The 40,601-nt window shown below is 70.7% G+C and carries 40 protein-coding genes and 1 pseudogene; 23 read left to right on the top strand and 18 right to left on the bottom strand.

All coding sequences use genetic code 11. The annotated features are described in order from the left end of the window. Positions 1 to 128: 128 nt before the first annotated feature. The gene (locus tag LE181_RS18445) at positions 129 to 1,484 is read right to left on the bottom strand and encodes an APC family permease (RefSeq protein ID WP_225662399.1); all 1,356 of its coding nucleotides are present in this window, start codon (positions 1,482 to 1,484) and stop codon (positions 129 to 131) included. A gap of 75 nt (positions 1,485 to 1,559) precedes the next feature. On the opposite strand from LE181_RS18445, the gene LE181_RS18440 reads away from it, so the two are divergent. After that, positions 1,560 to 2,549 (top strand): 4-hydroxy-3-methylbut-2-enyl diphosphate reductase, encoded by a 990-nt coding sequence (locus tag LE181_RS18440; RefSeq protein WP_225662398.1) that lies wholly within the window; start codon positions 1,560 to 1,562, stop codon positions 2,547 to 2,549. A 29-nt stretch (positions 2,550 to 2,578) separates the two neighbouring features. Beyond that, positions 2,579 to 3,343: a polyphosphate--glucose phosphotransferase gene (gene ppgK, locus LE181_RS18435; protein ID WP_225662397.1), complete on the top strand. Its 765-nt coding sequence runs from the start codon at positions 2,579 to 2,581 to the stop codon at positions 3,341 to 3,343. Here ppgK and LE181_RS18430 read toward each other — a convergent pair. Then, the gene (locus tag LE181_RS18430) at positions 3,240 to 3,842 is read right to left on the bottom strand and encodes a DUF6542 domain-containing protein (protein ID WP_225662396.1); all 603 of its coding nucleotides are present in this window, start codon (positions 3,840 to 3,842) and stop codon (positions 3,240 to 3,242) included. The genes ppgK and LE181_RS18430 overlap by 104 nt on opposite strands. A gap of 187 nt (positions 3,843 to 4,029) precedes the next feature. Here LE181_RS18430 and ychF point away from each other — a divergent pair, with 187 nt between their 5' ends. Then, positions 4,030 to 5,118 (top strand): redox-regulated ATPase YchF, encoded by a 1,089-nt coding sequence (ychF, locus tag LE181_RS18425; RefSeq protein WP_225662395.1) that lies wholly within the window; start codon positions 4,030 to 4,032, stop codon positions 5,116 to 5,118. A 108-nt stretch (positions 5,119 to 5,226) separates the two neighbouring features. Here the strand turns inward: ychF and LE181_RS18420 are convergent, their stop codons facing one another. From LE181_RS18420 to LE181_RS18405, 4 genes are all read right to left on the bottom strand, one after another. Next, positions 5,227 to 5,808: a Uma2 family endonuclease gene (locus tag LE181_RS18420; protein ID WP_225662394.1), complete on the bottom strand. Its 582-nt coding sequence runs from the start codon at positions 5,806 to 5,808 to the stop codon at positions 5,227 to 5,229. A 235-nt stretch (positions 5,809 to 6,043) separates the two neighbouring features. Continuing rightward, entirely contained in the window at positions 6,044 to 6,724 is a 681-nt protein-coding gene (locus tag LE181_RS18415) for a hypothetical protein (RefSeq protein ID WP_225662393.1), read from the bottom strand. A 104-nt stretch (positions 6,725 to 6,828) separates the two neighbouring features. After that, positions 6,829 to 7,092, bottom strand: a complete 264-nt coding sequence (locus LE181_RS18410) for a type II toxin-antitoxin system RelE family toxin (protein ID WP_225662392.1) — start codon at positions 7,090 to 7,092, stop codon at positions 6,829 to 6,831. Then, complete coding sequence (locus LE181_RS18405; RefSeq protein ID WP_225662391.1) at positions 7,085 to 7,354, bottom strand: type II toxin-antitoxin system Phd/YefM family antitoxin; 270 nt, start codon at positions 7,352 to 7,354, stop codon at positions 7,085 to 7,087. Before LE181_RS18405 ends, LE181_RS18410 begins: the two co-directional genes overlap by 8 nt. 150 nt (positions 7,355 to 7,504) lie before the next feature. Between LE181_RS18405 and LE181_RS18400 the strand changes: the two are divergent. The 7 genes and pseudogenes from LE181_RS18400 to LE181_RS18370 all read left to right on the top strand — a co-directional run. Next, positions 7,505 to 7,696, top strand: a pseudogene (locus LE181_RS18400) (cupin domain-containing protein); the annotation flags it as partial. Between the two features lie 221 nt (positions 7,697 to 7,917). After that, positions 7,918 to 8,670 (top strand): GntR family transcriptional regulator, encoded by a 753-nt coding sequence (locus tag LE181_RS18395; RefSeq protein WP_225662402.1) that lies wholly within the window; start codon positions 7,918 to 7,920, stop codon positions 8,668 to 8,670. Positions 8,671 to 8,930: 260 nt separating this feature from the next. After that, positions 8,931 to 10,574 carry an APC family permease gene (locus LE181_RS18390; protein WP_225662390.1) on the top strand — a complete coding sequence of 548 codons (1,644 nt, stop codon included), beginning with the start codon at positions 8,931 to 8,933 and terminating at the stop codon, positions 10,572 to 10,574. Positions 10,575 to 10,729: 155 nt separating this feature from the next. Continuing rightward, positions 10,730 to 10,909: an SPOR domain-containing protein gene (locus LE181_RS18385; protein ID WP_190112180.1), complete on the top strand. Its 180-nt coding sequence runs from the start codon at positions 10,730 to 10,732 to the stop codon at positions 10,907 to 10,909. 123 nt (positions 10,910 to 11,032) lie between these two features. Then, complete coding sequence (locus LE181_RS18380; protein ID WP_225662389.1) at positions 11,033 to 11,455, top strand: (deoxy)nucleoside triphosphate pyrophosphohydrolase; 423 nt, start codon at positions 11,033 to 11,035, stop codon at positions 11,453 to 11,455. Positions 11,456 to 11,616: 161 nt separating this feature from the next. Then, on the top strand, positions 11,617 to 12,036 hold the full coding sequence (locus tag LE181_RS18375) for an ATP-binding protein (protein WP_225662401.1): 420 nt from the start codon (positions 11,617 to 11,619) through the stop codon (positions 12,034 to 12,036). A 131-nt stretch (positions 12,037 to 12,167) separates the two neighbouring features. Then, complete coding sequence (locus tag LE181_RS18370; protein WP_372458401.1) at positions 12,168 to 14,738, top strand: SpoIIE family protein phosphatase; 2,571 nt, start codon at positions 12,168 to 12,170, stop codon at positions 14,736 to 14,738. A gap of 59 nt (positions 14,739 to 14,797) precedes the next feature. On the opposite strand, the gene LE181_RS18365 is transcribed toward LE181_RS18370, so the two are convergent. From LE181_RS18365 to LE181_RS18345, 5 genes are all read right to left on the bottom strand, one after another. After that, entirely contained in the window at positions 14,798 to 16,558 is a 1,761-nt protein-coding gene (locus LE181_RS18365; protein WP_225662388.1) for a TPM domain-containing protein, read from the bottom strand. A 158-nt stretch (positions 16,559 to 16,716) separates the two neighbouring features. Then, the gene (locus tag LE181_RS18360; protein ID WP_190112176.1) at positions 16,717 to 17,487 is read right to left on the bottom strand and encodes a succinate dehydrogenase/fumarate reductase iron-sulfur subunit; all 771 of its coding nucleotides are present in this window, start codon (positions 17,485 to 17,487) and stop codon (positions 16,717 to 16,719) included. Further along, complete coding sequence (locus LE181_RS18355) at positions 17,484 to 19,430, bottom strand: fumarate reductase/succinate dehydrogenase flavoprotein subunit (protein WP_225662387.1); 1,947 nt, start codon at positions 19,428 to 19,430, stop codon at positions 17,484 to 17,486. Before LE181_RS18355 ends, LE181_RS18360 begins: the two co-directional genes overlap by 4 nt. A gap of 17 nt (positions 19,431 to 19,447) precedes the next feature. Continuing rightward, positions 19,448 to 20,290, bottom strand: coding sequence for a succinate dehydrogenase subunit SdhC (gene sdhC / locus LE181_RS18350; RefSeq protein ID WP_225662386.1), 843 nt, complete (start codon positions 20,288 to 20,290; stop codon positions 19,448 to 19,450). A gap of 54 nt (positions 20,291 to 20,344) precedes the next feature. Beyond that, entirely contained in the window at positions 20,345 to 20,647 is a 303-nt protein-coding gene (locus tag LE181_RS18345; protein ID WP_225662385.1) for an Rv0250c family protein, read from the bottom strand. Positions 20,648 to 20,917: 270 nt separating this feature from the next. On the opposite strand from LE181_RS18345, the gene LE181_RS18340 reads away from it, so the two are divergent. The 8 genes from LE181_RS18340 (at position 20,918) to LE181_RS18305 (ending at position 32,482) form a co-directional block, all read left to right on the top strand. Continuing rightward, positions 20,918 to 23,008: an ABC transporter family substrate-binding protein gene (locus LE181_RS18340; RefSeq protein ID WP_225662384.1), complete on the top strand. Its 2,091-nt coding sequence runs from the start codon at positions 20,918 to 20,920 to the stop codon at positions 23,006 to 23,008. A 228-nt stretch (positions 23,009 to 23,236) separates the two neighbouring features. After that, positions 23,237 to 25,141: a translational GTPase TypA gene (gene typA, locus LE181_RS18335; protein WP_225662383.1), complete on the top strand. Its 1,905-nt coding sequence runs from the start codon at positions 23,237 to 23,239 to the stop codon at positions 25,139 to 25,141. 473 nt (positions 25,142 to 25,614) lie between these two features. Further along, positions 25,615 to 27,234 carry a peptide ABC transporter substrate-binding protein gene (locus LE181_RS18330; protein ID WP_225662382.1) on the top strand — a complete coding sequence of 540 codons (1,620 nt, stop codon included), beginning with the start codon at positions 25,615 to 25,617 and terminating at the stop codon, positions 27,232 to 27,234. A gap of 145 nt (positions 27,235 to 27,379) precedes the next feature. After that, a complete protein-coding gene (locus tag LE181_RS18325; protein ID WP_190112169.1) occupies positions 27,380 to 28,309 on the top strand; it encodes an ABC transporter permease in 930 nt (309 codons plus the stop codon). Further along, on the top strand, positions 28,302 to 29,273 hold the full coding sequence (locus LE181_RS18320) for an ABC transporter permease (protein WP_225662381.1): 972 nt from the start codon (positions 28,302 to 28,304) through the stop codon (positions 29,271 to 29,273). Before LE181_RS18325 ends, LE181_RS18320 begins: the two co-directional genes overlap by 8 nt. 11 nt (positions 29,274 to 29,284) lie before the next feature. Continuing rightward, positions 29,285 to 30,343 (top strand): ABC transporter ATP-binding protein, encoded by a 1,059-nt coding sequence (locus LE181_RS18315; protein WP_225662380.1) that lies wholly within the window; start codon positions 29,285 to 29,287, stop codon positions 30,341 to 30,343. Then, a complete protein-coding gene (locus LE181_RS18310) occupies positions 30,336 to 31,487 on the top strand; it encodes an ABC transporter ATP-binding protein (RefSeq protein ID WP_225662379.1) in 1,152 nt (383 codons plus the stop codon). The genes LE181_RS18315 and LE181_RS18310 overlap by 8 nt, the downstream gene beginning before the upstream one ends. Positions 31,488 to 31,591: 104 nt before the next feature. Then, complete coding sequence (locus tag LE181_RS18305) at positions 31,592 to 32,482, top strand: hypothetical protein (protein ID WP_225662378.1); 891 nt, start codon at positions 31,592 to 31,594, stop codon at positions 32,480 to 32,482. Here LE181_RS18305 and LE181_RS18300 read toward each other — a convergent pair. Next, positions 32,476 to 32,889 carry a nuclear transport factor 2 family protein gene (locus LE181_RS18300; RefSeq protein WP_225662377.1) on the bottom strand — a complete coding sequence of 138 codons (414 nt, stop codon included), beginning with the start codon at positions 32,887 to 32,889 and terminating at the stop codon, positions 32,476 to 32,478. The two genes, LE181_RS18305 and LE181_RS18300, sit on opposite strands and share 7 nt — an antisense overlap. A 173-nt stretch (positions 32,890 to 33,062) precedes the next feature. Between LE181_RS18300 and LE181_RS18295 the strand changes: the two genes are divergently transcribed. Further along, positions 33,063 to 33,344, top strand: coding sequence for a hypothetical protein (locus LE181_RS18295; RefSeq protein ID WP_225662376.1), 282 nt, complete (start codon positions 33,063 to 33,065; stop codon positions 33,342 to 33,344). A gap of 98 nt (positions 33,345 to 33,442) precedes the next feature. Here the strand turns inward: LE181_RS18295 and LE181_RS18290 are convergent, their stop codons facing one another. After that, a complete protein-coding gene (locus LE181_RS18290) occupies positions 33,443 to 33,694 on the bottom strand; it encodes a hypothetical protein (protein WP_225662375.1) in 252 nt (83 codons plus the stop codon). Further along, the gene (locus LE181_RS18285) at positions 33,687 to 34,040 is read right to left on the bottom strand and encodes a hypothetical protein (RefSeq protein WP_225662374.1); all 354 of its coding nucleotides are present in this window, start codon (positions 34,038 to 34,040) and stop codon (positions 33,687 to 33,689) included. The genes LE181_RS18290 and LE181_RS18285 overlap by 8 nt, the downstream gene beginning before the upstream one ends. A gap of 182 nt (positions 34,041 to 34,222) precedes the next feature. On the opposite strand from LE181_RS18285, the gene LE181_RS18280 reads away from it, so the two are divergent. Further along, a complete protein-coding gene (locus LE181_RS18280) occupies positions 34,223 to 34,822 on the top strand; it encodes a hypothetical protein (protein WP_225662373.1) in 600 nt (199 codons plus the stop codon). Here LE181_RS18280 and LE181_RS18275 read toward each other — a convergent pair. Continuing rightward, positions 34,805 to 35,401 (bottom strand): XRE family transcriptional regulator, encoded by a 597-nt coding sequence (locus LE181_RS18275; protein ID WP_225662372.1) that lies wholly within the window; start codon positions 35,399 to 35,401, stop codon positions 34,805 to 34,807. The two genes, LE181_RS18280 and LE181_RS18275, sit on opposite strands and share 18 nt — an antisense overlap. A gap of 25 nt (positions 35,402 to 35,426) precedes the next feature. Continuing rightward, positions 35,427 to 35,669, bottom strand: a complete 243-nt coding sequence (locus LE181_RS18270; RefSeq protein ID WP_225662371.1) for a winged helix-turn-helix domain-containing protein — start codon at positions 35,667 to 35,669, stop codon at positions 35,427 to 35,429. A 362-nt stretch (positions 35,670 to 36,031) separates the two neighbouring features. Between LE181_RS18270 and LE181_RS18265 the strand changes: the two genes are divergently transcribed. Beyond that, positions 36,032 to 36,271 carry a hypothetical protein gene (locus LE181_RS18265; protein WP_225662370.1) on the top strand — a complete coding sequence of 80 codons (240 nt, stop codon included), beginning with the start codon at positions 36,032 to 36,034 and terminating at the stop codon, positions 36,269 to 36,271. A 32-nt stretch (positions 36,272 to 36,303) separates the two neighbouring features. Here LE181_RS18265 and LE181_RS18260 read toward each other — a convergent pair whose 3' ends face one another. After that, positions 36,304 to 37,266 carry a helix-turn-helix domain-containing protein gene (locus tag LE181_RS18260; RefSeq protein ID WP_225662369.1) on the bottom strand — a complete coding sequence of 321 codons (963 nt, stop codon included), beginning with the start codon at positions 37,264 to 37,266 and terminating at the stop codon, positions 36,304 to 36,306. Between the two features lie 123 nt (positions 37,267 to 37,389). Here LE181_RS18260 and LE181_RS18255 point away from each other — a divergent pair, with 123 nt between their 5' ends. Then, a complete protein-coding gene (locus tag LE181_RS18255; RefSeq protein WP_225662368.1) occupies positions 37,390 to 38,418 on the top strand; it encodes a saccharopine dehydrogenase family protein in 1,029 nt (342 codons plus the stop codon). 107 nt (positions 38,419 to 38,525) lie between these two features. On the opposite strand, the gene LE181_RS18250 is transcribed toward LE181_RS18255, so the two are convergent. Then, positions 38,526 to 39,995, bottom strand: coding sequence for an MFS transporter (locus LE181_RS18250; RefSeq protein ID WP_225662367.1), 1,470 nt, complete (start codon positions 39,993 to 39,995; stop codon positions 38,526 to 38,528). A 94-nt stretch (positions 39,996 to 40,089) separates the two neighbouring features. Between LE181_RS18250 and LE181_RS18245 the strand changes: the two genes are divergently transcribed. Beyond that, positions 40,090 to 40,569 carry a MarR family winged helix-turn-helix transcriptional regulator gene (locus LE181_RS18245; protein ID WP_225662366.1) on the top strand — a complete coding sequence of 160 codons (480 nt, stop codon included), beginning with the start codon at positions 40,090 to 40,092 and terminating at the stop codon, positions 40,567 to 40,569. Positions 40,570 to 40,601 lie beyond the last annotated feature (32 nt).

Below are 40,601 nucleotides of genomic sequence, written 5' to 3'. Positions count from 1 at the left end.
TGCCCGCCGCAAATAACCCTTACGCCCCTGCCAGGCCCCACCCCACCCCGGCCCCTTCCGTCCGTCCGGGCGCCCGCCCTCGCCGGTGGTCGCTGTTCCTGCCGGCGCGACGGTGATGCCGGGTCGCGTCAGTCCGGTCCGTGACGCCTCACGTGCTGGGTCGTCAGGTACGTCAGGCCCGCTGCCAGCCATACCGCGCCTGCCAGCTGTGCCGTCCACGCCGCCTCGGCGATCACTGCCGTCACCACCACCAGGCCCAGGAGCGGGATCGCCACGTGTCGCAGCGGGCTGATGCGTTCGTTGTGCTTGCGGACGCAGAACCAGCCGATCACCGACGCGTGCAGCAGGGCGAAGGCCGCCAGTGCGCCGACGTCCACGACGGACACCAGGCGGTCCAGGCCGTCGTCCCGGCTGGCCGCCCAGACGGCGGCGAGCAGTGTGACCGAGGCCGAGGCCAGCAGGGCCGGCCGCGGTACGCCCGAGCCGGGGTCCACCTTCGACAGCAGGGCCGGCAGCCGGCGGTCGCGTGCCATCGCGAAGAGCAGGCGGCCGGCGGCCGCCTGGCCGGCCAGCGCCGCGAAGGCCGCACCGATCGCCTTGCTCGCCGCCACCAGGTCGTGCAGCCACGGGCCGGTGGCCGCGTCCACCGTGTCGTAGAAGGCCGCACCCTGGGCGGACGGGTTTGCCGCCAGTCCGGTCGGTGACATGGGAGCCAGTAGTGCGGCCAGGTAGGTCTGGACGACGAAGAGGAGGCCCGCTGCGGCCAGGCACGTGATCACTGCTCGCGCCACCTTCTCCGAGCCGCCCGCCGCCTCCTCCGCGAACGACGCGATCGCGTCGAAGCCCAGGTACGACAGGACCGCCACGGACACCGCGCCCAGCACCGCCGCCGTCTCGAAGCCCCCCTCCCCGGTCAGCGGCGACAGCCAGCCGTGGCGGGGGCCGTCCTGGGTCAGCGCGACGGCCGCTGCGACCACGAAGACCGCCAGGACCGCGATCTCCATGGCCAGCACCAGGAAACCGACGAGTGCTGCCGCACGGACGCCCGACAGGTTCAGTCCGGTGGTGACGACCACCGCCAGGGCCGTCCACACCCACTGCGGGACGGTGGGGACGAGCGCGTGCATCGCGATGCCCGAGAAGAGGTAGGCGACCGCCGGGATCAGCAGATAGTCCAGCATCGCCATCCAGCCGGCGACGAAGCCGGCTCCCTCGCCGAGCCCCACGCGCGCGTACGTGTAGACGGAGCCCGCGCGGGGTGCCACGCGGACCATCTGGGCGTACGAAAAGGCCGTCAGGGCCATCGCGGCCGTGGCGACGACGTAGACCAGGGCGACCGCCCCGTGCGACCTCGCGTCGAGCGTCCCGAACACGCCCACGGGCGCCATGGGGGCGATGAAGAGCAGACCGTAGACGACCAGGTCGCGGAAGGTGAGCGTGCGGCGCAGCGTGCCGTCGCCGTCGATGGGGACCGGTGGGGGCATGTCGCCAGTATTCGGGCGCCGCACCGGCCCCCGGCCGGGCCACGCCGGTGGGTGCGGGCCCTTACGATGGACCGCATGACTGGTACTCCCGCCCGCAAGGTTCTGCTCGCCGCCCCCCGTGGCTACTGCGCGGGCGTGGACCGTGCCGTGATCGCCGTCGAGAAGGCGCTGGAGCAGTACGGCGCCCCCGTCTACGTGCGGCACGAGATCGTCCACAACAAGTACGTGGTCAAGACGCTGGAGCAGAAGGGCGCGATCTTCGTCGACGAGACGGAGGAGGTGCCCGAGGGCAACATCGTCATCTTCTCCGCGCACGGCGTCGCCCCGGTGGTGCACGAGGAGGCCGCGCGCGGCAAGCTCGCCACGATCGACGCGACGTGCCCGCTGGTGACCAAGGTCCACAAGGAAGCCATCCGCTTCGCCAAGGACGACTACGACATCCTCCTGATCGGTCACGAGGGCCACGAAGAGGTCATCGGGACCAGCGGTGAGGCCCCGGACCACATCACCCTCGTCGACGGGCCGGAGGACGTGGCCAACGTCGAGGTGCGCGACCCCGACAAGGTCGTGTGGCTCTCGCAGACCACGCTGTCGGTGGACGAGACCATGGAGACCGTCGACGCCCTCAAGGGCCGCTTCCCCAACCTGCTCTCCCCGCCCAGCGACGACATCTGCTACGCCACGCAGAACCGCCAGGTCGCGGTGAAGCAGATGGGTGCCGAGGCCGATCTGGTGATCGTGGTCGGGTCGAAGAACTCGTCGAACTCCGTGCGGCTGGTCGAGGTGGCGCTGGGCGCCGGCGCGCGGGACGCGCACCTCGTCGACTACGCCGAGGAGATCGACGAAGCCTGGCTGGAGGGTGTCTCCACCGTGGGTGTGACGTCGGGTGCCTCCGTGCCCGAGATCCTCGTCCAGGGCGTGCTGGAGTGGCTGGCGCAGCGCGGCTACGAGGACGTCGAGATCGTCAAGGCCGCCGAGGAGTCCATCACCTTCTCCCTGCCCAAGGAGCTCCGTCGCGACCTGCGCGCGGAGGCCGCGGGACTGGCCGCGTCGTCCGAGGGGTGACCGCCCGTTCCACGCCGTAGCGTGTCGGTATGAACGTATTCGGCGTGGACGTCGGCGGATCGGGCATCAAGGGCGCTCCGGTGGATCTGGAGCGCGGCGACGTCGCGGAGGAGCGCTTCAAGGTGCTCACTCCGCACCCCGCCACCCCGGAGGCGGTCACCGACTGCGTGCAGCAGGTGGTCCGGCACTTCGGGCTGCCGGTCGGTCCGGTGGGGGTGACGTACCCCGGCGTCGTGGTGAACGGCACGACGCGCACCGCCGCCAACATCTCCAAGCACTGGATCGGCCAGGACGCCGCCGGGCTGCTCAGCGAGCGGCTGGGCACGCCGGTGACCGTGCTCAACGACGCGGACGCCGCCGGGCTGGCCGAGATGACGTTCGGCGCCGGGCAGGGGCGGAGGGGCACCGTCGTCGTGCTGACCTTCGGCACGGGCATCGGCAGCGCGGTCTTCAGCGACGGCAGGCTCGTGCCCAACACCGAGCTGGGCCACCTGGAGCTGCAGGGCCACGACGCGGAGACCCGCGCCTCCACCCGCGCCAAGGAGGCCGAGGACCTCAGCTGGAGCCGCTGGGCCAAGCGGGTCGGGCGCTACCTCGCCCATGTGGAGATGCTGCTGTCGCCCGAGCTGTTCGTGATCGGCGGGGGCGTCAGCCGCAAGGCGGAGAAGTTCCTGCCGTTGATCGAGGGCGTCAGCGCCGAAATCGTGCCCGCTCGTCTGGAGAACAACGCGGGGATCGTGGGTGCTGCGATGGCCGCTTCCGCAGCTGGGCCCGGGCCCGTCGCCGCGCCTTGATCAGCAGGACCCTGCGGACCAGCGCGATCAGCGCGGCCAGCAGCGTGCCCGCGTAGAGCCAGCCCGCGTTCAGGGACAGCAAGGTGACCACGCTCATCAGCCGGCCGCCGAAGCCGCCCGTGCCGTCGCTCAGCGGCAGGACGCCCACGGCGAAGGCGATGGGCACGCTCACGGGTGCGGTCATCACCTCGGCCGGCCGCACCCACAGCGCGCAGGCCGCGCTGCCGAGCACGAAGAACACGTCGTATACCCGGGCGCTGCCGTCCAGCAGCGCCGAGTCCGCGACGCCGATGCCCAGCATGGCCAGAGCGGTGAGCAGGCCGCTGCCCAGACCGGTCAGCCGGGGGGCCGGGGGGCGGTCCGGCGACGGGGTGGGGCGCCCGGGACGGGGGCGCCGGAGGGCGCCGCCCTGGCGCTGCCCCACGGGCGCCGAGGGGCGGGGCACGGGGGAACCGCGGCGGGCCTTGCGCTGGGGGATGCGCGTGCTGGGTTGCTCCACCGGACCAAATTAGGGGGGCGCGGACGGGGAAACCGGCGCGGGACACGCAGTTTGAGCCACCTTGGCCGTGCGTTCGAGGAATCGTCCGCCCGGGGCCCGTGTGCGGACGGGACCCGTAGACTGGATGACCGGGCGCGTCACGGGGCGCGGAACCCTCGCTACTACGGGAACAACGGGAAGTCGCCACGTGTCGCTCACGATCGGAATCGTCGGTCTGCCGAATGTCGGCAAGTCGACCCTGTTCAACGCCCTGACCAAGAACGACGTGCTGGCGGCGAACTACCCGTTCGCCACGATCGAGCCCAACGTGGGCGTCGTCGGCGTCCCGGAGGCGCGGCTGACCAAGCTGGCCGAGATCTTCGGTTCGCAGAAGATCCTCCCGGCCACCGTCGACTTCGTCGACATCGCCGGCATCGTGCGCGGCGCCTCCGAGGGCGAGGGCCTGGGCAACAAGTTCCTCGCGAACATCCGCGAGTCCGACGCGATCTGCCAGGTCATCCGCGCCTTCAAGGACGAGAACGTCGTCCACGTCGACGGCAAGGTCTCGCCCAAGGACGACATCGAGACGATCAACACCGAGCTGATCCTCGCCGACCTGCAGACCATCGAGAAGGTCCTGCCGCGCCTGCAGAAGGAAATGCGGATCAAGAAGGACGTCGCGCCCAAGGTCGCGGCCGTCGAGGCGGCCAAGGCCCTCCTGGAGGAGGGCACCACCCTCTTCTCCGCGGGCATCGTCCAGGGCTCGGAGAAGGCGGAGCTCCTGCACGACCTCCACCTGCTGACCACGAAGCCGTTCCTCTACGTCTTCAACGTCGACGAGGACGAGCTGACCGACGACGCCTTCAAGGACGAGCAGCGCGCCCTGGTCGCCCCGGCCGAGGCCATCTTCCTCAACGCCAAGCTGGAGGCCGACCTGGCCGAGCTCGACGAGGAGGACGCCATGGAGCTCCTGCAGTCCGTCGGCGCCGAGGAGCCCGGCCTGGCCACCCTCGCCCGCGTCGGCTTCGACACCCTGGGCCTGCAGACCTACCTGACGGCCGGCCCCAAGGAGTCCCGCGCCTGGACGATCAAGAAGGGCGCGACGGCCCCCGAGGCCGCCGGTGTGATCCACACCGACTTCCAGAAGGGCTTCATCAAGGCCGAGGTCATCTCCTTCGAGGACCTGGTCGCCACCGGCTCCGTCGCCGAGGCCCGCTCCGCCGGCAAGGCCCGCATGGAGGGCAAGGAGTACGTGATGGCGGACGGCGACGTGGTGGAGTTCCGCTTCAACGTGTGAGTGGTTCGTTACCGTGAGTTAAACGGTTCGTCAAACGTGCAGGTCAAATGGGGCCGGGCTCTGTGAGTCCGGCCCCCTCTGCGTTCCGTGCTGACTTGGTGCTGACTCTTAGTTGCCCCGGGGCGGGGTGAGCTTGTCGAGATCCAGGTTGATATCGAAGGGCACAGGGCGTTCGAGGGTGCCCCGGAAGATTCCCGCGGGTGCGTAGACACCAGTCGGTTCGTCGAGTTCGTAGACGTGCACGACAGGAGCGCCGTCCTCTTCCTCGATGCACCAGTAGTGCGGGATCTTGGCTTCTGCGTACTTGTGCAGCTTCACCGTGCGGTCCCGGTGCGCGGACTCGGGTGAGACGACCTCGATGACGAGCCGGACTTCTTCCGGCGCGTACCACGTGCGGTCCGGGTCATACGGCGCGGTCGTCACGAGCAGATCCGGCTCCGGCCGGTTTCGCTCGTCGAGGCGGATCGTCATCTCCCGTTCGACCTCGAAACCGGCGGGCGCGGTGGCCATGAGTGTGGTGGTGAGGGAGGTGACAAGGCGGCCGTGCCAGGACCGCTGGGGCGACATCATGAAGACGAGGGCTCCGTCGATCAGCTCGGTGTGGCGTGGCGCCTCGGGGAGGCGGTCCAGGTCCTCCGCGAACCAGCCTTCCGCGCGCGGCGGGCGCATCCAGTCGGGCAGTGCGGTCATGGCTAAACCGTAGCGACTCGGCGAGGCCTGGGCCACGAGATCGTCAAGAGGCGACCGCCCTTCCTGGCTGTTCTGAAAACCCCGGACCTGCCGCCGGTGCTGATTCTGTGCTGACTTGGATCTCTCAGAAGACCGTTTCCGCAGGTGGGAGCGTTGTGGTGGATGTTCCGCTTCAACGTGTGACCGATGCATGACTGCAAGGGGCCGGCTCCTCAGGGGGCCGGCCCCTTCGTCGTCACCGTGCTTCGAGCGGCGGCTCGAAGGCGGACTCCTCCGGTGCGTCGTCCGAGAGGACGGCCGGGTTGAGGGCCCTGGCGATCGCAGGGGTCAGCGGGTGTCCGGCGAGGACGTGGCGGACGGCGTCGAGGGGGACGGGGCGCTCGTAGTAGTCCTCGAAGTGGGCCTGGACGGCCTCGGGGGAGCGGTCGGTGAGGAGATGGAAGAGGAAGACGGAGCCGTCCGGGTCCTCGCTGCCGGTGGGGAAGGTGATGGCCGAGCCGGTGCGCCAGACGGTGTCGCCGGTCTCCCGCCACAGGCAGACGGTGACCCGAGGGGCGCCGATCCCCTCGTCGTGGAAGGCGGGCTCGTCCAGGAGCGGGCGCAGCGCCGCGGGCACGTCGTCGATGACACCGGGCCAGACCTGCTCGTCGTCCGTCCCGTACGGACTCATCTCCGACTCGTGGTCGAAGCCGCGTATGAGCACGCCGGCCGGGGTGAAGTGGACGGAGAAGTCGTCCCCCGAGCCGTTCTCCATCAGGGCCACCTCCTCGCCGGGGCCCCAGGCGGTGTCGAAGGTGTACTGGCAGAACCGCGGATCGTCACCGATCGTCGTGTCCAGGACGGCCAGTGCGCGCAGATGGGCGCGGAGCTGGACGGGGTCGGGGAGAAGGGCGGCGGTCTCGTGCGCAGTGCTCATGTCGCCATGGAAGCAGCCGCCACTGACAATCCGGCGCGGCCGGCCCGGCAGTGGTGCCGCTGCCTCAAGCGGTTCCGGCCGACCGTGTGATCCGGGCGCGGGAGTCAGGTGTCGTAAACGGTGGAGCGATGCCCGACGTGCACGACCCACACCACCAGTTCGCCGTTGTCGATCGTGTAGACGACGCGATAGTCACCCACTCGTAGGCGGCGGCGTTCGGGCTGGGACACGAGTGCGGTGGTGTTGAAGCCGAGCGGGTCGCTCTCCAACTGGGTCAGCTTGGCCAGGATGCGGAGCGCCATGTCGCGAGGGATCTTACGAAGCTCCGCCTGGGCCTCGGGGCGGAAGACAGTTCGATACTCACTCACCGCGCGCCAGGGTCTCCCTCATGACGTCCTCGATCGGGATGCCGGGGGCCGGGTTGGCCATGCGCTCGTCGATGATCCGGTTGATCTCGCGCTCTTCCCACTCCTGGTACTTGCGCAGCACCTCGATCGACACCACGGCGGCGACTTCCTTGCCTCGGCGGGTGATGACCGTGGGCAGGTCGTCGCGGTCGGCACGCTCCACGACCTCGGCGAGGTGCGCGCGCACATCGCGGATGGACTCTATGGGCAGCGGCTGCGTCATGCGCTCAAGCGTACTCAGTGTGCCATGTGTACACAACGTGCGGGACGGGCGGACTCCTTCGCCGTCCCGTGGCCGGGAATAGGCCGGCGGCCCCGGTTAATCATGGACAGGAACAGTGCCTCGGCAGGACTCTCAACAAGAGGGATCCGATTCCTGTACGTGCCGCAGGGCGGGCTGCACGCCTTCCGCAACGACTCGGACGCGCCCGCGGAGATGCTGATGCTCTTCGCTCCGGGCGCGCCGCGCGAGGAGTACTTCGAGGGGCTCGCGGCCCTCGCGGACGCGACGGACGAGGAGCGCACGGAGTTCTTCGTGCGCCACGACTCCTACTTCGTGGAGTAGGGGAATAGCGGAGCGCACGCTCCGTGGGCGCGCCGCGGCCGCATTCCTTGCATAGATGCGGATGTGCCTCCGGTGCGTGCTCGGCGCATGTGCCGAGTGGATCTCGGGCGGGCCGGTCTGAGCTGGGGGTCGCCGCGCCGCGTAATGCCTTGGCCAGAAGTTGCGGACCGCAACCGTCGGTTGCCAAGCTGTTGCGGACTGTCAACCCTTTGGGAGTGGACGTGGCCTTCGGTGACCAGCCCGCATACCTTCGCGTCGCCGGCGATCTGCGCCAGAAGATCGTCGCCGGCGAGCTGCCGCCGCACACCCGGCTACCGTCCCAGGCGCGCATCCGGGAGCAGTACGGGGTCTCCGACACCGTGGCCCTGGAGGCCCGCAAGGTGCTGATGGCCGAGGGGCTGGTGGAGGGGAGATCCGGCTCCGGGACGTACGTGCGCGAGCAGCCGGTGCCCCGTGCCGTGGTCCGTACGGGGTACCGCGCGGTCGGCGAGTCCACGCCTTTCCGGCAGGAGCAGGCCGACGACCGGGTCAAGGGCACCTGGGAGTCCCGCAGCGAGCAGGGGGTGGCCGACGCGGTCACCGCCCGGCGGCTGCGGATCGCGCCGGGCGACCGGGTGATGCGGACCGACTACCTGTTCCGGTCCGCGGGCGAGCCGTGCATGCTCTCCACCTCCTGGGAGCCCCTGGCCCTCACCGGCCGTACGCCCGTGATGCTGCCCGAGGAGGGCCCGCTGGCGGGCCGCGGCGTGGTCGAGCGGATGGCCGCCATCGACCTGATCGTGGACAACGTCACCGAGGAGGTCAGCGCCCGCCCCGGGCTGGCCGAGGAGACGCTCGCCCTCGGCGGGGTGCCCGGGCATTGCGTGGTGGTGGTGTCGCGGACGTACTGCGCGGGCGGCTGCCCGGTCGAGACCGCCGACGTCGTCATGCTGGCCGAGCGCTACCGGGTCGCTTACCACCTGCCCGTGAAGTAGCCGTGAACCGAAGATGAACTGACTCGGAAGTCAGTTGAACGGACGTCCGGAAACACCTCCCGCTGGTACGTACCAGCGGGTAGGAAGTGTCTCCTTTGTCCCATTCCATCCCCATTCGGAATGGGTCCCTCCGGTGTTGCAAACCTCACATCGTCCCAGGTCAGGGCCTTTTGGCAGAACCAACTCGGCCAAATCGCCCGTACGATGGCGCGGTTTGCGTCCTGCCCGTGGGGGAGTAGAAGGAAAAGGAGATCCGGGGTTTGAGCACCGAACAGGGTTCCCACTCGAATTACCGCCGGACCCTCGGCACGACGGCACTGACCGCCGTCGGCCTCGGGTCGATCATCGGCTCCGGCTGGCTGTTCGGTGCCGAGCGTGCCGCCGTGCTGGCCGGCCCGGCCGCCATCTTTGCCTGGGTCATCGGCGCCGTCGTGGCGCTGACCATCGCCTTGACCTACACCGAGCTCGGCTCGATGTTCCCCAAGGCGGGCGGCATGGTGCGGTACGGCCAGTTCTCGCACGGCTCGCTGGCCGGCTACATGGCCGCCTGGGCCAACTGGATCGCGATCGTCTCCGTCATCCCCGGCGAGGCCACCGCGTCGATCCAGTACATGAGCTCGTGGAAGTTCGACTGGGCGGGCAAGCTCTTCGACGGCAAGGAGCTCACCGGCACCGGCCTCGCGGCCGCCAGCGTCCTGGTGGTCTTCTACTTCTTCCTGAACTGGTTCGCGATCACCCTGTTCGCCAAGACGAACAACGCGATCACCGTGTTCAAGGTCGTGGTGCCGGCGCTGACCGCGGGCGCGCTGATCTTCGCGCACTTCGACACCAGCAACGTCGGCTCCGCCCACGGCGGCTTCGCCCCCAACGGCTGGAGCGCCGTCTTCAGCGCCGTCGCCGTCGCGGGCATCGTCTGGGCCTTCAACGGCTTCCAGTCGCCGCTCAACATGGCCGCCGAGGCCCGCAACCCCGGCAAGTCGCTGCCGAAGGCCGTCGTCGGCTCCATCCTGATCGCGCTGGTCATCTACATCGCGCTGCAGGTCGCCTTCCTGATGGCCGTCCCGGCCGCGGACCTCTCCGGCGGCTGGAACACCCTGGCCTACAAGTCCCCGCTGGCGGACCTCTCCATCACCTGGGGCCTGAACTGGCTGGCGCTGCTGCTCTACGCGGACGCCTTCATCTCCCCCTCGGGCACCGGCATGATCTACGCGGCCACCACCTCGCGCATGATCCACGGCGTCCAGGAGAACGGCCACCTGCCCAAGGTCTTCGGCAAGGTCGACCCCAAGACCGGTGTGCCGAAGCCGGCCCTGCTGCTCAACCTCGCGATCTCCTTCGTCTTCCTCGCCGTCTTCCGCGGCTGGGGCTCGATCGCCGAGATCGTCGGTGTGGCCACGGTCATCTCGTACATCACCGGCCCCGTCGCCGTGATGTCGCTGCGCCGCATCGCCCCGGACATGAAGCGCCCGGTCAAGCTCAAGGCCATGCCGGTCATCGCCCCCATCGCGATGATCTTCGGCTCGCTGGTCATGTACTGGGCCCGCTGGCCGCTCACGGGCAAGGTCATCTTCATCATGGCCATCGGCCTGCCGATCTGGGCCTGGTACGAGCTGCGCAAGCCCTGGGCCGAGCTGAAGCCGCACCTGCAGGCCGGCGCCTGGATGGTGACCTACCTGCTCGTCATGGCGTTCGTCTCGTGGGCCGGCGGCACCGAGTTCGGCGGCAAGGGCTACCTCGCCCCGGGCTGGGACATCGTGGTCGTTGTCCTGATTGCCCTCACCTTCTACGCGTGGGGCGTCAAGAGCGCCTGGCGCAACCCGACGCTCATCCAGGTCGAGAAGGAGATCGCCGAGGCGCCCGTGGCCGAGGAGGCCGACGAAGCGGAGCTGGCGAAGGCCAAGTAACCCTTAGGGTGGCCGAATGCGTACCTCTTCGTGAAAACCCGTATCCGCTGCGTAAAGGTCGGGCGTACGCTCGGGCATATGCGGACTGCGGTTTCTTCGGAAGTCACCGAAGGGCGTGCGCCGGTGCGCGCGGCGACGGCGGGAGGGCAGGAACGATGACTGACACCGGACCGGTCCTGCCCTGGCTGGTGATCCGCCAGGACGAGAACGGCAACCGCTACCGCGTCGGGCGCTACGCCACCAGAACGGAGGCCGAGCGCGTCGCCGACCGGCTGGACGCCCACGGGCGCCAGCAGCTCTACATAGTCGAGAGGGTCGGCCGTGCGGTCACCTAGCCGCTTCCTGGGGAGGCCGGCGCGCGCGGCGCGCGGCTTCCCCAGGTGTGCGCCCCCGGGGCGGCGCCTTCCCAGGCCCGGCGCCGTCCCGGGTCCGCCGCCCCGCACGTAGGCTTGTCCCCCATGACGACGGTGCGTGTGGTGGTGGGCGGAGCGGTGTTCGACCGGGGGCGGCTGCTGGCCGCGCGGCGCAGCGCCCCTCCCGAGCTGGCCGGCCGCTGGGAGTTGCCCGGCGGCAAGATGGAAGCCGGCGAGACGCCCGCGCAGGCGCTCGTCCGGGAGCTGCGCGAGGAGCTCGGCGTCGAGGCCGAGCCGCTGGAGCGCATCGAGGGGGAATGGCCCCTCAAGCCCGGCTACGTCCTCCAGGTCTGGACGGCCCGGCTGCTGGCGGGGGAGCCCCGCCCCCTTGAGGACCACGACGAACTGCGCTGGCTCACCCCCGACCGGATCGACGAGGTCGACTGGCTGGAGCAGGACCGCCCCGCCGTGGCGCTGGCCGCACGGCTGCTCGCCGCCGCGGACGCCGTTCCCCCTGGCCCTCGCTGACCTGCGGCGCCTCCACCCCGAGCGCAGACGCGCCTACGCCGAATGCGGCACCCGCGACGGACAGAGCCCGGCGGGGAAGATAGGCAAGCCCCCATACCGGGTATGTGCTGATTATTATCCCCAAAGCCGGACATGACGGCGGGGTCGCAGCGGTCTGGGAAGTGGTCGGCGTGAGCGAGAGCGCAGGGACCCTGGCATGGACGCCCGGCTTCGCCGAGTGGAGCTTCCCCGCCGAGGCCGGCGCCGTGCGCACCGCCCGCACCCTGGTCCGCGACACCCTGCGCGAGTGGGGGCTCGACGGCGTCACCGACGTGACGGTGCTGCTGGTCAGTGAGCTCGTCACCAACTCCCTGCGCTACGCCAGCGGCCCCATCGGCGTCCGCATGTACTCCCACGCCGGCCCCACCCTCCTCGTCGAGGTCTCCGACCCCCTGCCCGACCCGCCCCGCGAGCGCGTCGCCGGCGCCGACGACGAGGGCGGACGCGGACTGCAACTGGTGGCCCTGGCCTCCAGACGCTGGGGGACCCGCCCCGGCACCACCGGCAAGACAGTGTGGTTCGAGCTGAGCCTGCCCGGTTAGTAACCCGGGGAGGAGACATAGCGGGATGAGACCGTGCTGTGATCGTGAAGTCCGTGTTCCGAAGGGCCCCTGTGCTGGATACTCGGCCTTCTGATGCCGGTGCGAGCACATGAGCCGGAGGGGACGGGCACGTGAGCGAAAAGCCAGCGGGTACTGCGGGCAGGCCAGAGGGTACGGACGCCACGCTGTGGCAGAACAGTCCGCCCGGCTCCCTTTACGACTACATCCGCGTGGCGTCCTTCTCCCTCGGCTCCGACGGCAGGATCGAGCAATGGAGCGAACGGGCCGCCGAACTCTTCGGGATAACGGCCCGTCACGCCGTCGGCAGGGACCCCCTTGAGGTGTTCGCCCCCGCCGACGTGCACCAGGGGCCGCCGCGCACCGGCGCCCCCTTCCTCGCCGAGGGCGGCCTCGACGGCCGGGCGTGGACCGGCCTCGTCCCGTACCAGCGCGGCGAGCGCCACAGCGGCCTGGCCGAGATCTATGTGATGCCCAGTGAGAACGCCGACGGCGACCGCGCCGCGCTCTGTGTGGCCGTCGACGTCCGGGCGCTGCGCGGAATAGAGACGGACATCGCCGCCTCGGAAGCCGTTTTCGGCCAATCTCCGCTCGGCTTCTTCTTCTTCGGCACGGACCTGACGTTGCTGCGCGTCAACGAGAGTTTCGCCCAGACTTTCGGCCGCCCCGCCGCCTGGCACCGCGGCCGCACCCCGCACGACTTCCTGCCCCGCGCCGAGGCCGAGCGGCTGACCGCCGCCCTGCGCCAAGTCCTCGACACCGGAAAGCCCGTGGCGGACATTCAGCTCGTCGGGCCGGTGCCCGGGCACACCGAGCGCCGCCGCTGGTCCGTGGCCCTGTACCGGCTGCACAGCGGCAGCGGACGGCCGATCGGCGTGGCCGCCATCGCCACCGACGTCACCGGCCGCCGCCGCGCCGAGCGGGAGGCCGCGGGCGTCCGGCGCAACCTGGCCCTCCTCAACGAGGCCGGAGCGCGCATCGGCAACTCCCTCGACCTGGAGACCACCGCCCGCGAACTCCTCGACGTCGCCGTCCCGCAGTTCTGCGACCTGGCCTCCGTCGACCTCTACCAGGGCCTGCTGGCCGGCGACGAGGCCCCGCCCGGCCTCGCGGACGGCAGCGCCGAGCTGCGCCGCGTGGCGTACTCCAGCGCCGTCTCCGGGGCGCCGGTCGACCCCGACGACAAGCCCATCCAGGTCGGCGAGGTGCACCGCTACCCCTTCCACTCGCCCTGCGCCCAGGCGCTGCGCACGGCCCACGTCCAGGTCGTCCCCGGCCGCGAGGGCGAGGAGGGCGGCTCGGAGCTGGGCGCGGTCGTGCAGTCCACCCTGGCGGTGCCCATGGTCGCGCGGGACACGGTCGTGGGCCTCGCCCAGTTCTCCCGCACCAAGGGCAGCGAGCCCTTCGGCGAGCGGGACACCGCCCTGGCCGTCGAGCTCGCCGCGCGGGCCGCCGTCTGCATCGACAACGCCCGCCTCTACCGGCGCGAGCACGAGCGCGCCCTCATCCTCCAGCGCAGCCTGCTGCCCCCGGGCGACCCGGAGGCCGCCGGCGTCGAGATCGCCTGCCGCTACCTGCCGGGCAACGCCGCGACGGAGGTCGGCGGGGACTGGTTCGACGTCATCGAGCTGCCCGGCCACCGCACGGCGCTCGTCGTCGGCGACGTCATGGGCCGCGGGCTGCGCGCCGCCGTCGCCATGGGCGAACTGCGCACCGCCGTGCGCACCCTGGCCATGCTCGACCTGGAGCCGGCGGAGGTCCTCTCCGCGCTCGACGAGATCGCCCACGGCCTCGGCCGGCCCGGCGGCAAGCAGTCCGCCTCGCGCGGGGTGCGCGGCAGCGTCCGTCCCGCCGACCTCTCCGAGGTCTACCTGGCGACCTGCGTCTACGCCGTCTACGACCCCGTCACCCGGCGCTGCACCGTCGCCAACGCCGGCCACCTGCCGCCGGTCCTCGTCGAGGCGGGCGAGCCCGCCATGCTCCTGGACGTGCCGCCCGGCATGCCGCTGGGCGTGGGCGGCGAGCCGTTCGAGGAGACCGAGATCGAGCTGCCGGACGGCGCGCTGCTCGCCCTCTACACCGACGGCCTCGTCGAGTCCCGCGACCATCCCCTGGACGAGGGCCTCCAGGCGTTCCGCGACGCCCTCACCGACCCGGAGCGGCCGCTGGAGGACGTCTGCGACCACGTCCTCAGCGCCCTGGACACCCACCACGGCGAGGATGACATCGCCCTGCTGATGGCCCGCCTGCGGGGCCTGAGCGAGGGGTGCGTCGGCGACTGGACCCTCCCGCCGGAGCCGCGCTCGGTCGCCCGCGCCCGGGAGCTGGCCCGGGAGCAGCTGGAGACCTGGGAGCTCACGGACCTGGTCGACACCACCGAGCTGCTGGTCAGCGAGCTCGTCACCAACGCCCTGCGGTACGGGGAGGGCGAGATCCGGCTGCGGCTGCTGCTGGACCGCACGCTGGTGTGCGAGGTGTGGGACGGCGGCCACGTCCAGCCCCGGCGCCGGCGCGCACGCGACACCGACGAGGGCGGGCGGGGGCTGCAGCTGGTGGGGCTGCTCAGCGCGGCCTGGGGCAGCCGCCGCATTCCGCACGGCAAGACGGTCTGGTTCGAACTGGGGCTCCCGGACGGCGAGTCGCCGGCCCCGGACGCGGTGGAGGCGTTGCTGAGCCTGTACTGAGGTGAGCCCGCCCTGAGGTGAGCCCGCCCTGAGGCGGCCGCCGGGCCGTGGGGCCGGGTTCAGTGCGCCAGCCGGCCCCGCGTCGCCCCGCCGCCGAACGTGGCCGGCAGCAGGCCCGCCAGGATGATGCCGCCCAGCAGGGCGCCGCCCAGGATGCGCGTGGGGTGCGGGGCCGTCGGGGCGTCGTACTCCGTGACGTTCTCCTCGGCCAGGGCACGGGCCTCCTGGGCCAGCTCGGCGGCCCGCAGGGCCTCCGCGGCCGCCGCGGGGCCCGTCACGCGGGCCAGCCGCCGCTCCGCCTCCGCCAGCCGCGTCCGTGCCCCGCACCCGATCGCGCCCCGGTGCGTGCCGATGTAGTCGCGGGCCGCCGCCACCTCGGCGCGGGCGACGAGCACCGCGCGCGCCGGGCCGGCCGGCAGGTTCGTCGTGGTGAGGCCGTGCGTGTGGCGCAGCACGGCGGAGGTGAGGGTGCGGGCCTGGGAGAGGGCGGCCTCGGCGGCCCGCAGGGAGACCGCGGCGTGGTCGGTGTCGCCCGTGGTGATCGCGGCGTGGGCCTCGGCGAGGGCGGTGTCGGCGAAGGCCAGGCGGTCCCGGGCCTCGCCAGGGTGGGCGGCGACGGGGGCGAGGACGTCGTCCGGCCGGTAGGGGGCGAGGGCGGCCAGGACCGCCTCGGCGGTGGCGACGCGCGGGGCGATGGTGCGGGCCATCGCCTCGGCCTGGGCGAGGATCAGGGCGCCGTTGGCCTTGAGGTCGCGCAGCCGGTCGAAGGCCGCCGACTCCGCGTCGAGGCGCCGGTTGGCGCTGGTGCAGCGCGAGCAGATCTCGTCCAGCATGTGCCGGCGTATGTCCTGGTCCATGAAGGGCGCGTCGTCCAGCCGCTGCCGCAGCCGGAACGCGTCGGCCAGCTCTCCCCGGGCCCAGTCCACGGCTTCCGCGAAGGGACGGGTGGCCGCCTCGCCCAGCTGGGCCGTCGCGAAGACCAGCTCCTCCGCGCTGGTGCGGACCGCGTCGTCGGTGCAGACGAGGTTGACCGCCGCCTCCGCGGCCAGTTCCGGCAACGGGGTGAGGGGCTGGACCATCCGGGTGAGCCCGGGCCGCGTGGTGGCGGCGAGGACGGGGTGGTCCCGTGCCGCGGCCCGGCGCCGCCGGGCGGCCCGCGCGCGCCGCGACCGCCGGGAACAGGCGTACAGCCCCGTCAGGCACAGGACGAGGCCCCCGGCGATCGGCACCCAGACGCCCTGCTCGCCGGGGACGAGACCGTCACCGCCGGGGTCGGCGGCGCCGGGACGGATGACGGGCGGGCGGACCGGCTCGCCCTGCAGGACGGCCCGGTAGCCGTCGGCGGCGCCGACGGCCGCGCCGGCCCAGTCGTGCTCGGCGAGGGCGGGCTCGATGGCGGTGGTGGCGACCTCCTTGAGCTGGGCCTTGCGGAAGCCGGAGTCCTTGTCGGCGGAGACGGCGTACTGGCGCGCATGGGTGGCGATGGCCAGCAGTACGGCGCGGGGGCCGAGTCCGTTGCGGTCGGCGGTGGCGTCCGCCCAGCCGCGCCCGGGGCGGCCGGAGAAGTCCCGGACGTAGGTGACGTAGAGCTGGATGTGCTGGGAGGCGTGCAGGCGCTCCAGCGCGGCCTCGACCTGCCCGCGGCGGCGGCCGAGGGCGCCGACGGTGTCGGTGATCCGGCCGGAGGCTTCCAGGTCGAGGGGCGTGTCGGCGCGCGCGGCGGGCGCGGTGGGAAGCAGGAAGGCGCACAGCGCGAGGAGGGCGCTGATCATGGCCCAGCTGGGCGCCCTCGGCCCCCACCACCAGGAAAGCCGCGTCACATTTTGGAGAGTATGACCGGATTGGCCGATCCGCTACCGGGAGGGAGGGGGGTTCTACGCAGCGTGTTCACGCCCGTTTCCGCAGCCCCGGACGGCACGCTCGGGCGGTCTCCGCGCCCCGGGGGCGCAGCACCCCCGGGGCCGCGCACCACCCCGCGCTACGTGCCCTGCCGACGGCGGATCTTGTTGCCGAGCCAGACCAGCGGGTCGTACGAACGGTCGACCACCCGCTCCTTGAGCGGGATCAGCGCATTGTCCGTGATCTTGATGTGTTCGGGGCAGACCTCCGAGCAGCACTTGGTGATGTTGCAGTACCCCAGTCCGTGGTCCTCGCGGGCCCCGCGGCGGCGGTCGACGCCGGCCTCGTCGGCCGCGTCCAGCGGGTGCATGTCCAGCTCGGCCACCCGCATCAGGAAGCGCGGCCCGGCGAAGGCCCCCTTGTTCTCCTCGTGGTCGCGCACCACGTGGCAGGTGTCCTGGCACAGGAAGCACTCGATGCACTTGCGGAACTCCTGGATGCGGCCGACGTCCTCCTGCTGCATCCGGTACTGCCCCGGCCCCAGCTCGGCCGGCGGCACGAACGCCGGCACCTCGCGCGCCTTGGCGTAGTTGTACGACACGTCCGTCACCAGGTCCCGCACCACCGGGAAGGCCCGCATCGGGGTGACCGTGATGGTCTCCGCCGGGTCGAAGACCGACATCCGCGTCATGCACATCAGCCGCGGCCGCCCGTTGATCTCGGCGCTGCACGAGCCGCACTTGCCCGCCTTGCAGTTCCAGCGCACCGCCAGATCGGGCGCGGCGGTCGCCTGCAGGCGGTGGATGATGTCGAGGACGACCTCGCCCTCGTTGACGGCCACCTCGAAGTCGGCGAGGCCGCCGCCGTCCGCATCACCCCGCCACACCTTGAAGCGGGCCTGATAACTCATGACGTGAGCTCCTCGTCGGTCAGGTACTTCGTCAGCTCTTCCTTCTCGAAGAGCGCCAGCAGGTCCGGCCGGATCGGCGGCGTCTCGCACCGCTCCAGGCGCACCAGCCCCAGCGCCGAGTCGGTCACGGCCTGCTGCGCGGACTCGTCGGCCAGCCGGCAGACCAGGTTCACGCGCCGCCACCGCCGGTCCATGCCCGGGTGGTCGTCGCGGGTGTGCCCGCCCCGGCTCTCCGTGCGCTCCAGGGCCGCCCGCGCCACGCACTCGCTGACCAGCAGCATGTTGCGCAGGTCCAGGGCCAGGTGCCAGCCGGGGTTGAACTGCCGGTGGCCCTCCACCCCGGCCCGCCGGGCCCGGGCGCGCAGCCCGGCGAGGCGGTGCAGCGCCTCCTCCATCTCCGGGGCCCGCCGGATGATGCCCACCAGGTCCCCCATCGCCTGCTGCAGCTCCTGGTGGAGGGTGTACGGGTTCTCGGGCGCCCCCTCCGCCTCGCCCGGGGCGCCGCCCTCCGCGCCGAACGGGCGCAGCGCCTCCGCCTCGGCCAGCTCGACGTCGGCGTCCGCGACGGCCGGGGCGGCGCCGGTGGCGAAGCCGGCCGCGTAGCGGGCCGCGTGCAGTCCCGCGCGGCGGCCGAAGACCAGCAGGTCGGACAGGGAGTTGCCGCCGAGCCGGTTGGAGCCGTGCATGCCGCCCGCGACCTCGCCGGCCGCGAAGAGGCCGGGCACCCCGGCCGCGGCGGCGGTGTCGGGGTCGACCTCGACACCGCCCATCACGTAGTGGCAGGTCGGGCCGACCTCCATCGGCTCGGCCGTGATGTCCACGTCCGCCAGCTCCTTGAACTGGTGGTGCATGGACGGCAGCTTCCGCTTGATCGCCTCGGCCGGCATCCGGGTCGAGACGTCCAGGAACACCCCGCCGTGCGGGGAGCCCCGCCCGGCCTTGACCTCGGCGTTGATGGCGCGGGCCACCTCGTCGCGGGGGAGCAGCTCGGGCGGTCTGCGGTTGTGGTCGGGGTCGGTGTACCAGCGGTCGCCCTCGTCCTCGGACTCGGCGTACTTCTCCTTGAAGACGTCCGGGACGTAGTCGAACATGAACCGCTTGCCCTCGCTGTTGCGCAGCACCCCGCCGTCGCCGCGCACCGACTCGGTGACGAGGATGCCCTTCACCGAGGGCGGCCAGACCATGCCCGTCGGATGGAACTGCACGAACTCCATGTTCACCAGGCGGGCCCCGGCCAGCAGCGCCAGCGCGTGCCCGTCGCCGGTGTACTCCCAGGAGTTCGACGTCACCTTGAAGGACTTGCCGATGCCGCCGGTGGCCAGCACCACGGCCGGGGCCTCGATGACGAAGAAGCGGCCCGACTCGCGCTCGTAGCCGAAGACGCCGCTCACGCGCTTGCCGTCGTCCTTCAGCACGCGCGTGACCGTGCACTCCTGAAAGACCTTCAGCCGGGACTCGTAGTCGCCGTACTCCCGGTGGTCCTCCTGCTGCAGTGAGACGATCTTCTGCTGCAGGGTGCGGATCAGCTCCAGGCCCGTGCGGTCGCCCACGTGCGCCAGTCGGGGGTACTCGTGGCCGCCGAAGTTGCGCTGGGAGATGCGGCCGTCGGGCGTGCGGTCGAAGACCGCGCCCCAGGTCTCCAGTTCCCAGACCCGGTCCGGGGCCTCCTGTGCGTGCAGCTCGGCCATCCGCCAGTTGTTGAGGAACTTGCCGCCGCGCATGGTGTCGCGGAAGTGCACCTGCCAGTTGTCGTTGTGGTTGACGTTGCCCATGGAGGCGGCGATGCCGCCCTCCGCCATCACCGTATGGGCCTTGCCGAACAGCGACTTGCAGATGACCGCGCAGCGCAGTCCCTGTTCGCGCGCCTCGATGGCGGCACGCAGCCCGGCGCCCCCGGCGCCCACCACGACCACGTCCCAGGACTGCCGGTCCACCCGTGTCATTCGAAAGGGTCCCTCTCCTAGAAGAAGCGCGGATCGTCGAAGGCGCCGCTGGCGACCAGGTACACGTACAGGTCGGCCACCGCGACGCTCACCAGCGAGGCCCACGCCAGCTGCATGTGGCGGGCGTTGAGCGCGCTGACCCAGCCCCACATGCGGTACCGCACGGGGTGCTTGGAGAAGTTCCGCAGCCGGCCGCCCACGATGTGCCGGCAGGAGTGGCAGGAGAGGGTGTACGCCCAGATCAGCGCGATGTTGGCGAGCAGGACGAGGGTGCCCAGCCCCATGTGGCCCCAGGCGCCGTCCGCGTCGCGGAAGCCCAGGACGGCGTCGTAGGTGAGGATGCCCGCCACGAGCACCGCGAAGTAGAAGAAGTAGCGGTGGACGTTCTGCAGGACCAGCGGGAAGCGGGTCTCGCCGGTGTACGTCGCGTGCGGCTCCGGGACCGCGCAGGCCGGGGGTGAGGCCCAGAAGCCCCGGTAGTACGCCTTGCGGTAGTAGTAGCAGGTCAGCCGGAAGCCCAGCGGGAAGATCAGGATCAGCAGCGCGGGCGACAGGCGCCACCACGAGCCGACCAGCTCCCAGTCCGCGCCGCCGTTCATGTCGACGCAGTTCGCCGCGAGGCAGGGTGAGTAGAACGGCGAGACGTAGGGCGCCGCGTAGTAGGCGTCACCGGCGAACGCGCGCCAGGTGGAGTAGGCGATGAACGCCAGCAGCCCGGCGGCGGTCGCGGCCGGCGTGAGCCACCAGCGGTCGCGGCGCAGGTGGCGGGCGGGAATCGCGGCGCGCGAGGCGTGGTGGACGCCGCGGGCGGGCTGGTCGTCCGCGGCGGCGGAGACTTCGGGATCGGTACCAGTGGCCAAGGGGGGCTCCGGAAAGGAGGGGGACGGTGGGGCCGGCCGCGGCCGGGGCGCGGATCAGGGCACGAGCCCGTGCTGGGAGCCGAGCCCCTCCTCCTCGGCGCCCGCCCACAGCGAGGCGTCGTAGGGGGTGTCGGGCACGGGCACCATCTGCGTCAGGCCGGGCCGGCCGGCGTGCGGGGGCTCCGCGGGGGCGCCGGCCCGCAGCAGGGCGAGGCTCTCGCGCAGGTGCCCGGCGTCGGTGCGCAGCCGCCGCACGTCCAGCGCACCCTTGCCCAGGTGCTTCTCCAGCCGTCCGATCGCGCGGTCCAGGTCGTCGAGGCACCGCTGAACAGCAGTCAGTTCTTCTTTGACGGACATGATGTGGCCTTCCGCGTCGGGGGTTGCGGGTGGCGCCCGGTCATGCGACTGAGAGTGTCGCGCGTCACACCCCTCCAGGGGAAGATAGCCGCCCCGATCGCGGCTTCGCGGGAGCGCATTCGCTGCGACCCCCTTTGGCCGTCCCCGCGTTCGCCCAGGTGGGTGGCGTGCGGGCGACGGACGACGTGTCGGCGCCCCGCCGCGCGGGGCGTCGCTTTCAGTTGACGCCGTCTGTGCACGATCTTGGACCGGACCGGCGGAGGTAGCCCCATGTCGTCCCAGCACACGCGGTCCCGTACGCGCCTCCGTTCCGCCGTCCTGCTCGCCGCGGGCCTGCTCCTGCCGCTGCCGCTCCTCACCGGATGCGGCGCCGGCGACGACGAGGCCGAAGGCCCCGCCGCCCCCCGGGACATCGCGGCGGTCCCGCGTTCCAAGGTCGCCGACAGGGGCACCCTGACCTGGGCCGTCAACGCGCTGCCCGCCACCTACAACACCTTCCAGGCCGACGCGGACCAGGCGTCCCAGCGGGTCGCCGGCGCCGTGCTGCCCGCCCTCTTCACGCTCGACGGCCGCGGCCGGCCGCAGCGCAACCCCGACTACCTGGCCTCGGCCTCCGTCACCCAGCGCGAACCGCGCCAGGTCGTGGTCTACAAGCTCAACCCCAAGGCCGTGTGGAGCAACGGCGCCGCCATCACCTCCGCCGACTTCGAGGCCCAGTGGAAGGCGCTGCGCGGCAAGGACAGCGCGTACTGGACGGCCCGCAACGCCGGCTACGACCGGATCGACCGGGTCGAACGCGGTGCGAACGACCAGGAGGTCAAGGTCACCTTCGCCAAGAACTGCACCGACTGGCCCGCGCTCTTCACCCCGCTCTACCCCCGGTCGGTGATGGGCAGCGGCAGCGCGTTCAACGACTCGGCGCGCAAGGAGCTCAAGCTCGCCGCCGGGCCCTTCGCGGTGGGCGGGCGCGACGCCAAGCAGGGCACGCTCACGCTCGTGCGCAACCCCCGGTGGTGGGGCGACCGGGCCAAGCTCGACCGGCTCGTGCTGCGGGCCGTACCGCCGGAGCAGCGCGTCGCGGCACTGGCGAGCGGGAAGGTCGACATCGCCGAGATCACCCCGGGCGCCGCGGAGCGCATCACGAAGGCGAACACCCCGTCGAAGAAGGACCGGTCCGACAAGGGCCGCCCGGGCATCATCGCCCCGGCCGGCGCGAGCCCCGGTGCGAGCCCCGGTGCGGCCCGCGCGGAGGGGCGGCCCGACCAGGGCCGGGTGGACGGCGCGAACAAGCCCGCCGCCGCCGATGTGACGGCCCTGCGCGGCCTGGTCGTCCGCCGCTCCCTGGAGCCCGCGTACACCCAGCTCGCCCTCAACGGCGCCTCCGGCCCGCTCGCCGACGAGCGCGTCCGGCGGGCCATCGCCCGGGCCGTCGACCGCAAGGCCATCGCCGAGTACGTCCTGGCGCCCCTGGGGCTGCCCGCCCAGCCGCTCGGCAGCCACGTCCTGGTGGCCGGCCAGCAGGGGTACGAGGACACCAGCAGCGCGATCGGCTCCGTGGACCCCAAGGCGGCCCAGGCCCTGCTGGCGGACGCCGGCTGGAAGGCGGGCCACGGCGCGGGGCCCCAGAAGAAGGCGGCGGGCACCGCACCCGTGATCACCTCCGGCGTCCGGGCGGGAGGCCGGCCGGCCGATGACGACGACCCGGACGGGACCGGCCCCGACGACGACCCGGACGGGCTGGACGGGCTGGGCGACGGGCCGGCCGGCGGGCCGGGCATCGACGGCAAGGGCACCCTCGACACCGGCGACAAGGCCGGCGCCTCCCCGGCCCGCTACAAGGACGGCAAGAAGCTCACCCTCCGCTTCGTCCTGCCGAAGGGGGCCGGGGCCGAGCCGCTGCGGGCGGTGGGCGAGCGCATCGCCCGCCAGCTCGACGCCATCGGGGTGCGCACGGAGGTCATCAAGGTCGACGACGCCTCCTTCTTCAAGGACCACATCGCCTCCGGCGACTTCGACCTGGCCCTCTACGGCTGGCCCACCGGCGCCTTCCCGGCCACCGACGCCCGGCCGATCTTCGCCAAGCCGCAGCCGGCGCCGGACGGCTCGCTGATCGTCGAGCAGAACTACACCCGGGTCGGCACCGACCAGATCGACCGGCTCTTCGACCAGGCGTCGACGGAGCTCGACGCGGACGCCGCGCACGACCTGATGGCCCGGGCGGACGCCCGCATCTGGGCCGCGGCGGGATCGATCCCGCTGTACCAGCGGCCCGAACTGGTCGGGACGCGCAGGACGGTCGTGAACGCCGGAGCCTTCGGTCTCGCCAGCCCGCGCTACCAGGACATCGGCTACCGGCGCTGACCGCTTCCCCTACCCTCCCGTCCGCGTCGCCGGGCGGGCCGATCGCACCGGCCCGTCCATCGATTGCGGACGAAAGCCGCAGGTCAGAGGGGCCCGGACCGGCCTGAGGCGGCCGAATGCGGCAGCGCCCCGTACCATGGAAGAGGCCGCGGCGTGTTCTGCCCGGCAGGGCGCGCGTGCCGGACCGTACGCGCCGCCATCCACGATTCCGGGAGAAGCGCCGCCAGTATGCCCACGCGCCACGACATTCGTAACGTCGCCATCGTCGCCCACGTCGACCACGGCAAGACGACCATCGTCGACGCCATGCTCAAGCAGGCCGGCGCCTTCGCCGCCCACCAGCTCGACTCCGTCGACGACCGCGTCATGGACTCGAACGACCTGGAGCGTGAGAAGGGCATCACGATCCTCGCCAAGAACACGGCGGTGAAGTACCACCCCAAGGACGGCGGCGAGCCGATCACGATCAACATCATCGACACCCCCGGCCACGCCGACTTCGGTGGCGAGGTCGAGCGCGGTCTGTCGATGGTCGACGCGGTCGTGCTGCTGGTGGACGCCTCCGAGGGCCCGCTGCCGCAGACCCGCTTCGTGCTCCGCAAGGCGCTCCAGCAGCGGAAGCCGGTCATCCTCTGCATCAACAAGACGGACCGCCCGGACTCCCGCATCGACGAGGTCGTCAACGAGACCTACGACCTCTTCCTGGACCTGGACGCCGACGAGGACCAGATCGAGTTCCCGATCGTCTACGCCTGCGGCCGTGACGGCATCGCCTCGCTGACCAAGCCGGAGGACGGCACCGTCCCCGCGGACAGCACCAACCTGGAGCCGTTCTTCTCCACGATCCTGGAGCACGTCCCGGCCCCGGCCTACGAGGAGGACGCGCCGCTCCAGGCCCACGTCACCAACCTCGACGCCGACAACTTCCTCGGCCGCATCGCGCTGCTCCGCGTCGAGCAGGGCGAGCTGCGCAAGGGCCAGACCGTCGCGTGGATCAAGCGTGACGGCACGATCTCCAACGTCCGCATCACCGAGCTGATGATGACCGAGGCGCTCACCCGCAAGCCCGCCGAGGTCGCCGGCCCCGGTGACATCTGCGCGGTCGCCGGTATCCCGGACATCATGATCGGTGAGACCCTGGCCGACCCGGAGAACCCGGTCGCCCTCCCGCTGATCACGGTCGACGAGCCCGCGATCTCCATGACCATCGGCACCAACACCTCGCCGCTGGTCGGCCGTGGCGGCACGGGCAAGGGCGCGGACGCCAAGTCCGCCGTCAAGGACCGCAAGGTCACCGCCCGCCAGGTCAAGGACCGTCTGGACCGCGAGCTCATCGGTAACGTCTCGCTGCGCGTCCTGGACACCGAGCGCCCCGACGCCTGGGAGGTGCAGGGCCGCGGTGAGCTGGCGCTGGCCATCCTGGTCGAGCAGATGCGCCGCGAGGGCTTCGAGATGACCATCGGCAAGCCCCAGGTCGTCACCAAGGAGGTCGACGGCAAGGTCCACGAGCCCGTCGAGCGCCTCACGGTCGACGTGCCCGAGGAGCACATGGGCGCCGTCACCCAGCTCATGGGCACCCGCAAGGGCCGCATGGACAACATGTCCAACCACGGCTCCGGCTGGGTCCGTATGGAGTTCGTCGTCCCGTCCCGCGGCCTGATCGGCTTCCGCACGGAGTTCCTGACGAACACCCGCGGCACCGGCATCGCCCACTCCATCCACGAGGGCCACGAGCCGTGGTTCGGCGAGCTGAAGACCCGCAACAACGGCTCGCTGGTCGCCGACCGCGCCGGTGCCGTCACCGCCTTCGCGATGACGAACCTCCAGGAGCGCGGCGTGCTCTTCACCGACCCGGGCACCGAGGTGTACGAGGGCATGATCGTCGGCGAGAACTCGCGCGCCGACGACATGGACGTCAACATCACCAAGGAGAAGAAGCTCACCAACATGCGCTCCTCCTCCGCCGACTCCTTCGAGGCGATCGTCCCGCCGCGCAAGCTGTCGCTGGAGCAGTCCCTGGAGTTCTGCCGCGACGACGAGTGCGTCGAGGTGACCCCGGAGGCGGTCCGCATCCGCAAGGTCGTCCTGGACCAGAAGGAGCGCGGCCGCACGGCTTCCCGCGCCAAGCGCTGACGCCCACCGCACCACGGACGACGGCCCGTCGCCCCCGCCACCACGGCGGGGACGGCGGGCCGTCGCCGTTCCCGGATCACCCCACCGATCACCTCACTGATCGTCCCGCCTGAGCGGAACTTGACCTTCCAGTTGTGTCCGTTCCCGGCGGGCCGTCCGGAAGCCGGTCCGGTGAATCCGGATGTTGTGTTAACAGTCCGTTTCGCGTGTGTCTGTCTCTGATCGCTTTGTCCGCATTTTGGGCCTGTGTCGGTGATCGATGTGACCAAAGCGAGACCCTTTAAGTGTGGTTTACAGGACGGACGTACTTAATAGTTGGCTTCACTGAGCTCGGGTCAATGGGTCACGCGCTGTGGGGAGCGCCGACTCACGAGCACACTGAAGGTGCCGGTTCCGTCTCCGCTGTCAGGGGTGTCAGCGTGGGGCCGGTGCCTCTCTTGTAGTGATTTGTGGACTCTTGAGGAGGCATACCCATGCGCGGTGCCAAGAGCGCAAAGTGGGTCGTTGGCGCCATCGTTGTTGCGATGGCCGCGACCGCTTGCAACGGCGGCGGAGACAGCAAGAGCAGTTCCGGTTCCGGCGGCAAGCCCGAGGGCTACGTGTCGGTCGACGTCGGTGAGCCGCAGAACCCGCTCTACCCGACGGACACCAACGAGACGCTGGGCCACTACGTCATCACCGCCCTCTACTCGCCGCTCGTGAAGTTCGACGACAAGGGCAAGATTCTCAACGTCGCCGCCGAGTCCATCACCACCGAGGACTCCAAGACGTGGACGATCAAGCTCAAGTCGGGCTGGACGTTCCACAACGGTGAGAAGGTCACCGCCCAGTCGTATGTCGACGCCTGGAACTGGGGCGCCAACATCAAGAACAACCAGAAGAACAGCCTCTGGTTCAACGACATCAAGGGTTACGAGGACGTCCACCCCGAGAAGGGTGACCCCAAGTCCGACAAGATGTCGGGTCTGACGGCCAAGGACGAGCTGACCCTGAGCGTCGAGCTCAAGAACCCGGTCCCGTACTTCCAGTACAAGCTCGGCTACGTCCCCTTCATGCCGCAGCCGCAGGCGTTCTTCAAGGACCCGAAGGGCTTCGGCCAGAAGCCGGTCGGCCAGGGCCCCTACAAGTTCGAGAAGTGGGACCACAAGAAGCTCATCCAGGTCGCCGCCTACGACGGCTACAAGGGTGACGACAAGCCCAAGAACAAGGGCGTGCAGTTCAAGCAGTACTCCACGGTCGAGGCCGCCTACCAGGAGCTCATGTCGGGCAACCTGGACCTGATCCGCCAGATCGGCCCCAAGGACCTGCCCAAGTACAAGTCCGACCTGGGCGACCGGGCGATCGACAAGCCGTACGCGGCCGTCCAGTCCATCGTCCCGGCCTTCTACAGCGAGCCCTTCAAGGGCGTCGACCCGAAGGTCATCCAGGGCCTGTCGATGGCGATCGACCGCGCGACCATCACCAAGACGGTCCTCAACGGCACCCGCACGCCGGCCACCAGCTTCACCCCGCCCGGTGTCGAGGGCAACCAGAACGACCTGGGCGTCGACGTCTTCAAGTTCGACCCGGCGAAGGCCAAGGACCTCATCAAGGAGGGCGGCGGCGTTCCGGGCAACAAGATCTGGATCCAGTTCAACGGCGACGGCGGCCACAAGGAATGGGTCACGGCCGTCTGCGAGAACATCCGCCAGAACACCGGCGTCGAGTGCCTCGCCGACCCCAAGCCGGACTTCCAGGCCGACCTCGACCTGCGTGACCAGAACAAGGTCAAGGCCATGTACCGCGGTGGCTGGGTCGCCGACTACCCGCTGAACGTCAACTTCATGCGCGAGCTCTACAAGACCGGCGCCGAGGCCAACAGCGGCCGCTTCTCCGACAAGGGCATCGACGAGCTCATGGAGAAGGGCGACAACGCCAAGACCCTGGAGGAGTCGGTCAAGCTGTACCAGGAGGCCGAGAAGGCCATGGTGCAGAAGATGCCCTCCATCCCGCTGTGGAACTACCGGATCAACGGTGGCCACTCCAAGACGACCGACAACGTCGTGGTCGACTACCGCGGTGACTACGTCATGACCGAAGTCACCCCCAAGTAGTCCGTCGCGGAGTCATCCCGCATCCGGTTCCCCCGCATCCCCCGCAATCCGGTACGGGGCGGGAAGGTACCGGGGACCGCTCCCGCAGTGCTCGCACGCACTGCGCGAGCGGTCCCCGGTGCCGTCGTATCCACATGGAGGCACCATGGGGCGCTATGTCGCGCGGCGACTGCTCCAGATGATCCCGGTCTTCATCGGGTCAACCTTGCTGATCTTCCTCATGATGTACGCCCTGCCCGGTGACCCCGTGCGGGCCATGTGGGGAGAACAGGCCATCGACGAGGCGCAGATCGCCTCGATCAAGCACGATCTCGGGCTCGACCTGCCGCTGTGGCAGCAGTACTGGAACTACGTCAGCGGACTGTTCCAGGGCGACTTCGGCACCCAGATCGCCAGCCAGCGGCCGGTCGCCGACGTCATCGCCGACGCGATTCCGGTGACCCTCCGACTGGCGCTGTTCGCCTTCGTCTTCACCGTCGTCGTCGGCATCAGCCTCGGCGTCCTGGCCGGCCTGAAGGCCGACCGCTGGCTGGACAAGGGCGTGCTGTTCTTCACCCTGCTGCTGGTCTCGGTGCCGTCCTTCGTGCTCGGCTACCTCTTCCAGTTCATCTTCGCGATGAAGCTGGGCTGGCTGACCCCGACGGTCCAGAACTCCGAGGACTTCGGGCAGTTGTTCATGCCCGCCATCGTGCTCGGCTCGCTGTCCCTGGCGTACGTCACCCGGCTGACGCGCACGTCCATCGCGGAGAACAAGCGCGCCGACTACATCCGCACGGCCGTCGCCAAGGGCCTGCCGCGCCGCCGCGTCGTCGGCATCCACCTGCTGCGCAACTCGATGATCCCCGTGGTCACCTTCCTCGGCACCGACCTGGGCGCCCTGCTGGGCGGCGCGGTCGTCACCGAGGGCATCTTCAACGTCCAGGGCATCGGCCGCGAGATCTACGAGGCCCTCAACCGACACGAGGGTTCGACCGTCGTCGGCATCGTCACGTTGCTCGTCATCGTCTATCTCTGCGCCAGCCTGATCGTCGACCTGCTTTACGCGGTCCTGGACCCGAGGATCCGTTATGCCTGAGGCAACCGAGGGCGCCGTCGTGGCCGGAGCCGCCACCGAGACGACCCCGAGCCCCACGACAACCGCGGGCGGCGCCGGCGGAAGCGGCGGTTCTGTCGGCAAGCCGCGCAGCCTGTGGAGCGACGCCTGGGGCGACCTGCGCCGCAACCCGCTGTTCGTGGCCTCCGCGGTCCTCATCCTGCTGCTGCTGACGATGAGCTGCTTCCCGAGCCTGTTCACCAGCGCCTCGCCGCGCAACGGCGACCTGACCGGGGCCTTCCTCAAGGAGCCCGAGTACGGCAAGGTCTTCTCGCCCGAGTGGCTCGGCTACGACGGCCAGGGCCGCAGCATCTGGGCGCGCCTGGTCTACGGCGCCCGCGCCTCCGTGATCGTCGGCGTCGTCGTCACCGGCACCGTCACCCTCTTCGGCGGCCTCGTCGGCATGCTCGCCGGCTACTTCGGCGGCTGGGCCGACAGCCTGCTCTCCCGCCTGACCGACGTCTTCGCGGGCATCCCGTTCCTGCTGGGCGCCATGGTCGTCCTCACCTCGTTCGAGGTGCGCACGGTCTGGGTGGTCTCCGCCGCCCTCGCCGTCCTCGGCTGGACCCAGATCGCCCGCGTCATGCGCGGCTCGGTGATCTCCATCAAGCAGCAGGACTACGTGATGGCCGCCAAGGCGCTCGGCGCCGGCACCGGCCGCATCCTGCTGCGCCACATTCTGCCGAACGCCGTCGCGCCGGTGATCATCGTCGCGACGACCGCGCTCGGCGGCTACATCGCCGCCGAGGCCACGCTGTCGTACCTCGGCATCGGCCTGGCCGACCCGGCGATCTCCTGGGGCATCGACGTCTCGGCCGGCAAGGACCAGCTGCGCAACGCGCCGCACGTCCTGCTCTACCCGGCGCTGATGGTCTCGATCACCGTGCTGGCCTTCATCATGCTCGGCGATGCGGTGCGCAACGCCCTCGACCCCAAGCTGCGCTGAGGGAGGCGTACGTGACCACCATCGAGAAGACCGCGCAGGTCCCCGAGCCCCGCAAGGCCGGCGACAAGGGCACCCCGCTGCTCGAAGTCCGTGACCTGCACGTGGAGTTCCACACCCGCGACGGCGTCGCCAAGGCCGTCAACGGCGTCAACTACACGGTCAACGCGGGCGAGACGCTCGCCGTGCTCGGCGAGTCCGGCTCCGGCAAGTCCGTCACCGCCCAGGCCGTCATGGGCATCCTCGACATGCCGCCGGGGAAGATCCCGCAGGGCGAGATCCTCTTCCGCGGCCAGGACATGCTGAAGATGTCCGCCGAGGAGCGCCGGAAGATCCGCGGCAGCAAGATCGCGATGATCTTCCAGGACGCGCTGTCCTCCCTGAACCCGGTCCTGACCGTCGGCTACCAGCTCGGCGAGATGTTCCGCGTGCACCAGGGCATGTCCAAGAAGGACGCCAAGGCCAAGGCCGTCGAGCTGATGGACCGGGTCCGCATCCCGGCCGCCAAGCAGCGCGTGAGCGACTACCCGCACCAGTTCTCGGGCGGCATGCGCCAGCGCATCATGATCGCCATGGCGCTGGCCCTGGAGCCGGACCTGATCATCGCCGACGAGCCGACGACGGCCCTGGACGTGACCGTCCAGGCGCAGGTCATGGACCTGCTCGCCGAGCTCCAGCGCGAGCTCAACATGGGTCTGATCCTCATCACCCACGACCTCGGCGTCGTCGCGGACGTCGCCGACAAGATCGCGGTGATGTACGCGGGCCGCATCGTGGAGACCGCACCCGTCCACGAGCTGTACAAGCGCCCGGCCCATCCCTACACCCGGGGCCTGCTGGACTCGATCCCGCGCCTGGACCAGAAGGGCCAGGAGCTCTACGCGATCAAGGGCCTGCCGCCCAACCTGCTGCGCATTCCGGCCGGCTGCGCCTTCAACCCGCGCTGCCCCAAGGCGCAGGACATCTGCCGCACGGACACCCCCGCCCTGCAGCGGGTGACCGAGCGGGACGGTGCGGAGCTCGACGGCCGCGGCAGCGCGTGCCACTTCTGGAAGGAGACGATCCATGGCTGAGACCGGCAAGAAGGACGAGGCCATGGCCGAGGCGACGCCCAACGTCACCGAGGTGGAGATCAGCGACGCCAGCACGACCGCCGAGGTCGAGGCCGTCCTCGACGCCCCGGTCGAGCGCGGCGAGCCGATCCTGCAGGTCCGCAACCTCGTCAAGCACTTCCCGCTGACGCAGGGCATCCTCTTCAAGAAGCAGATCGGCGCGGTCAAGGCCGTCGACGGCGTCTCCTTCGACCTCTACCAGGGCGAGACGCTGGGCATCGTCGGCGAGTCCGGCTGTGGCAAGTCCACGGTCGCCAAGCTGCTGATGACCCTGGAGACGGCCACCTCGGGCGAGGTCTTCTACAAGGGCCAGGACATCACCAAGCTGTCCGGGCGCGCCCTGAAGGCCGTGCGCCGCAACATCCAGATGGTGTTCCAGGACCCGTACACCTCGCTGAACCCGCGCATGACGGTCGGCGACATCATCGGCGAGCCCTTCGAGATCCACCCCGAGGTGGCCCCGAAGGGCGACCGGCGGCGCAAGGTCCAGGAACTGCTGGACGTCGTGGGCCTCAACCCGGAGTACATCAACCGCTATCCGCACCAGTTCTCCGGCGGTCAGCGCCAGCGCATCGGCATCGCGCGCGGCCTGGCGCTCAACCCGGAGATCATCATCTGCGACGAGCCGGTGTCGGCGCTGGACGTCTCGGTGCAGGCGCAGGTCGTCAACCTGATGGAGAAGCTGCAGGACGAGTTCAACCTCTCCTACATCTTCATCGCGCACGACCTGTCGATCGTGCGGCACATCTCCGACCGCGTCGGCGTGATGTACCTCGGCAAGATGGCCGAGATCGGCACGGACGTGCAGATCTACGACCACCCGACGCACCCGTACACGCAGGCGCTGCTGTCGGCCGTCCCCGTCCCGGACCCCGACGCGCGCGAGGGCCGCGAGCGGATCATCCTCACCGGCGACGTCCCGTCCCCGGCCAACCCGCCGTCCGGCTGCCGCTTCCGCACCCGCTGCTGGAAGGCGGAGGACAAGTGCGCGGAGGAGGTGCCGCTGCTGGCGGTGCCGGAGGTGTTCGCCGGCAAGAAGACGCCGGCGGCGCACGAGTCGGCGTGCCACTTCGCGGAGGAGAAGCAGGTGGTGGGCGCGGCGTAGGCAGCGCTCGTCCCGTACCGGACAGCGGGGGCTTCCCGCCGGCAACGGCCGGCGGGAAGCCCCCGTTTTCCGTGCGCGGGACGGACCGGGGTAGGTTCTGGATCATGAAGTCCGGCCTGTCCCGCCCCCGCACCCGCCTCCTCTTCGTCACCGACCTGGCCTACGAGGCCAAGGGGCGGCGCTACTGCGACGAGGACATCTTCCTGACGTCGCGGCTGCGCGAGGACTTCGACGTGGCCGTGTGCCACCCGCTGGATGCGGCGGGACTGCTGGAGACGGGCGCGTTCGCGGCGGTTGTGATCCGCAACAGCGGCCCCGTGCTGCACTACGCGGCCGCGTACGAGGACTTCCGCACCCGGGCGGCGCGGGCGGGCGTCCCGGTCTACAACCAGCTGACCGGCAAGGCCGACATGGCCGGCAAGCAGTACCTCCTCGATCTCAGCGCCGCGGGCTACCCGGTGATCCCGACCATCGACCGCCCGCAGGACGCCTCCCGGCTGCCGGAAGTCGCCGAGTACGTCGCCAAGCCGAAGGCGGGCGCGGACTCGATCGGCCTGCGGTTCATGGAGCGGCCGGAGCTGGACGGGCTGGGGGAGCGGGAGTGGGCGGCGGGCGTGCTCGTCCAGCCCCGCATCCACTTCCGCTACGAGGTCTCGTTCTACTTCATCGACGACACCTTTCAGTACGCGCTCTACGCCCCGGACCCGGAGCGGCGCTGGAAGCTGGAGCGCTACGAGCCGACGGCCGCGGACCTGGCCTTCGCGCAGCGCTTCATCGACTGGAACGCCATCGAACACGGCATCCAGCGCGTGGACGCCTGCCGCACGCCGGAGGGCGAGCTGCTGCTCGTGGAGCTGGAGGACCTCAACCCGTACCTGTCCCTGGACCTGCTGGATGCGGACATGCGCGAGGCGTTCGTGACGAACCTGAAGGCGTCCCTGCGGGCCCTGACGGAGGCGCCGGGGGCGCCGGAGGCGTCGGCGTCAGCTCAGTAGAACGTCCGCCCGCCGGTCCCCGAGGAGACCGACCACACCTCGGTGATGCGCCCGCCGCGGAACTGAAGTATGTCGGTCCCGCTTCGGGAGACGACGTGCCCGTCACCGTCGGTGAAGCTCGCACGATAAGGCCGCGCCACTACCCCGTGCGGCGCCGCCCCGTCGTGACCCTCCGTGTCGACGACGGCGGGCCCCTCGGCGACGAACCGCAACCCGGGCCGCTGCCGGTGCCACCCCGCGATGACGTCCGCGAGCTCGGCGGGCCGCCGGACGTCGTCGAACGCTTCGGTCCCCGCCTGTGCGTACCGCAGACGGAACTCCGGCGCCATGATCTCCCCGGCCAGCCCCGTGTCCCCGTTCCACATGGCGGTCCACCGGTCGTACAGCTCAACTCCGAACTGACGCATACGAATCCCTCCCCCGTCGGTCCTGACTACTGGAACGGACTGTAGTGGGAGGGTCTGACAACGCCGGTCCGATGGGGGCTTGGGTGGCTCGGATGGCGGGTGTGGTGGGAGTCGCCTACGGTTGTCTCAGATGTTCGTAAATTCGAACACCTGAGCCTTTCATGGAGGTCACCATGAACTGCCTTCGATTCCTCGCCCGGGCCGCTGCGCCCACCGCCCTGCTGGTCGGCCTGGCGGCCGCCCCCGCAATGGCCTCGGACACACCCGCGCCGAACACACCGGCAACCGTGAGCACCAGTCCGGTGAAGGCACAGGTCAAAACCTGGCACTGGATGGGCAATTACGGCTCCGTCTATGACGTGGCCAACGCCGCGAACGGCTTCGGAGCCGGGGCCGGGGAACTCATCACCCAGGACGTCGGCAACGGCCTGTACGCGACCTTCATGTACTACTGAGCCCAGGCGGCTCGGCAGTCCCACGCACAGTGCCCGCCCGTGGCCCCACGCCACGGGCGGGCACCTGGGTTGTACCTCATGCCGGTGTCACGGTCTGCTCAGCCGAACCAGGAGACCTGCACGACGACGATGCGCTCACCCCGTACGTCGGTCAGGTATGTGATCATGACCTGGCCGCGGCTCTCGGTGCGTAGTCCCGGGCCGGGGCCGGTATACGACGCGCCATCGAGAAAGACCATGGAAGCGCGCGTGGCGACTTCCTGGGCCAAGCGTCCGACCTCGGCCGTCGCTTCGGGCGTGAGGCCGTCGAGGAGGTCATCGGGATCATGCTCCCAGTGCCAGTCAGCCACCCTCGACCTCACGGTGTGCGGCGCGGACGACCTCGCCGATGTCCCGGATCGCCTGCTCTCTCACGTCTGCGTCTTCACTGTCCATCGATCGTTCGGCGTCGTGCAGCCGCCGTGCGGTCTGCGGGTGGCGTTCGATCTCGACGACCACGCCCCAGCGCCGGTAGAACATCCGGATCGGTACGACGCTGCCCTCGTCGCCGGCCTGGACGAACGTGTTCTGCATGTCCTCGAAGAACTCGGTGAGGCGTGAGGGAGCCACCGTGGCGACGGCTTGGCGCAGGGCGGGCAGGGTCAGTGCGGGCTTGGGAATGATCGGGCCATCGTGCTCGGCGTGCTGTGCGGTCATGCGCCGTCCCTTTCCGTCGCGGAGTTCCCTGTCAGCCCGCGGTCAGGATAGCGCCGACGGCAAGGATGACAGGGCGGGTCGCTCGTGCCGGCCAGGCCAGAGCGCGAGGCGACGCCGAGGGGCCAGGAGCCAGTCGGCGGCCGCCCCGTTCCCGGCGAGCAGCGCTGCGCGACAATCGGTGCATGCGCGTTCCGGAGCTGCTTGAGTCCGCCGGCCTCCTGGCTGCCGAAGCGGCGGCCACGGACAACGACGTGACGGTGGCGGACGTCTGGGACTACCTCGTCAACGACGAGTGGGACACCGCCCTCGACCTGCTGGAAGATCTCGGGGACGGCCGTCCGCCACCGCCGGCGTTCTGGGAGGCGATGGCGGAAGCTGCCGAGGAGCTGCGTATGGAGCGGAGCGCCGCTTGGTGCCGCTGGCGCTGCTTCGAGGCCCGCAACGGCGTGATGAGAGCGGACTTGACGCTGAGCCCGGCGGGGGCGACCCGGCGCACGACGCCCGTCCCGGGCGCCGGCGTCCTGCGACCGATGTGGAACATCGGCCATCACTCACCCACCGGCGGACCGTCCTGGAGCGTCGCCGCCCTGTGGATCGAGGGCCGGCCATCCCTGCCACCCGGCGGCCGCGCACCGGTCCGCCTCTTCCCGCTCACACCCGCTCATTGGCGCCACCTCCGCCCCGGCGACCGCATCACCATGCACGAGGACCGATCGGTGGCGGGGACGGCGACGATCCTGGAGGTCCGTTCGCCGGTCGCTGCCTCAGCTGCGCGGCGTTGAGGAAGCCAGGGGAGTGCCCCGGGACCACAACTCCTTGGAGTGTTCCACAAAACGGGAGAACATTCCGCTGTCGCCGTGCCGTCGAAGGTGGAGCAGCGGCGAGTCGTGGCCGACCTGCCGGGCCAGGTGGGGCGTGATGAGGGCTTCGTCGTCGAAGCGGAAGACGGACAGCGAGACGTGATTAGTGGCGTCGGCGGGCGCGGAGAACCGCACTTCCAGGCCGTCCACCTTGCCCATTGCGGCCAACTGCTCCGTCGTTGTCCTGATGCGCGTCGACACGGTCATGGCGACGTCTTCGATCTCCTCGCGCTGGCGGGTCATGACCCCGTCGGGATCACCGATCAGGAAGCGGACGCGGCAGCCCTGTGCGGCCTTTTGCCGGAGCATGCCGGGGAGGTCGGGCACGTGGGTCCAGAGGAAGTAGGACGTGTACCCCCCGAAGAACAGCTCCTCGGTCGCGCCGACGATGAGGTCGCCCCACACAGTGGACGGGCACGCTGACCGGTACGGGTAGCTCTGGACGATCTCCTGGTCGCTACCGGTCTTGAGCCGGTCCCTGACGGCCTTGGGCCACAACATCGCTGCGCGCTCCCGTCGTTCGCGGTCAGTCGAACTGCAGGTCCTTCGAGACATAGGACCCCATGCCGGGCTCGGTGTAGATGAGGCCCTCGGCGCGCAGGGCGCGATGCACCTTGTGGGCCGTCATGGTGGCGATGCCGAACTCTTCCATGAGTTGGACGATGGACGGAACACGCGTCCGCGGTGGGTACGTTCCGTCCTTTATGCGCTGCCGAATCACATCGGCGACTTGACGCCAGCGCGGAATGTCGGGAGCGAATTCGATCACACCGGCAAGCTACGTGTGCCAAGTCTTTCGTGCAATACATGGTTTTGCTCGATTTGTTGATGCTGCAACCGCTCTATAGAGCTGCACTGCTAGGGTCCCGACCAACGAAGGCCCCGGCGACCGCTGCAACCGGTCCCGGGGCATGGCCAACGCTGTGTGTGGAGCGTCGACATGACGAAGCTTAACTTCCGATGGTTCGACTGGGCGAAAGCTCGGCTCTCGTCCGCGAAACCGATCAGTACCGACCGGCGGTGTGCCGCCGCCCCCGTGGTGCGGCCACCTGAGAACCTGCCGCGCCCCACCTTCACCGTCCGCATGTCTGCGCACGGCATCGACTTCATTCCGTGCCCGGAGGATGGCCGATGAGCGAGACGAACCGGCCCACGACCGCGGGCGACGCGCTGCGCGCCAAGGTTGCCGAGGTCAACGCGCGGAGTCGGCGGGGGAGGGGGCAGGCCGAGGTGACGTCGTTGGTGTCGCCGCCGTGCGAGACGTGTCGGCAGATCAAGGGCAGTCGCTACCGGGCCGTCGAGGCCGGTGACCGTCAGGAGGCCGCCCGTATGGCGGTGGCCATGGGCATCCACCAACGGGAGACGCACTGAGGCATCCGGTTACGGGATGGACAATGTGCCGGTCAGGCCGGACGGGACCGCGAGCGGAAGGTGCGGCGGTAGGTGTCCGGGGGCACTCCGACCGTGCGGTTGAAGTGCCGGCGCAGCGTCGTGGCGGTGCCCATGCCGGTGGCCGTGGCGATGACGTCGATACTGTCGTCGGTGGACTCCAGCAACTCCTGGGCGCGGCGGATCCGCTGAGCCAGCAGCCATTGCAGCGGGGTCGTTCCGGTCACCGACCTGAAGTGGCGGCCGAGGTGGCGCGAGCTCATCCGGGCCCGACGGGCCAGGTCTTCGACGGTCAGCGGATGGTCGAGTCGTTCGCTCACCCAGGGGAGCAGCTCGGCGAGCGGGTGATTGCCCTGGGCGGGCACGGGAGTGGTGACGAACTGGGCCTGGCCCCCGGGCCGGTGCGGCGGGACGACCAGGCGGCGCGCGAGCGCGTTGGCGGTCGACTGGCCGTGGTCGAGGCGGACCAGGTGCAGGCACAGGTCCATCGCGGCGGCCTTGCCGGCGGAGGTGAGCACGCTGCCGTTGTCCACGTAGAGGACGTCCGGGTCCACCTCCACGCGCGGATAGCGGTCGGCCAGGTCTCCGGTGTGCGCCCAGTGCGTGGTCGCGCGCCGCCCGTCCAGCAGCCCGGCGGCGGCCAGCACGAACGCGCCGGTGCAGAAGGAGACCACGCGCGCCCCGGCCTCGTGGGCCGCGCGCACCGCGTCGACGAGGTCGGCCGGCGGGTCCTCGGCGACATCGGCCCAGGCGGGGACGATCACCGTACCGGCGCGCGGGAGGTGGTCGAGTCCGTAGTCGGGCTCCAGCGTGAACCGGCCGACCCGCACCGCGCCCGGCCCGCAGACCACGACGCTGTACCCGCGGCCGGCCCCGGCGGGAAGGCGGTTGCCGAACACCTCGTGGGCCACGGACAGTTCGAAGTGGAGCATGCCGTCGGTGACGGCCAGGGCGACAGTGCCGGTGTCGGTGTCCACGTCCGGAATTGTACGGGTCGTGTCGTTCCGGACACTCGTGTGGACGACTCGCGCTCGCCAGGATGTCCGTAACGGACCGCCGGTGGACTGCCACCGGATCATTGGAGTAACGGGGGAGAACCCATGGGATCGAAACGTGCCGTAGCGGTGTTCGGCGCGTACGGGCACACCGGACGCTTCGTGGTGGCACACCTGCGGGAACGCGGGTTCATCCCCGTGCTCTCCGGCCGCGACCCCGGCAAGCTGCAGACGCTGGCGGCATCCGCTCCGGGACTCGACGCCCGCCCGGCATCGGCCGGGGACCCCGACTCGCTCGACCGCGCGCTGGCCGGCACAGCGGCAGTGATCAACTGCGCCGGGCCCTTCGCCACCACGGCCGCCCCCGTTATCGAGGCGGCACTGCGCGCCGGCATCCCGTACGTGGACGTGACGGGTGAGATCGAGTCCGGCGTCGAGACGTTCGCGGACTTCACGGACCGTGCCCGCGCGGCGGGAGCGGTGATCGTCCCCGCGATGGCTTTCTACGGCGGTCTCGGCGACCTGTTGGTCACCGCGGCGATGGGTGACTGGACGGCGGCCGACGAGGCACACATCGCCTACGCGCTGAGCAGCTGGCACCCCACCGCCGGAACACGCGCCACGAGCAAGGTCTCCCGCCGGCGGCGAGGCGGCCGGCGCATCCGCTACGCCGACGGGCAGCTGGAGTACCGCGACGACGCGTCACCAACCCTCCACTGGCCCTTCCCCGGCCCCATCGGTCCCCGCGCCGTCATAGGGGAGTTCACCACGGTCGACGTCGTTACCGTCCCCAGCCACCTGTCCATCCCCGACGTGCACACGCACATGACGGTCGAGGCGGCCAGGGAGGTGCTGGCCCCGGACACTCCGACGCCCGCCGCGACCGACGCGCACGGACGGTCCGCGCAGACTTTCCTCGTCGACGCCCTCGTCCGCCGTGGCGGCACCGAACGCCGTGCCGTGGCGCGGGGCCGGGACATCTACGCCGTCACCGCGCCGCTCGCGGTGGAAGCGGTCCACCGCATCCTCACCGGCCGGACCCGGGCGACCGGTGTCGCCTCCGCCGGCAAGATATTCGACGCACCCGACTTCCTCCGCGCACTGTCGCCGCACATCTCCGTGGAACTTCACTAGCGGGCCGCCGGCGCCGCGGCATCCCGAGCGGCCATCGCAGTGGTGACGGGGTCACCCGCCACCAGAAGTACGAGGGCTTGACGCACGGGGACTGCCTGCCCGAACCCTCAGTGGCGCGGGCTTCGCAGGAGGGTCGCCGTGAGGGCGGCGGCGGTCAGGAGCAGACCGGCGCCGACCGCGAAGGCCAGGTGGTAGCCGCCGGTCAGGGAAGCGGCCGCGGTGTGGCCGGCGGACTCCAGGCTCTCGGTGCGCGAGGCCGCCAGGGTGGAGAGGACGGCGACGCCGAGCGCCATGCCGATCTGCTGGGTGGTGTTGAACAGGCCGGAGGCGAGGCCCGCGTCCTGCTCGCCGGCGCCGGACATGCCCAGCGTGGTGAGGGCCGGCAGGGCCAGGCCGAAGCCGGCGGCCAGCAGCATCACCGGCAGCAGGTCGGTGACGTAGTCGGCGTGCACCGGCAGCCGGGTCAGCAGGCCGAGCGCCAGGACCAGCAGGGCGAGGCCGGCCAGCAGGACGCGGCGCTCGCCGAAGCGGGCGTTCAGCCGGGCCGAGACCCCGAGGGAGACCGCACCGATCACAGCGGCGGCCGGGAGCATGGCCAGGCCCGTCGAGGCGGCGCCGTATCCGAGGACCTTCTGGAGGTAGAGGGCGACCAGGATCTGGAAGGAGAACAGCGCGGCCACCATCAGCATCTGGACGAGGTTCGCGCCGGCCACGGTGCGGGAGCGGAAGATCCGCAGCGGCATCAGCGGGGTGCGGGCCGTGGCCTGGCGCAGGGTGAAGGCGCCCAGCAGGGCGAGGGAGAGCGTTCCGAGGCCGAGGGTGTGCGCGGAGGTCCAGCCGTACTGCTCCACCTCGACGACGGTGTAGATGCCCAGGCTGAGTCCGGCGGTGACCAGGAGCGCGCCGATGACGTCGGCCCCCGAGCGCAGCCCCAGGCCCCGGTCCGCGGGAAGCGCGGGCGCGGCCGTCAGCAGCGCGGCGAGACCGATGGGCAGGTTGATGAAGAAGATCCAGTGCCAGTCGAGCGCGTCGGTGAGGATGCCGCCGAGCACCTGACCCAGCGACGCTCCGGCCGCGCCGGTGAAGGAGAAGACGGCAATCGCCCTGGCGCGCTCGCGGGAATCGGTGAACAAGGTGATCAGAATGCCGAGGCTGACGGCCGAGGCCATCGCACTCCCGAGCCCCTGGAGGAAGCGGGCCGCTATGAGCACCGCGGGGGAGGCGGCGAAGCCCGCGAGCACCGAGGCGGCGGTGAAGACGGCGGTCCCGGCCAGGAACATGCGCTTGCGGCCGATCAGGTCGCCCAGGCGACCGGCGAGCAGCAGCAGACTGCCGAAGGCGATCAGATAGGCGTTGACCACCCAGCTGAGGCCGCCGGGGGTGAAGCCGAGGTCGTTCTGGATGGCGGGCATCGCAACGGTGACGATGCTGCCGTCGAGGACCGTCATCAGCATGCCGGTGGAGAGCACGGCAAGGGCCGTCCAGCGGGAACGCAGCCCCTGGGCTGCCGCCGCCTGGGCGGTGGCGCGCGGGGTGACGGTGACAAAGGGGGTGGGGGCATCCGTAGCCACAGGCATGGGCTTCTCCAGTCAGTGAAGGCGACTAGCGAGACCGTAGCAGATGGTTTCGTTGTAGACGATTTCTTTCAGATCGAATTGCTAGGCTGGGGGCATGACTGCGATGGCGCCCACTCGGACCGAACCTGACCTCTCCTTCCTTCTGGACCACACCAGCCACGTCCTGCGCACCCGCATGGCCGCCGCCCTCGCCGAGATCGGCCTCACCGCCCGTATGCACTGCGTCCTCGTGCACGCCCTGGAGGAGGAGCGGACCCAGATCCAGCTCGCCGAGATCGGCGACATGGACAAGACGACGATGGTCGTCACCGTCGACGCCCTGGAGAAGGCGGGATTGGCCGAGCGGCGGCCGTCCGCCAAGGACCGCCGGGCCCGCATCATCGCCGTCACCGACCAGGGCGCCGCCGTCGCCGCGCAGAGTCAGCGCATCGTCGACCAGGTCCACGCCGACGCCCTCGCCTCCCTCGCGGCCACCGACCGCCAAGACCTTCTGCGCATCCTGAAGCAGCTCGTCGAAGGTGACTTGCAGTCCCCCTCCGAAAGCCCCCGTCCGGCGCGCCGCGCCCGGATGTGACACACCGCCCGAGGTGAGGAAGTAGCACGGAA

Source organism: Streptomyces sichuanensis (assembly GCF_020328095.1).
Classification (GTDB): Bacteria; Actinomycetota; Actinomycetes; order Streptomycetales; family Streptomycetaceae; genus Streptomyces; species Streptomyces cinnamoneus.
The sequence above is the reverse complement of the archived record's forward strand: the minus strand, read 5'-3'. Positions and strand labels throughout refer to the sequence as shown.

Excerpts from the sequence above, each read along its gene's own strand:
- LE181_RS18445 (WP_225662399.1), bottom strand. The coding sequence starts at position 1,484 with ATGCCCCCACCGGTCCCCATCGACGGCGACGGCACGCTGCGCCGCACG.
- LE181_RS18440 (WP_225662398.1), top strand. The coding sequence starts at position 1,560 with ATGACTGGTACTCCCGCCCGCAAGGTTCTGCTCGCCGCCCCCCGTGGC.
- ppgK (WP_225662397.1), top strand. The coding sequence starts at position 2,579 with ATGAACGTATTCGGCGTGGACGTCGGCGGATCGGGCATCAAGGGCGCT.
- LE181_RS18420 (WP_225662394.1), bottom strand. The coding sequence starts at position 5,808 with ATGACCGCACTGCCCGACTGGATGCGCCCGCCGCGCGCGGAAGGCTGG.
- LE181_RS18415 (WP_225662393.1), bottom strand. The coding sequence starts at position 6,724 with ATGAGCACTGCGCACGAGACCGCCGCCCTTCTCCCCGACCCCGTCCAG.
- LE181_RS18405 (WP_225662391.1), bottom strand. The coding sequence starts at position 7,354 with ATGACGCAGCCGCTGCCCATAGAGTCCATCCGCGATGTGCGCGCGCAC.
- LE181_RS18385 (WP_190112180.1), top strand. The coding sequence starts at position 10,730 with ATGACTGACACCGGACCGGTCCTGCCCTGGCTGGTGATCCGCCAGGAC.
- LE181_RS18380 (WP_225662389.1), top strand. The coding sequence starts at position 11,033 with ATGACGACGGTGCGTGTGGTGGTGGGCGGAGCGGTGTTCGACCGGGGG.
- LE181_RS18360 (WP_190112176.1), bottom strand. The coding sequence starts at position 17,487 with ATGAGTTATCAGGCCCGCTTCAAGGTGTGGCGGGGTGATGCGGACGGC.
- LE181_RS18355 (WP_225662387.1), bottom strand. The coding sequence starts at position 19,430 with ATGACACGGGTGGACCGGCAGTCCTGGGACGTGGTCGTGGTGGGCGCC.
- LE181_RS18345 (WP_225662385.1), bottom strand. The coding sequence starts at position 20,647 with ATGTCCGTCAAAGAAGAACTGACTGCTGTTCAGCGGTGCCTCGACGAC.
- LE181_RS18340 (WP_225662384.1), top strand. The coding sequence starts at position 20,918 with ATGTCGTCCCAGCACACGCGGTCCCGTACGCGCCTCCGTTCCGCCGTC.
- typA (WP_225662383.1), top strand. The coding sequence starts at position 23,237 with ATGCCCACGCGCCACGACATTCGTAACGTCGCCATCGTCGCCCACGTC.
- LE181_RS18330 (WP_225662382.1), top strand. The coding sequence starts at position 25,615 with ATGCGCGGTGCCAAGAGCGCAAAGTGGGTCGTTGGCGCCATCGTTGTT.
- LE181_RS18325 (WP_190112169.1), top strand. The coding sequence starts at position 27,380 with ATGGGGCGCTATGTCGCGCGGCGACTGCTCCAGATGATCCCGGTCTTC.
- LE181_RS18320 (WP_225662381.1), top strand. The coding sequence starts at position 28,302 with ATGCCTGAGGCAACCGAGGGCGCCGTCGTGGCCGGAGCCGCCACCGAG.
- LE181_RS18310 (WP_225662379.1), top strand. The coding sequence starts at position 30,336 with ATGGCTGAGACCGGCAAGAAGGACGAGGCCATGGCCGAGGCGACGCCC.
- LE181_RS18305 (WP_225662378.1), top strand. The coding sequence starts at position 31,592 with ATGAAGTCCGGCCTGTCCCGCCCCCGCACCCGCCTCCTCTTCGTCACC.
- LE181_RS18300 (WP_225662377.1), bottom strand. The coding sequence starts at position 32,889 with ATGCGTCAGTTCGGAGTTGAGCTGTACGACCGGTGGACCGCCATGTGG.
- LE181_RS18295 (WP_225662376.1), top strand. The coding sequence starts at position 33,063 with ATGAACTGCCTTCGATTCCTCGCCCGGGCCGCTGCGCCCACCGCCCTG.
- LE181_RS18285 (WP_225662374.1), bottom strand. The coding sequence starts at position 34,040 with ATGACCGCACAGCACGCCGAGCACGATGGCCCGATCATTCCCAAGCCC.
- LE181_RS18280 (WP_225662373.1), top strand. The coding sequence starts at position 34,223 with ATGCGCGTTCCGGAGCTGCTTGAGTCCGCCGGCCTCCTGGCTGCCGAA.
- LE181_RS18275 (WP_225662372.1), bottom strand. The coding sequence starts at position 35,401 with ATGTTGTGGCCCAAGGCCGTCAGGGACCGGCTCAAGACCGGTAGCGAC.
- LE181_RS18265 (WP_225662370.1), top strand. The coding sequence starts at position 36,032 with ATGAGCGAGACGAACCGGCCCACGACCGCGGGCGACGCGCTGCGCGCC.
- LE181_RS18255 (WP_225662368.1), top strand. The coding sequence starts at position 37,390 with ATGGGATCGAAACGTGCCGTAGCGGTGTTCGGCGCGTACGGGCACACC.
- LE181_RS18250 (WP_225662367.1), bottom strand. The coding sequence starts at position 39,995 with ATGCCTGTGGCTACGGATGCCCCCACCCCCTTTGTCACCGTCACCCCG.
- LE181_RS18245 (WP_225662366.1), top strand. The coding sequence starts at position 40,090 with ATGACTGCGATGGCGCCCACTCGGACCGAACCTGACCTCTCCTTCCTT.